Raw genomic sequence first — 57,671 nt, 5'->3', positions numbered from 1 at the left:
TCCTGCACCCCCGGATCCGACGGATTGCCGGTCAGCTCGACACCGAGCAGCTCGAAACTGCGGTCGGGCGCGGTCATCGCGGGGGTGACCCGGGGCGTCTGGGAGCGGTCCGGGACCAGGAACGACGGAGTGTCGTCCTTGCGCGGCATGGCGACCCGGCGCTCGCTCAGCCTCGCCGCCTCGCCCTTGATCCGCTCACGGTCGCCGGTACCGAGCGGCTGCCCGTCCGACCGGGCGACCAGGACCGTGACGGTGGTGGCGTCGGGGTTGACCCCGAACCGCTCCTCGGCGATGTGCAGTGCCGCGGCCGAGTCGTAGTCGCGGGGCAGGAAGTCGCCGGCCTGGTTCTGCGTGACGCGGGCGAAGAGGGTCGGCGTCAGGGCACTCAGGGCGATGCCCAGGACCGCCCACAGGGCGATCACCTTCCAGGGATGTCGGGTGGAGAATCCGGTCAGGGCGCGGATCACGAGGTCCTCCGGCAGACGGTCTTGCGTACGGACGTCCGGGGGTTCCCGGCATGCTCCAAGCCCATCAGTGCGCACCCCCCATCAGCGTCCTGGCCAGGGATGATCCCGCCCCGGGCCCTGACTCCCACCCGTTTCCCGCACCAGGACCCAGGTCCTGGTCCCCCCTCCCCCCACGGTCGGTCCCGCACGCCTGCGGCCTGTGCGAGGCTGTCGTGCGGGAACGGGAGCCGCACATGCGGGGGACGGACGAGGTATGCGCATCGGCAGCAGCAGAGAGGCGGAGCCGGGGATGGACCCGTGGGGCTGCGGGGAAACCGGGAGTGCCCGGCCGCCGAACCCCGTGGACGCGCGGCCGCGTCCTCTCCGGGACCGACAGGCGCCGTCCGAGGGCAGCGGCCCCTCCGGGCCGGCGGGATCGCGGCACCCCGGCGGCGGTGGCACCGAGGCCCCGTGGACACGGAACGAGGCCCTCGTCACCGGCGGGGCCTGCGCCATCAATCTGCTCAGCTATGTGTTCGTCAGCGACCCCGTGGGGCAGCGCGGGGTGAGTGTCGCGGGGTTCCTCCTCGTCGCCCTCGCGGCCGTGCCCCTGCTCGTGCGGCGCACGCACCCGGTACTGGCACTCGCCGGCACCCTCGCACTCGACTCCGCCGCCTCGGTCGCCCTGCCCCTCTCCACCCACTTCGGCGCGGTCCTCGTACTGGCCCTGTACTCGGTCGCCAGGGCCTGCTCGGGCCGGGTGACAGCCGCCGCGACGGTGACGACGACGGCGCTGACCCTGCTGTCCCAGGGCAACGGACAGATCCCGCCCTGGCAGGCGGCCCTCTCCGCGGTCCTGTCCCCCTTGATCGTCGTCGCCACGGCCCTCGCGGTGAGCCGCTGGCAGCGCGAGGTGGCGGCCAACCGACGGCTGCTCGCGGACCGTGCCGTGGCCGACGAACGCCGTCGCATCGCCCGCGAGCTGCACGACATCGTGGCCCACCACATCACCACGATGCAGCTGATGGCAGGCGGCGCCCGGGCCAACCTCGCCCGGCCCGACATCGCCCGCGAAGCCCTGGTCACCCTGGAGTCCTCCGGCCGCCTCGCACTGAGCGAGATGCGCCAACTCCTCGACGTACTGCGGGCCGACGACGAGCAGGAGCACGCGCCGCCGCAGCCGCAGCCCGGGGCCGATGACCTCAAGCGCCTGGTCACCGAGTCCCAACAGGCAGGCCTGCCAACGCAGTTCACGATCACCGGCGAGCCGCGGCACCTGCCGCCGACCCTGGGCCTGACCGTGTTCCGAGTGGCCCAGGAGGCGCTCACCAACGCCCGCAAGCACGCCGGACCGGCAGCTCGCGCGGCACTCGTCCTGACGTACCGCCAGGACACGGTGGTCGTCGAGATACGCGACGACGGCGGGGAATTCCCGCCTTCGGAGCCGCCGACGCCGAGCCCCCGCGGTTACGGCCTGATCGGCATGCGCGAGCGCGTCGCCCTGCACGGCGGCACACTCACCACGGGCCCGCTCCCAGGCGGCGGCTTTGCCGTCAGGGCCGAGTTGCCCATGACCGAGGACGAGGCGGCCGGAGCGGCTGTCCAGCACGAACCTGAGGGAGCACTGCGATGACCGGGCCCGAGGACGGGACGAGGCCGCGGGTGATCCGCGTACTGATCGCCGACGACCAGCCGCTGGTCCGCCGCGGACTGTCCCTGATCCTCTCCCCCGACCCGGCGTTCGAGGTGGTGGGTGAGGCCGAGAACGGTGCGCAGGCGGTCGCCCTGGCGGGCCGACTCCGCCCGGACGTCGTGGTGATGGACATCCGGATGCCCGTCCTGGACGGCGTCGCCGCCACCGCCGAACTCGCCACCGCCGTCCCCGGCTGCCGCGTCCTGGCCCTGAGCACCTTCGACATGGACGAGTACGTGGTGGGCGCGCTGCGCGCCGGGGCCTACGGGTTCCTGCCCAAGGACAGCTCCCCCGAGGACCTGGGCGCGGCGATCCGCACGGTGCACGACGGCGAAGCCGTGGTGGCTCCACGCCTGCTCACCCGCCTGATCTCCGCCTACGTCACCGCCCCGCGCGACCCGCGCCCGCCCTTCACCGCCACGGGCGAACTCACACCTCGCGAGGTGGAGGTGTGGCATTTGATGGCCAAGGGCCTGGACAACGCGGCCATCTCCCGGGGCCTGGACATCAGCGTGTCCACGGTCAAGAACTACATCACCAGCATCTTCGACAAGCTCTCCGTGCGAGACCGCGCTCAGGCGGTGATCGCGGCCTACGAATCGGGCCTCGTCACCGCCGGAACCACAGGCTCCACCACCACAGGCTCCACCACAAGGACGCCGGGCGTGTAGCTCAGCGCCCCCGCGGCAACGACCGGGGCGCATGGGCGCGGACAGCGGCGAACAGTTCCTTCTTGGACGGGTTCACCATCGCCCGCCCGGCCACCGTCACCGTGGGCACCGTCTCGTTCCCGTCCGCGACCGAGCGCACGAACGCGGCCGCGTCGGGGTCCCGCCAGATGTTCACCTTCACGAACCGCAGCCGCGTGAACAGCAGCCGCACCCGGAGCTTCATGCAGTACGTGCACATGGGGCGCCAGTAAAGGACCACCCCGTCCTGATCCTCGGTCACGGATCTTCCCCCCGTTTCTCAACGCCGCCGAGAGGGCGGCGACGATCCGAGCCTAGGCGAACCGGCCGGAGTCCTCCGACGGGGGTGGCCGCGTGGTATTCGGCTCGCGCGGACGGTGGCCCCCTGGCTAACGTGCCGCCCATGGACACGGGTGGGGACGGGGACACAGACACGGGCGTACGGCCCGGGCATGAGCGGGACATGAGCGGGGACATCAGCATCCAGCCCTTCGAAGGAGGAGCCGTGGGCCCGACTCGCCGGGCGGCGGGGGCGGTGGTCGGCTCCGCCGTGGGCGACGCGTTGGGCGCCCCTTTCGAGTTCGGCCTGCCCGGGGTGTACGCGCGGCGGTTCCCCGACGGCGTCGGCACGATGTGCGGCGGGGGCGGCTGGGATCCGGGCGAGGCCACCGACGACACCCAGATGGCGGTGCTGGTGGCGGACTCCCTCCTGGAATGCGGTGGCCTCGAACCGGCCGACATCTTCCGGCGGTTCCAGCGCTGGGCGGTCTCGGAGCCCAAGGACATCGGGCTCCAGACCGAGGACGTCCTGACGAACGGCGAGCCCTGGGATCTCGCGGCCGCCCTCCATTTCCAGGTCAACCGCCGCGCCGCGGGCAACGGTTCACTGATGCGGGCCACCACCGCCGCGGTGTACTTCGCGGGCGCGGGGCGCTCGGCGACGATGGCCGCGGCCCGCCGTATCGCGGCGCTCACCCATGGAGACCGGGCCGCGTGGGAGGGCACGGCGATCTACCACGACCTGATACGCGCCGCGCTGACCGGCGCCGACCCGCTGGCGGCGGTGCCGGACGCCCTGGCGGCCGTCCACCCCGACCACCGGGCCCGCTGGTCGACGGTCCTCGCTCCCGACTGGCACCCCGACGACGCGACCGAGTTCAACGGCGCGGTCTGGCCCTGCCTCGGTTCCGCGCTCTGGGCGCTGCGCACGACGGATTCCTTCGAGCGGGCGCTGGGCGCGGCGATCGACCTGGGCGGCGACACGGACACGGTGGCGGCGGTGACCGGTGGCCTGGCAGGCGCCCACTACGGCCTCCACGCCATCCCGCCCCGCTGGACCGCTCCCCTGCACGTCCCCTTGCCGGGCTTCGGCGACCGGACCCTTCGGACAGCCGAACTGACGCTGCTGGCAGAGGAGTTGGAAGGCGCGCCCCACTAGCCGCGCCCGATGACCACGCCCGCCGGCACGGCCCGCCAGTCACGCCCACCAGCCGGCCACGGCCCGCCAGCCGCGCCCGTCCGCCGACCGCGCCCGTCCGCCGACCGCGCCCGTCCGCCGACCGCGCCCGTCCGCCGACCGCGCCCGTCGGCCGGCCGGCCACATCCCGTTGCCCACGGCCCGCCGGCGACCAGCCAGGCCCCCCGGAGCGGCAGCGCGGGCCCGGGCCGGGGCCGCCAACCACTCACGCCCTGCCCCGCACCGACGCCCACACCTCACCCTTCGCCTGGAGCGTCAGGCCTGGGACCGGGGTGAGGTCGCCGGGAGTCACGTCCAGGTCGAAGCGGCCGGCCAGGACCGCCAGGATCAGGACCGCCTCCACCAGGGCGAAGCGCGTGCCCAGGCAGACCCGGGGGCCGCCACCGAAGGGGAACCAGGCGTATTCGGGTATCTGCTCGGCGCCCTCCGTCCAGCGCTCGGGGCGGAAGTCCTCCGGGTCGCGGAACCAGCGGGCGTCGCGGTGGGTGGCCCACTGGCTGGCCCAGATCCGGGTGCCGGCCGGGATGTCGCGGCCGCCGAGCACCGCGCCGTCCCTCGCGACCCCGGTGAGGAGCCAGATCGTCGGGTAGAGCCTGAGCGTCTCCTTCACCACGGCCTGGGTGTAAGTGAGGTGGGCATAGTCGTCGTAGCCGGGTTCGCGGGTGCCGCCCAGAACGCGGTCGAGTTCGTCCGCCAGCGCCTCGCGCACGCGCGGGTTGCGGGACAGCAGGTGCCACGCCCACACCAGCGTGCTGCTCGTGGTCTCGTGGCCGCCTATGTAGAGCGTGACGGTCTCGTCGCGTATCTCCCGGTCGGACAGGCGCGTTCCGTTCTCGTCCTGGGCGGCGAGCAGCCGGCTGAGCAGGTCGGGCCGGTCGCTGTCGCTCGCGCGGTGCCGGGCCACGACGCGGCTCACCTCGGCGTCGATGACCGCGGTCGCCTTCTTGATGCGGGCCCGGCCGGGAGTCGGCAGCCAGTCCGGCAGAAGCGCGCCGATCCCACTGAACTCGGCTCCGATCTCGTGCTGGGCCACGTCCATGGCCCGTCCGATGGCCTCGGCGTCCGCGGCGGTGTCGACACCGAAGATGGTGCGGACGGCGATCCGCTGGGTGAGCGCGGACATCTCGCGCTTCACGTCGATCCGCTGTCCGTCCGTCCAACCGTCGGCGACGTCCACCGCGCATGCGGCCATGGTCGCCGCGTACGAACGCACCTGTTGGGGCCGGACCGAGGGCTGGACCAGGGATCTCTTACGGCGCCAGTCCTTGCCCTTGGCCACGACGACCCCGTTGCCGAGCAGGGTGCGGAAGGAGACTCCGAGGTCGGGCTGGTCGAAGGTGCGCTCGATCTCGGTGAGGAGTTCGCCGATGCACTCGGGGTCGGCGACGAACAGCGAGGTCGCGCGGCCGAACCGCCAGTGCACCAAGTCGCCCCGGCTCCGCAGTTGTTCGAAGAAGGCGAGCGGGTCCTTGCCGAACCGGGGCAGACTCCCCAGGTACGGCAGGCCTCGCGGCCCGGCGACCACCCTTCGTGGCACGGAAGTTGCTCGGACGTTCTCGGACACACTGGCGGTGGTCACGGTGTCTCCCTCCCTGTGGCACCCAGCCGTTGGCGCGGTCGGCCGATGTGGATCGGCCGCGTATGGGTCCATGCAATCGGACTCATCGACGCCCCGCCACCCCTGTGGATATCCCCCCGCCCGAGCCGCCCCCGGCGTCCCCCGAGAGGGTCATGCCGTTGTCCACAGCCCCGGAAGCGAGCGGCACCGCCAGCGCCAACTCCCTTACGGGTAAGGGGGTTGACACGAGAGCGGCCCCCGCCGGTCAACCCGGCGGGGGCCGCTCCCGCGTCCATCGCGTCAGACCCGGTACGGAGCCCCGCACAGGGAACGTCTGCCGGGTGCCCGGGCTCGGCAGGAAGCCCCGCACAGGGGACGTTGCCCGGGTGCCCGGGCTGGGCTCGGCCGAGCCCGGGCACCCGGACGAGCGAGCTCGGTCAGCCGACCGAGCTGTAGGCCACGACTCCCCTCAGCAGCGCGTCGACCGCCTTGCGGGCGTTCTTCGCGACGGTGCTGTTCTCGCGCGGCGCCGCCGCCGCGATCTGGCCGAGGACGTCGATGACCTGCTTGCACCAGCGGACGAAATCGCCCGCGGGCATGTCCGCCTCACGGAGCACCTCGTCCAGGCCCTTGTCGGAGGCCCACTGGTAGGCGGCCCAGGCGAAGCCCAGGTCGGGCTCGCGCTGGCCCACGCCCTCCGCCTGGTTGATCTTGTGGTCCTCTTCGAGGGCGTCGAGCCGGCCCCAGATCCGTACCATCTCGCCCAGTGCCGCCTTGGCCGCGCCGGTGGGCGTCTTGGGCGCGACGGCATCGTCGGACTGGCGTGCCTCGTACACCAACGCCGAGACGCAGGCGGCCAGTTCGGCCGGGTTCAGGCCCTCCCAGATGCCCGCGCGCAGACATTCGCTGGCCAGCAGGTCGAGCTCGCCGTACAGGCGAGCCAGCCGCTTGCCGTGCTCGGTGACCTCGTCGTCGCGCAGGTAGTCCAGTTCGGTGAGCAGCGACACGATGCGGTCGAAGGTCCGGGCGATCGTGTTGGTGCGCCCCTCGATGCGCCGCTCCAGCTGCTGGGTGTCGCGCTGGAGGCGGTAGTAGCGCTCGGCCCAGCGGGCGTGGTCCTCGCGCTCGTCGCAGCCGTGGCAGGGGTGCGCCCGCAGTGCGGCTCGCAGCCGGGTGATCTCGCGGTCGTCGGCCGCCTCGGAGCGGGCCTTGCGGTGCCGCTCGGGGACGATGTGCCCGGCCTTGGTGCGCAACGCGGACGCCAGGTCCCGGCGAGACTGGGGCGAGCGCGCGTTGAAGGACTTCGGCACGCGCATCCGCTCCAGGGCCTCCACGGGCACCGGGAAGTCCATCGAGGCGAGCCGCTTGACCTGCCGCTCGGCCGTCAGCACCAGCGGGCGCGGCCCGTCGTGCTGCTCGAAGCCGCGGTGGCCGTTGGTGCGGCCCGCGGGGATCCCGGGGTCGAGGACCAGGGCGAGGCCCGCGAACTTGCCCGTCGGCACATGGATGATGTCGCCCGGCTTGAGCTTCTCCAGGGAGGCCGCTGCGGCCGCCCGGCGCTGGGCCGCGCCGTGCTTGGCCAGCTCGGTCTCGCGGTCCTTGAGGTCGCGCCGCATCCGCGCGTACTCCTCGAAGTCCCCGAGATGGCAGTGCATGCCCTCCCGGTAGCCCTCCAGGCCCTCCTCGTTGCGCTGGACCTGCCGCGAGATGCCGACGACCGACTTGTCGGCCTGGAACTGCGCGAAGGAGGTTTCGAGCAGCTCGCGCGACCGGTGCCGGCCGAACTGCTGGACCAGGTTGACCGCCATGTTGTACGACGGCTTGAAGCTGGAGCGCAGCGGATAGGTGCGCGTGCCGGCCAGGCCCGCGAGCGCGCCCGGGTCCATGCCGCGCTGCCACAGGACCACGGCGTGGCCCTCGACATCGATGCCGCGCCGCCCGGCCCGCCCGGTGAGCTGGGTGTACTCGCCGGGAGTGATGTCGGCGTGCTGCTCGCCGTTCCACTTGACGAGCTTCTCCAACACCACTGAGCGCGCGGGCATGTTGATGCCGAGCGCGAGCGTCTCGGTGGCGAACACGGCCTTCACCAGGCCGCGTACGAACAGCTCCTCCACGACCTCCTTGAAGGTCGGCAGCATGCCTGCGTGGTGGGCGGCGATGCCGCGCTCCAGCCCTTCGAGCCACTCGTAGTAGCCGAGGACGTGCAGGTCCTCGCCGGGGATGGAGGAGGTCCGCTCCTCGACGATCTCGCGGACTTTCTGGCGCGCCTCTTCGTTGTTGAGCCGCAGCCCCGCGTACATGCACTGCTGGACGGCGGCCTCGCAGGCGGCGCGGCTGAAGATGAAGGTGATGGCCGGCAACAGGCCGTCTGCGTCGAGCCGTTCGATGACCTCGGGGCGCCCCGGCGTCCAGATCCTGGAGCGCTGGCGGCGCTCCCGCTCGCGGTCCGCCTCGCGCACCATCTTGCCGCGGCGCCGATCGCGCGGGTTGTACGTCTTCTGGTTCTCCATACGCGCCATGCGCAGCAGGTCGGGGTTGACCTCGCGCCGGGAGACGCCGCGGCCGCCGTGGTCGGTCTCCTCCTCGAAGAGGTCGTACATCCGGCGCCCGGCCATGACGTGCTGCCACAGCGGCACGGGCCGGTGCTCGGAGACGATCACCTCGGTGTCGCCCCGCACGGTGTCCAGCCAGTCGCCGAACTCCTCGGCGTTGGAGACGGTCGCGGACAGCGAGACCAGGGTGACGGACTCCGGAAGGTGGATGATCACCTCTTCCCAGACGGCCCCGCGGAAGCGGTCGGAGAGGTAGTGCACCTCGTCCATCACCACGTATCCGAGCCCGAGGAGCGCCTGGGAGCCCGCGTACAGCATGTTGCGGAGCACCTCGGTGGTCATGACGACCACCGGCGCGTCCGCGTTGACGCTGTTGTCGCCGGTCAGCAGGCCCACCTTGTCGGCGCCGTAGCGGCGCGCGAGATCGGCGTACTTCTGGTTGGAGAGCGCCTTGATGGGCGTGGTGTAGAAGCATTTGCGGCCCTGCTCCAGGGCCAGGTGCACGGCGAACTCGCCGACGATCGTCTTGCCGGAGCCGGTCGGGGCCGCGACGAGCACGCCCTTTCCGGCTTCGAGGGCCTGACACGCCTCGATCTGGAAGGGGTCCAGATCGAAGTCGTACAGGTCACGGAAGGGTGCGAGCGCGGTGGCCTGCTCGACGGCGCGGAGCCGGGCAGCTGCGTACGCTTCGGCTGGTGAGAGGTCCTCTGTCATCTTGTCTTCGAGCCTACCCGCCGCCTCTGACAGAGGTCGCGATCTTTATTGGAGGCCAGGTGCCGCGGCCTTCCGGCCGGACGCCGGTACGGGTGCCAATACCCGTACCGCACCGCGTACACACTCCGCGGTGAGCGGCAGCGGTCCGAGCCGCTCCCCGTCGGCGTACCCGGTGATGCCGTCCGCGGCCAGCGTGATCGAGGCGACGCGGTACGTGGTGACCTCGGGGTGGCCGAGATGGGTGCCCTTGTAGACCCGCGGGAAGACCTTGACGAGGGTCGCGCGGGAGCAGTCCCCGACGACGGTGACGTCGAAGAGCCCGTCGGTGAGGTCGGCATCCGCGCAGATGCGCATGCCTCCTCCGTAGGAGGAGGAGTTCCCGACGGCGACCAGGGTGGCCTCGATCTCCCGGGTCTCGCCGTCGTCAAGGGTGATCTTGTACGGGATGGGCTTGAACGCGGCCAGCTCGGCGAGCATCGCGAGGTCGTACTTGAAGCGGCCGGAGGGCCATCGCATCCGGTTGCCCCGGTCGTTGACCTTGGAGTCGAAGCCGGAGGCGAGGACGGTGGCGAACCAGCGGTCGCCGGTCCGGCCGAGGTCGATGTCCGTGATCCGCCCGTCCTTGAGGGCCCGGGCCGCGCACTCCCCGGCGCGGGCCGGGTCGCGTACCGGAAGCCCCAGGGCGCGGGCGAAGTCGTTGCCGGTGCCCGCGGCGACGACGCCGAGCGGGGTGGTGGTGCCCGCGACGGCCTGGAGCGCGAGGTTGACCATGCCGTCGCCGCCGACGGTGATCAGCGCACCGGTGCCGCCCTCGACGGCCTCGCGGGCCCGGCGCAGCGCGTCGTCGGCGTCCTCGCCGAGTACGGTGCGGACGGAGAATCCGGCGGCCCGCAACGCCGAAGCGGCCGGCTGCGCGGCGTGCGCGCCCCGGCCGCGTCCCGCGGTGGGATTGACGAAAAGGGTGATCTCGCTGGTCACCCGCCGGACCCTACAAGGTCCGGTGTTCCCGTCAAGGTCAGGTGATGTCGTCGTACCCGTTGAGCTTGGTGGAGCGCCCGCCGTCCGACTGCTCGGGCAGCGCCGCCGGCGAGGTCACGGCCTCGACGGTGCCGACGTCCTCGGGGGTGAGGTCCAGGTCCGAGGCCTCGTCGTCGGCCGGTCCCGCCTCGGCGCGCTGCTTGCGGCGCTTGTCGTTCATCAGGGAGATGATCACGGCGATGAAGTAGAGGCCGACGATCGGGGTCGCGAGCGAGAGCATCGAGACCGGGTCGACGGTCGGGGTCGCGAAGGCCGCGAAGACCGTCACACCCATGATCATTCCACGCCACCAGCCCAGCATTCGGCGGCCGGTGAGGATGCCGCTGAAGTTGAGCATGACGAGGAACAGCGGCAGCTCGAAGGAGAGGCCGAAGACGATGATCATGCGGGTGACGAGGTCGATGATCTCGTTGAGCGGCAGCAGGTTGGTCACGCCCGAGGGCGTGAAGCCAAGCAGCACCTCGGCCGCCGCCGGCAGCACGTTGTACGAGAACCAGCCGCCGGCCACGAAGAGCGGGACGCCGGCCGCGACGAAGCTCAGCGAGTAGCGCCGCTCGTGCTTGTGCAGACCCGGCGCCACGAACGCCCACAGCTGGTAGAGCCAGATCGGACTGGCCGCGACGACGCCCGCGACCATCGAGACCTTGATCATCAGCGTGAACGGCCCCATCAGGCCGGACATGGTGATCTGGCCGCAGGTGTCCTTGTTCTTGCTGGCGAGCTCATGGAAGTTGTCCGGGCAGCCGACCGACCTGGTGATCGGCCCGGTGATCAGCCCCGCGATGTCCTTGTAGTAGAACGCCGCCACGATGGCGCAGACCAGGATCGCCAACACCGACTTCGCGAGCCGGTTGCGCAGCTCGCGAAGGTGGTCCGAGAGCGGCATCCGGCCCTCGGGGTCCCTCTGTTGTTTGCGGGCAGACTTGAGCAACCCACGTCCTCATCTCGTGCGGCAGGTCGCTCTGGTCACCACGGTGAACAGCGCCTGCTGGGGCCCGGTGTCAGCGCTTGGTGGTGTCCGTCGGCTCGGTCACCGGACGGGCGCTGCTCACGTCCCCGGGCGCGGACTGGATCGTGCGCTGGACCGGCGGCTGCTCGCCCGGAACCGGCGGGTCGGCCGGAGCGGGCTGCTGGCCCTCGGACTTCATGGCCTTGGCCTCGCTCTTGAGGATGCGGGCCGACTTGCCGAGCGACCGCGCCATGTCCGGGAGCTTCTTCGCGCCGAACAGCAGGACGACGACGATGAGGATGAGAATGATCTCGGGGGCGCCGAGCCTTCCGAACATAAGCGTTTACCTTCTCACCGAGGCTGCAGGGTTGGGGCTGCCATGTGATGGCCGGACCGGTGTCCGACCGCCTTACGTGCAGCGATCGTAACGCGCAGGGGTTAACGCTGGGCAATCCCCGTGCGTACGCCCGTTTGCGGACCGGGCCTCGCTACCTGGGCCGCGTTGTGCAGCGTACCGTCCCGAAACGGACGGCAGCAGAGCGCACCTGTCATCTCAGCGTTTCGCCGGCCCCCGCGAGGTCGACGGCGGCGCGCTCCAGATCCTCCGCCGCACGGTTGATCTTGCTGGTGGTGTCGGCCACCTGGCGGCCGAGCCGCTGCGCCTCGACGAACACCTTGATGGCGAGGACGCCGAGCAGGGCGATCCCGAGGAATCCGAGGGTGATGGCGGTCATCGGCCAGAACATGATGCGGACCCTAGACGGTGGAGTGGAGGCGGAGGGTGCGGACGCCGCCCCCGGTGAGGAGTTCGACGATGCGCTCCCCGGCGGGCTTGCGGACGGCCGAGCCGCACTCGGGGCAGGTGAAGGAGTAGAAGGTGGTGCGCCGGCTGGCCCCGATCGCGAGCCGCAGCGCGGCCGCGCCCAGCTCGAAGCGGGCGCGGCACTCCGGACAGGCCGCCTTGAAGAGCACCGGGATCACCGGACGAGCAAGACCGGGCAATACCGTCATGATCCGCAGTTCTCCTCAGCTCTGGTGGTCGAGTACGGGCGGTTCTCGGCTCTGACGGGCGGGTTCAGCCCTGGAGGTGCATCGCCTGCGGTTCCTCATAGGCGGCCAGTGCCTCGCGGGCCACTCGCCGCGCGCTCTCGGCGAGATCGTCCGGCGTGACGATCCGGCCGTCCTGGCCGAGCCGCAGGGCGAGGCGGCGCAGCGACGCCGGGTCGGGCGTGCGCAGGGTGATCCGCAGACCCCCGTCGGGCAGCTCCTCGGCACTGTCGTGCGGGTAGTACTCGGCGACCCAGCGTCCTCCCGGGCCCACCTCGACAACGACCTCGGGGTCCTCGGCGGACGGCTGGACCAGCCCCTCCGACAGGTCCCGCAGCTCCAGCTCGGGCGGCGCGGACGCCTCGTCGAGCAGGCGGATCTCGGCGACCCGGTCGAGCCGGAAGGTGCGCCGGGCCTCGGAGAGGCGGCACCACGCCTCCATGTACGTGTGGCCGACGGCGAACAGCCGGATCGGATCGACCTCGCGCTCGGTCAGCTCGTCACGGGCCGGCGAGTAGTACTTCACCCACAGCCTGCGGCGTTCCGAGATCGCGCGGTCGACCTCGGCGAAGACGCCGCCCTCGGACTCGAAGGTGACCGAGAGCCGGGAGCTGGCCCCCGCGGTCTCGCCGGCGGCGGCCTCCAGCTTGGCGGTGGCCCGCAGCAGCGCCTGCCGGTCCCCCTCGCGCAGACCGGGCAGCGTGGAGACGGCCCGGGCGGCCACCAGGAGGGCGGTGGCCTCGTCGGCGGCGAGCCGGAGCGGGGCCGCGACGTCGTCCGGGTTGTGCCACCAGATGCGGTCGCCGTCGGTGTCGATGTCCAGCAGGTCGCCGCCGCGGAAGCTCGTGCCGCACATGGGCAGCACATCGAGGTCGGAGATCAGTTCGTCCTCGGTGATGCCGAAGGCGCGGGCGACGTCCGCGACGTGGGCGCCGGGGCGCTCGCGCAGATAGGTCACCAGCGACAGCATCCGCCGCGTCTGGTCGATGGCGTTCGCAGCCATGGTCGTACCGTCCCCCTCAGCCCTTGGCCACGGCGCGCAGCCGGTCCATCACGTCGGCCCGCAGATCGGCGGGTTCCAGCACGACCACATCGGGGCCGAACTCCACCAGGTGGGCATCGAGCCCGTGCCCGTACGGAATCTCCAACTCGTCCCAGCCGCCGCCGAGTTCCCGGGTCGAAGTGGCCCGCGAGCGCAGCGGGTAGCCGGCGCCCGCGCGCAGCCGGATGCGGGCGGAACGGGTCGCGGTCTCGCCCGCCCACGTCTCCACGGTCTCGCGCACGGTGACGACATCGGGCACCGGCGCGGTGAACGCGCCCGCGCGCGAGCGGACCTTGCCGGAGATGCGGCTGAGCCGGAAGACGCGCTCGGCGCCCCGGTCGCGGTCCCAGCCGGCCAGGTACCAGTGGCCCCGCCAGCACTCCAGGCCCCAGGGCTCGACATGGCGGGCCTCCGGCCGGACGGCGGTGACCTTGCGGTAGTCGAAGACGACCGGGCGGCGGTCCCGGCAGGCCAGCATCAGGGGCTCGAAGGCGGCCTCGTGGACCGGGATGCGCGGCTCGATCGCACTGTGCTCATACGGATTGTCGGCCTCCGGCATACCGGCGGCGCGCAGCTTCTGGAGGGCGCCGCTGGCCGCACCCGCAAGCCGGGCCTGCTGCCATACGCGGGCGGCGAGCCCGAGGGCCGCGGCCTCCTCGGCGTCGAGCTGGACGGGCGGCAGCCGGTTGCTGTCGCGGCGGGCGAGGTAGCCGGTCTCACCGTCGAGGTTCTCGACGGTCTCGATGACCAGGCCCAGCTCCCGCAGGTCGTCCTTGTCCCGCTCGAACATCCGGTTGAAGGAGTCGTCGGAACCGGCCTCAAGATAGGCCTCGATGGACTCGCGCAGCTCTCGCTTGCTGAGCGCGCGTCGTGTCCCGAGCAGACACAGCGCCAGGTTCATCAGCCGCTCTGCCTTGGCGATCGCCATCGATGCCCTACGCCCTCTCTCGTTGTGCGCTACGACCGTTGACCGTACCGCTCCGGGCTCCCGGGGCAAAAGCCGAGGGCCCATGCCCGCAGGCATGGACCCTCGGTCCGATCAGGTCCGATCGCTCGGGACCGATCCGGGTGCGTCTCAGACGGCGACCAGGTCGCAGACGAAGATCAGCGTCTCGCCCGGGGCGATCGCGTTGCCGGCCCCGCGGTCGCCGTAGGCGAGGTGGGCGGGGATGGTCAGCCGGCGACGGCCGCCGACCTTCATGCCCTGGATGCCCTGGTCCCAGCCGGAGATGACCTGGCCGGCACCGAGCTTGAACTCCAGCGGGTTGCCGCGGTTCCAGGAGGCGTCGAACTCCTCGCCGGTGGAGAAGGCCACGCCCACGTAGTGGACCTTGACGAAGTCGCCGGCCTTGGCGACGGCGCCGTCGCCCTCCCAGATCTCCTTGATCTCCAGGTCCGCCGGCGGCTCGCCCTCGGGGAAGTCGATCTCGGGCTTGTCGATGCTCACGTAATGCTCCTACTAATCGCTATGGGCAACCGGGACAGTCTTACACTGCTCCGAGGATGTCCACGACGAAGACCAGGGTCGAATTGGCCGGGATGTCCGCACCCTGGGCCTTGTCCTTGTAGCCCTGCTCCGGCGGGATGACGAGCAGGACACGGCTGCCGACCTTCTTGCCGACGAGACCCTTGTCCCAGCCCTCGATGACCTGGCCCTGGCCGATCACCGTGGAGAACGGGGCGCCGGTCTTCCACGAGGTGTCGAACAGCTTCGCCTGCGGAAGGCCCTCGTTGGGCTTCCAGGTGGCGCCGCTGTACTGCATGTAGACGGTCTGGCCGCTCTTGACCTCGTCGCCCTTGCCCTCGATGAGCACCTGGTCCACGAGCTTCTTCGGCGGGTCGTTCTTCGGGACCGTGATCGTGGCGGCCTCCTCCTTGTCCGCCTTGATCTGCGGCAGGTCGGAGGGGATGGAGGCCTGGGTGCCGTCGACCTTCTTCGGCATCACGCTGTCGACGTCGAGGACGAAGACCAGGTTGTCGGTGCCGGAGACCCCGAGCTCCTGCTTGCCCGCGGCGCCGAACGCGGCGGCCGGCGGCGCGACGACCAGGACCCGGGCGCCGACCTTCTGGCCGAGCACGGCCTCACTGAACGCCGGGATGTAGGTCTGCGAGCCGGCCGGGATGACCTGGGGCGCGCCGCCCTTGTCGTAGGAACCGGCCAGGTCCTTGCCGCTCTTCCAGATCTTCCCGGTGTACTTCGTCACCGCGAGGTCGTCCTTCTTGACCTCGGGGCCGGTGCCGGCGGTCAGCGTCTTGACGACGAACTTTCCGCTCGGGTCGCCCTTGGGGATGGTGATCGTGGGCTTCTTGTCCGCGTCACCGGCGACGGTGGGCATCGGCGAGGCGTCGGACACCGGCTTGGGAGCCGCGGGCGGCTGCGACGCCGAGTCCGAGGGAGAAGCGGACGCGTCCTTCTTCTTCGCTGCGTCGTCACCTCCTCCGCAGGCCGCGGTGAGCATCAGGGCCGGCACGATGAGCGCGGCAGCAAGTCGGCGTCGCACAGTGGTCCTCGGGGTAGCTGGAACGGTCGGAGCGGCCACTCTACGGCCCCACTCCGCCACCACAAGGGTGCGGCATGCCCGGGGGCCCCGCACGCAACAGCGCACGGGGCCCCCGGATCGCACGGCTGACGTCGTCTCACATACCGGCGATCAGCTTCTCCACCCGGTCGTCCACGGACCGGAACGGGTCCTTGCACAACACGGTGCGCTGGGCCTGGTCGTTGAGCTTCAGATGCACCCAGTCGACCGTGAAGTCCCGTCGCTGTTCCTGCGCCCGGCGGATGAAGTCCCCGCGCAGCCGCGCCCTGGTGGTCTGCGGGGGCACCGACTTGCCCTCGAAGATCTTCAGGTCGTTGCAGATCCGTGCCGCCTGGCCCTTGCGCTCCAGGAGGTAGTACAGGCCCCGCCGACGGTGGATGTCGTGGTAGGCGAGGTCTATCTGCGCGACCCTCGGGTGCGACATGGTCATGTTGTTCTTGGCCCGGTAGCGCTCGATGAGCTGGTACTTCATGACCCAGTCGATCTCGGTGCCGATCCGGTCGAGGTCCTCGGCCTCGATAGCGTCCAGGGTGCGGCCCCACAGTTCGAGGACCTGGTCGACGGTGCCGGTGCGGATGCCCCGGCGCTCCACGAAGTCGACGGCCTTCTCGTAGTACTCACGCTGGACTTCGAGGGCGGATGCCTCGCGCCCGCTGGCCAGGCGCACCTTGCGCTGGCCCGTGATGTCGTGCGAGACCTCGCGGATGGCCCGGATCGGGTTCTCCAGGGTGAGGTCGCGCATGACCGTACCGGCCTCGATCATGCGCAGCACGAGGTCGGTGGCGCCGACCTTCAGGAGCATGGTCGTCTCGGACATGTTCGAGTCGCCGACGATGACGTGCAGGCGCCGGTAGCGCTCGGCGTCTGCGTGCGGCTCGTCCCTCGTGTTGATGATGGGACGGGAGCGGGTGGTGGCGGAGCTGACGCCCTCCCAGATGTGCTCGGCACGCTGGCTGACGCAGTAGACCGCGCCGCGCGGGGTCTGGAGCACCTTGCCGGCACCGCAGATCAGCTGGCGGGTGACGAGGAACGGGATGAGGATGTCCGCGAGCCGGGAGAACTCTCCGTGACGGGCCACCAGATAGTTCTCGTGGCAGCCGTAGGAGTTTCCCGCCGAGTCGGTGTTGTTCTTGAAGAGATAGACGTCGCCCGCGATTCCCTCCTCGTGCAGGCGGCGTTCGGCGTCGACTAGCAGGCCTTCGAGAATGCGCTCACCGGCTTTGTCGTGGGTGACCAGTTCGGTCAAGTTGTCGCATTCGGGTGTCGCGTATTCCGGATGCGATCCCACGTCGAGGTAGAGGCGGGCGCCGTTCCGCAGAAAGACGTTGCTGCTGCGGCCCCATGACACAACACGGCGGAAGAGGTAGCGCGCCACTTCGTCAGGAGACAGTCGGCGCTGTCCCCTGAACGTGCACGTGACGCCGTACTCGTTCTCCAGCCCGAAAATGCGGCGGTCCATGAGTGAACATTACGCCTGATGGCCTGAGCTGAAACCGGGTTCGACAGCACGGTTTCGATCATTTTCGTCAACTCCCCCGACAGGGCGCGGACGCTCGGGGGCCGCAAGCACCCTTTGCGTCGTGAGCAGCACCACGAGCGCCGCGATTCCGCCGCCGCCCGCGACCGCGAAACTCGCTCCGGTTCCGCCGAGTTCGACCGCGGGTCCGGCGGCCGCCGTGCCGAGCGCCGTGCCGACGCCGAAGGCCGTCACCAGCCAGGAGAAAGCCTCGGTCACCGTGCCGCGCGGGGCGTGCCGGTCGACGACGATGAACGCACAGGCGATGGACGGCGCGAGGAAGAGTCCGGAGACGACGGTGAGCGCGGCCATCGCGGGGACGCCCGGGACCAGCGTCAGCGGCAGGTAGCCGACGGCGAGCAGCGCGACCAGGATCCGCAGCCGCTTCTCCGGGGCGCCGCTCCACTGCCGGGCCCCGTAGACGAGCCCGCCGAGCAGCGCGCCGAGCCCGTTGGCGGCCATGAGCCAGCCGTAGATGGTGTCGCTGCCGTGGTCGTCGGCGTAGGCGGACGCGGCCACGATGATCGCGCCGAGTGCGAGCCCGACGAAGAAGAACGAGCCGAGCAGCGCGAGCAGCCCCGGCGAGCGCAGCGCGCCGAGCCAGTGCGCCTCACGGGGCGCCGAGCGCCAGCTCCGGGACGGCCGGGACAGGACGACGCTGAGCGCGCCGAGCACCCCGAGCGCGTTGATCAGCAGCAGCGCGGTGGCCGGCGACCAGAGGGCGATGGAGACGGTGACGAGCAGAGGCCCGACCGTGAACATCACCTCCTGGGCTATCGCGTCCATGGCGTACGCGGTGTGGACCTGGTCCTCGCGCTTCAGGACGCTGGGCCACAGGGCGCGCAGGCCGCCCTCCAGGGGCGGTGTGGCGAGCCCCGCGACGAGGACCGCCGCGTACGCCACGGCCACCGGCTCGATGCCGGCCACGGCCAGCAGGACCATGCCGAGGGCGGACAGGACGGAGGCGGGGAGCATCACGCGCGGCTGGCCGTACAGGTCCACGGCCCGGCCGAGGAGCGGCTGGCCGACCGCGGTGGCCACGCCGTACACGGCGGTCAGGGCCCCGGCGAGCGAGTAGCCGCCGCCCTCGGCCCGGACGAAGAAGACGACCGCGATCGCGGCGGTCGCGTTCGGCAGCCGGCCGGTCAGGGTGCCCGTGAGCAGCCGCGCGGCGTGCCGGGTCCGAAGGATCTCCGCGTATCCGGCCGCCATGGCCACTCCCTAGTGTTACGCCCGTAGTGTTACGTATAACGTCCGAGGTCATACGTACCATGTGGCGAGCGCGCGGGTCCACCCCGCGCCCACCCGCACCGCGCCCTGGAGGCCCCTTGACCAGCCCGGACAGCCCGCCGTCCGCAGCGGAGCCCGCCCCCGCGGCCGCCCGCTCCGGGGTACGGGCCACCCGCGCCGCGCCGTCCGGCCGGACCGCCGGAGCACGCCCGCCCACCAGCCGGGACGTGGCGAGCGCGGCCGGCGTGTCGCAGGCCACCGTCTCGCTGGTCCTGGGCGACAAATGGCGGGGCCGGGTCTCCGAACGGACCGCCGGCCTGGTCCGGGAGGCCGCCCAGCACCTCGGCTACCGGCCCAACCTCGCCGCCCGCAGCCTGCGCCTCGGCCGCACCAGGACCGCACTCCTCGTGGTGCCCGCCATGACCAGCGAATTCTTCGCCCAGGTCTATACGGGAGCGGCCAAGGTCGCCGCCGAACACGGCTTCGGCGTGGTGCTCTACCCCTCCCCCGAGGGCATCGGCCCGGCCCGCGACCCCTTCGACTCCGCGCGCACCGCCCTCGACGGCGTCATCGCCTCCTCCATGGCGGCGGACGCGCTCGCCTCGATCCGCGGCAGCGACCTCCCCCTGGTGATGCTCGACAGCGACCCCGCCGAGACCGGCCCCGCCGCCCACGTCAACCTCGACATCGCCGACGGCGTACGGCGCCTGACGGGGCATCTGCTCGGCCTCGGCCACCGCAGGTTCACCCACATCGCCGCCGACGTCGACTCCTGGACCTTCGTCGTACGCGCCCGTGCACTGGCCGACGCGCTCGCCGACGTGCCGGACGCCGAGCTGCGCACGGTACGCGCCGAACTCAGCGTGGACGGCGGCCGACGAGCCGCGGAAGCCGCCCTGGACTCCCCCGGCCCGCCCCCGAGCGCCCTGGTCTGCGACGACGACTTCCTGGCAGCCGGCGCCTGCAAGGCCGCCCACCGGCTCGGCCTGCGCGTCCCCGACGACGTGTCCGTCACCGGGTTCGACGGCCTCACCCTCGCCACCGCCCTCGAACCGGAACTGACCACCCTCACCCTGCCCGCCGAACAGGTCGGCGCGCGCGGTATGGCGGCCCTGCTCGCCGTCCTGGAGGGCCACCCCGTGGAAACCGGGGACCTGCCCGTGACGCTGGCCGTACGGGGCTCAACGGCCGCGCCCCGGCCCGCCTGAGGCGGAACCGGGGCGCGGCGGCCGGGAGCGGGGGACCTACTCGTCCTCCGTCTCCTCCAGATCCGAAGGGGCCTCGGTGGGCTCGGTCTTGGCCACATCGGCCTGGAGCAGCCGGGAGAGCTGGCGGCCCACGATGCGCTTGAACTTCCGCTGCTGCGGCCGCGTCCGGTCCAGGACCGCGACCTCCAGACGCTCGGCGGGGATCTCCCGGTCCGCGCCGTTCGTCTGGTTGGACAGGGCCTGCACGGCCAGCCGCAGCGCCTCCGCGAGCGACATGCCCTCCTGGTGACGCTGGTCCAGGAACGTGCTGATCTGCTCGGCATTGCCGCCGACCGCGACCGAGCCGTGCTCGTCCACGATCGAACCGTCGTGCGGGAGCCGGTAGATCTGGTCCTCTTCGGGAGTACTGCCGACCTCGGCGACGACCAGCTCCACCTCGTACGGCTTCTCGCCGACACTGGAGAAGATGGTGCCCAGTGTCTGCGCGTAGACGTTGGCGAGCCCACGGGCCGTCACATCGTCACGGTCGTAGGTGTATCCGCGCAGATCCGCGTAACGGACGCCACCGATGCGCAGGTTCTCGTACTCGTTGTACTTGCCGGCGGCCGCGAAGCCGATCCGGTCGTAGATCTCGCTGAACTTGTGCAGCGCGCGGGACGGGTTCTCACCGACGAACACGATGCCGTCGGCGTACTGGATCACGACCAGGCTGCGGCCGCGGGCAATGCCCTTGCGGGCGTACTCCGCACGGTCGGCCATGGCCTGCTGGGGTGAGACATAGAACGGGGTCGACACCGGCTAACCGTCCCTTTCTGTCAGTGACTGGGTCATCTCGGGGCCTGCGCGGGCCTCAGAGGAGGGAGGCCCGGGGGCCGTCCGGCTGCTCCAGCCGCCGTTCCAGGATGGAGCGGGCGAGCTCGGAGGACTCCGCCTCGGTGAGCCGGCGGAAGCCGTCCTCGGTGATGACGGTGACGATCGGGAAGATCCGGCGCGCCATGTCGGGGCCGCCGGTCGCCGAGTCGTCGTCGGCCGCGTCGTAGAGCGCCTGGATGACGAGCGTGGTCGTCTCCTGCTCCGTCAGATCGTCGCGGTAGAGCTTCTTCATGGAGCCCCGGGCGAAGATCGAGCCGGAGCCGGTGGCGGCGAAGCCGTGCTCCTCGGAGCGGCCGCCGGTGACGTCGTAGGAGAAGATGCGGCCCTTCTCGCGGTCCACGTCGTACCCCGCGAAGAGCGGGACCACGGCGAGGCCCTGCATGGCCATGCCCAGGTTGCCGCGGATCATCGTGGAGAGCCGGTTGGCCTTGCCCTCCAGGGAGAGCGTGGCGCCTTCGACCTTCTCGAAGTGCTCCAGCTCCAGCTGGAAGAGCTTGACCATCTCCACCGCGAGGCCCGCGGTGCCCGCGATGCCGACCGCCGAGTACTCGTCGGCCGGGAAGACCTTCTCGATGTCGCGCTGGGCGATCATGTTGCCCATCGTGGCCCGCCGGTCGCCGGCCAGGACGACCCCGCCGGGGAACGTCGCGGCCACGATCGTCGTACCGTGCGGGGCTTCGACGTGGCCCTGCACGGGCGGCAGGACGCGCTTGCCGGGGAGCATCTCCGGCGAGTGGTCGGACAGGAAGTCCATGAATGAGGAGGACCCAGGCGTCAGGAAGGCAGCTGGTAGACGCCCGGTGCCACGAGTGTTGGCTTCCACGAGTTTCCTTCCAAGTAGGCGGCAGCGCGACGGACGGTGTCGGGATCGTCTCCCAACTTGCCGATGGCCGAATTGCAGTTGAAGCAGAGTACGCCTCGGACCCTACCCGTCTGGTGGCAATGATCCACGTGCACGGCGGGAGCGGAGAGGCAGATTACGCAGAGGCCCATCTGGGACTCGACCAACGAATCGCGATCGGCTTTGGTCATGCCGTACTGGCGCTTGAGATGGCCCTCGCGCCCCTGAACGGCCCGGCACGCCTTACAGCGCGTGGAAAGGCCGTCCGAGGCGGTCGCATTGCGATGCCACTCGCTGTGCGGCTTCACTTCGCCACAGGTACGGCACTGCTTGTGCCCTGTGGGGACGTCCACTTTCTCCCGCACACTCCTGCCGAGGGCTTCACGTCGGCGTCGGTAATGCGCGGCTCCGTACCGGGCTACGCATTCCCGACACCTCACCTGAAGCCCGTCTTTCCTGTTCTTGTCGGCAGCGAAAGACACGAGGGGAAGTGTCCGTTTACAGCCGGTGCACGTCTTCACATCGACCGGGCCGGACATGTCCGTTATTGCCCACCTTTTTGCACAAATGAGCGCACGAAGTCCTCTGCGTTTTCCTCAAGTACGTCATCGATTTCATCCAGCACGGAGTCGACGTCGTCCGACAGCTTCTCCTGGCGCTCCTTGAGGTCCTCGGAAGCCTGCGCGTCCTGCGCCTGCTCCTCGACCTCCTCGGTGGAGCGCGTCGCCTTCTGCTGTCCGCCGCCGGTGTCCTTGGTCGCCATCTACCTCACCCCGCTCGGTTCGATGTCCTTGATCAGACCCTACAAGCAGGGTCCGACATCGGCCCCGCGGTTTCCGGAACGTACGGGGCCTACCTCTGTGTTTCCCACACCTGCGGTCTTTCAGCCGCCCGAGAGCACCCGCACCAGATCTTCGGCGGTCCGGCACCGGTCGAGCAGCGCCTTCACGTGATTACGCGTTCCGCGAAGGGGTTCCAGGGTTGGCACCCGCTGCAACGAGTCCCGGCCCGGGAGATCGAAGATCACCGAGTCCCAGGACGCCGCGGCGACGTCGTCCGCGTACTGCTCCAGGCAGCGGCCGCGGAAGTAGGCCCTGGTGTCCTCCGGAGGCTCCGTCTGGGCCCGCAGGATCCCGGGGTCGTCCAGGAGGCGCTTCATCTTGCCGCGGGCCACCAGACGGTTGTACAGGCCCTTCTCGGGCCGTACGTCCGCGTACTGGAGGTCCACCAGGTGCAGCCGGGCCGCGTCCCAGTTCAGGCCGTCCCGGCGGCGGTAGCCCTCCATCAGCTCGCGCTTGGCGATCCAGTCGAGCTCCCCCGACAGGCTCATCGGGTCGTTCTCCAGGCGGTTCAGGACGTCCTCCCAGCGGACCAGGACGTCCTTGGTCTGCTCGTCGGCGTCCGCCCCGAACCGCTCCTCCACGTACTTGCGCGCCAGCTCGAAGTACTCCATCTGGAGCTGTACGGCGGTCAGGGTGCGGCCGCTGCGCAGGGTGACGAGGTGGCGCAGGGTGGGGTCGTGCGAGACCTGGTGCAGGGTGCGGACCGGCTGGTCCACGGCCAGGTCGACGTTGATGAAGCCGTCCTCGATCATGGACAGGACCAGGGAGGTGGTGCCCAGCTTGAGGTAGGTCGAGATCTCCGAGAGGTTGGCGTCGCCGATGATGACGTGCAGGCGGCGGTACTTCTCCGCGTCGGCGTGCGGTTCGTCGCGGGTGTTGATGATCGGGCGCTTGAGGGTCGTCTCCAGGCCGACCTCGACCTCGAAGTAGTCGGCCCGCTGGCTGATCTGGAAGCCGTGCTCGTGGCCGTCCTGGCCGATGCCGACCCGTCCGGCGCCGGTGATGACCTGGCGCGAGACGAAGAACGGGGTCAGGTGGCGCACGATGTCCGAGAAGGCGGTCTCCCGCTTCATCAGGTAGTTCTCGTGCGTGCCGTACGAGGCGCCCTTGTTGTCGGTGTTGTTCTTGTAGAGGTGGATCGGCTGGGCGCCGGGCAGTTGGGCCGCGCGCTCGGCGGCCTCGGCCATGATGCGCTCGCCGGCCTTGTCCCACAGAACCGCGTCCCGGGGGTTGGTGACCTCCGGTGAGCTGTACTCGGGGTGGGCGTGATCGACGTAGAGGCGTGCCCCGTTGGTGAGGATGACGTTGGCGAGGCCGATGTCCTCGTCGGTGAGCTGGCTGGAGTCGGCGGCCTCGCGGGCGAGGTCGAAGCCGCGGGCGTCCCGCAGCGGGTTCTCCTCCTCGAAGTCCCAGCGGGCGCGGCGCGCCCGGTGCATCGCCGCCGCGTAGGCGTTGACGATCTGGGACGAGGTGAGCATGGCATTGGCGTTGGGGTGGCCGGGGACGGAGATCCCGTACTCCGTCTCGATGCCCATTACTCGCCGTACGGTCATGCGGCCCTCCTTGCCCGGCGGCGCTCCCCCGCGGGAGCGGCGCTCAAGTACCGCTGGTGTTCCGGTGCGTGTGCGGTGCCCGTCCCCGCACTGCGCGACTCGGCGGTACCGAAGAGCCTAGAACGCCTTTGCGCTGGTGGGGAGATCAATTCCGTCATTGCTCTTGCTCTGTTGGTGGCCTGAAAAGCAGTCGGCTGCGGATGCCCGCCCGGGCACCCGCAGCCGGCCTGCCTTTTACAGGTACTGACCGGTGTTGGCCACCGTGTCGATGGAGCGTCCGGTGTCCGCGCCCTGCTTTCCGGTGACAAGGGTGCGGATGAATACGATCCGCTCGCCCTTCTTTCCGGAAATCCGGGCCCAGTCGTCCGGGTTGGTGGTGTTCGGCAGGTCCTCGTTCTCCTTGAACTCGTCCACGCAGGCCTGGAGGAGGTGGGAGATCCGAAGACCCTTCTGGTTCTGGTCGAGGAAGGCCTTGATGGCCATCTTCTTGGCCCGGTCCACGATGTTCTGGATCATGGCGCCGGAGTTGAAGTCCTTGAAGTACAGGACTTCCTTGTCGCCGTTGGCGTAGGTGACTTCGAGGAAGCGGTTCTCCTCGGATTCCGCGTACATCTGCTCCACCACGGACTGGATCATCGCGTGGGTGGTGCCGTCCTTGTCGCCGCCGTGCTCGGCGAGGTCGTCGGCGTGCAGCGGCAGCGAGGACCTGAGGTACTTGGCGAAGATGTCCTTCGCCGCCTCCGCGTCCGGACGCTCGATCTTGATCTTCACATCGAGCCGGCCGGGCCGCAGGATCGCGGGGTCGATCATGTCCTCGCGGTTGGAGGCGCCGATGACGATGACGTTCTCCAGGCCCTCCACACCGTCGATCTCGGCGAGCAGCTGGGGGACGATGGTGTTCTCCACGTCCGAGCTGACGCCGGATCCGCGGGTGCGGAAGAGCGACTCCATCTCGTCGAAGAAGACGATGACGGGGGTGCCCTCGCTCGCCTTCTCCCGGGCGCGCTGGAAGACGAGGCGGATGTGCCGCTCGGTCTCACCGACGTACTTGTTGAGGAGCTCGGGGCCCTTGATGTTGAGGAAGTAGCTCTTCCCCGCGGGCTGGCCGGTCACCTCGGCGACCTTCTTGGCAAGGGAGTTGGCGACCGCCTTGGCGATCAGCGTCTTTCCGCATCCCGGCGGGCCGTAGAGCAGGATGCCCTTCGGCGGCCGCAGTTCGTGCTCCTTGAAGAGGTCGGGGTAGAGGTAGGGCAGTTCGACCGCGTCGCGGATCAGCTCGATCTGGTTGCCCAGGCCGCCGATCTTGTCGTAGTCGACGTCCGGGACCTCTTCGAGGACGAGTTCCTCGACCTCGCTCTTGGGGACCACTTCGTAGACGTAACCGGACCTGGGTTCCAGCAGGAGCGCATCGCCGGGGCGGATGGTGATGTCCAGGAGGGGCTCGGCGAGCCTCACCACCCGTTCCTCGTCGGTGTGCCCGACCACCAGGGCGCGCTCGCCGTCCTCCAGGATCTCCTTGAGGGTGACGATGTCCCCGGCGCGCTCGAATTCCATGGCCTCGACCACGTTGAGCGCCTCGTTGAGCATGACTTCCTGGCCGCGCCTCAGGTCGTCGAGTTCGACGCTGGGGCTGACGTTCACCCGGAGCTTGCGGCCCCCGGTGAAGATGTCGGCGGTGCCGTCCTCGTTGGACTGCAGGAAGACACCGAAGCCGGCCGGCGGCTGTGCGAGCCGGTCGACCTCCTCCTTGAGGGCCACGATCTGGTCGCGGGCCTCACGGAGGGTGTTGGCGAGCCGCTCGTTCTGCGCGGACACGCCCGCCAGACTGGTCTGCAACTCGACGATCCGCTCTTCGAGAATCCTCGTATGACGCGGCGAGTCGGCGAGCTTGCGTCGCAGGACGGCGATTTCCTGCTCTAGATAGGCAACCTGGCCGGCTGGGTCCTCAGACCCCCGCCCGGGCCGGATGCCGCGGTTGATGTCGTCGTCGTGGGCTGCCACGGTCCTCACCTCCTCCAAGGGGAGCTGGACGCTTCCTGACCCTACCTGGGCTGGTGGTGATTGAAACCCCTAGATCACAAAGACTCTGGGGTGTGTCCGATCTTCACCCTTGCGCTCTCCCTCACGTGAGGGGGATACCCACCCAACAACATCGGAAAGCGGGCGGTTGTTATCGTCGATGGGGCCAACACCCGTCAGGGCTGGCACCGATTGATTCACTCGCGCAGGAACGGCAGGGACATGAACGAGGCTCTCGAAGTCTGGATCGACCAGGACCTGTGCACCGGCGACGGCATCTGCGTCCAGTACGCGCCCGAGGTCTTCGAGCTGGACATCGACGGGCTCGCGTATGTGAAGAGCGCCGACGACGAGTTGTTGCAGACGCCCAAGGCCACGACGCCCGTACCGCTGCCGCTGCTCCAGGACGTGGTGGACTCCGCGAAGGAGTGCCCGGGCGACTGCATTCACGTACGTCGGGTTTCGGACAGCGTCGAGGTCTACGGACCGGACGCGGAGTGAGCGCCGGGTGACCGGCGGCTACGCGGGGTCGCCCGCTTCTTCCGTGCGGGGGTTCAGACGCCCAGCGCCTCGGCTCCGGTGGAGCGGACGAACTTCCCGCCCTGCCAGTGCCACTTGACTTCCTGGCGCACATCGGGCTCGTAGCGCGGCACGTCGTCGGACGAATAGCCGAGCAGGGTCACCGCCACCGTGCCGCCGCGTATCGCGAAGTCGGTGACGGTCTGCTTGCTCCTGGGGTCCACGAGCGTGGCCACCACGCGGGGCGGGGCTCCCTCGGCCGCCGGCCGCGTCAGGACGTAGACGCCGCTGGGCGGGGTGCCGGCGCCGGCCCGGCAGTGGACGACCGCCACGGTCTCCGGTATGCCGTCGCCGTCGAGGTCGCCCGAGGCCTTCTTCTCGACCACCGAGCCCAGGGGGCCGCAGTCCAGGGGGAACGTCACCGCGCCGGGGTCGGGCGCCGCCGCCGTCGTGAGCCGCGAGTCCCGCTTGTCCGGGGTCCCGGAGGCCTTGGCCGCGTCGGGCGTCAGAAGGCCGGCGAGGGCGACCACGGCGGCCATCGCGGTGGCGGTGGCGATCCAGTGCACGGGACGGGCGTGGGTGTGCGCGAGCTCAGGGACGGCGGCATTCTGCACGCGGGAGGTCTCCTGTGGAGGGCGGTGCGGGTGGGGGTGGCCAGCATCGTGCCACACGTCACAGGTGGGCGGAATACCGGGGCATCAGGCTCAACGTAAAGGCGCCGCCGCCGAGTTCCCGTGTCGGTCCGGGAACTCGGCGGCGGCGCCGGTTCGTTGTACGAGGCCCAGCCCCAGGACTGTGGTCAGTCCTTGTTGGGGCCCTCGTAGTCGTCGCCGTACGCGCCCTTGGCGGGGCGGCGGCGGCGCATCGGGGGTTCCACACCGTCCGCGAGACGGCGGGCGGTCACCAGGAAGCCGGTGTGGCCGATCATCCGGTGGTCGGGGCGGACGGCCAGGCCCTCGACGTGCCAGTTGCGGATCATCGACTCCCACGGCTGCGGCTCGGCGAAGCAGCCGATCTCGCGGATGGATTCGACGGTGCGCGAGAGCTGGGTGGTGGTGGCCACGTAGCAGCACAGGATGCCGCCGGGAACGAGCGCCTTGGAGACGGCGTCCAGGCACTCCCAGGGGGCGAGCATGTCGAGGATGACGCGGTCGACCTCGGTGTCCGACAGGTTGTCCTGGAGGTCACCGACGGTGAGCTGCCAGGCGGGGTGCGGTCCGCCGAAGTAGCGCTCCACGTTCTGCGTGGCGATCTCCGCGAAGTCCTCGCGGCGCTCGTAGGAGTGCAGCATGCCGTGGTCGCCGATGGCGCGCAGCAGGAAGGCGCTCAACGAGCCCGATCCGACGCCGGCCTCGACGACGCGGGCGCCGGCGAAGATGTCGGCGAAGGCCAGGATCTGCCCCGCGTCCTTGGGGTAGACCACGGCGGCGCCGCGGGGCATGGACAGGACGAAGTCGGGGAGCAGGGGGCGCAGCGCGAGGTAGGCGACGTTTCCCGTGGTACGGACAACACTGCCCTCGGGAGCACCGATCAGCTCGTCGTGCGGGAAGGAACCCTTGTGGGTGTGGAAATTCTTCCCGGCTTCGAGCGTGAACGTGTAGTGGCGTCCCTTGGGGTCGGTGAGCTGGACCTGGTCCCCGACCTTGAAGGGCCCGCGACGGCGGGCGGCACCGGTCGGTTCGGACATACGACCAGAGTACCGGCCGTTCCAGCTCTCGAACGCCACGGCGGCCGGGCCGTGCGGCCGGGGGCCGGGCCGTGCGCCGACCGCTAGGAGCCGGGCCGTGCCATGGCCGCGACGAAGGCCTTTTCCACGTCGGCCGCGGAGAGCACTCCGTAGATCTCTCCGGTCTCCTCGATGACGAGGTACTCGGTCGCGGGGGTGGCGCGCAGGAGGTCGAGGAGCGGTTCGCCGGCGAGTTCGGCGGGGACGCGCATGCCGTCGGTGAGGTCCTGGGCGAGGCCGCTGACGGCGACCCAGGGGCGGCGGTGTTCGGGGACGCCGACGATGGCGGCCTCGCGGACCAGGGCGGTGGGGTCGCCGTGTCCGTCGACGACGACCAGGGCGCGGGCGCCGGCCTCGTTGGCGCGGCGCAGTGCCTCGGAGAGCGGGGTGGTGGACTCCACGGGGACGGCGCGCCGGGTGAGGGTGCGGGCCCGCAGTTCGGGGAGGTGTTCGCGCAGCCGGGCCATGCGCAGGCTGTTGCCGGCGCCGGTCCAGATGATCGCGGCGAGGATGGCGGCGAGCAGCGCGTCCGTGACGGTGTCCATGCCGCTGACCTGGTCGGGCGAGTTGCCGAGCGCTCCGGTCTGGGTGAGCAGGGGCAGTCCGATGAGGACGGTGACGGCGAGCGCGCGGCCCACCCAGGCGGCGGCGATGGTGCCGCTCATGGGCTTGCCGGTGAGCTTCCACACGACGGCGCGGAGCATGCGGCCGCCGTCCAGGGGCAGGCCCGGCAGCAGGTTGAATCCGGCCACGATGAGGTTGGAGATCATCAGGCCGGCCAGCAGCACGCCGGGGACGGTGCCGGGTTCGACGGTCTTCATGCCGAGGTAGAAGACGCCGGACAGGACGAGCGAGAGCAGCGGGCCGACGAAGGCGAGGACGAATTCGCGGCCGGGGGTCTCGGTCTCCTTCTCGATCTCGGAGACGCCGCCGAAGAACTGGAGCTGGATGCGGCGCACGGGCAGCTGGAAGCGGAGGGCCGCGACGGTGTGGGCGAGTTCGTGGACCAGGACGGAGGCGTAGAAGGCCACGGCGAAGAAGAGCGACACGAGGTAGCGGGCCGCGCCGAGTTCGGGCAGGACCCGGTCGAGCTGGCCGCCGAAGACCCAGGTGATGAGGGCCGCGACCAGGAACCAGCTGGGGGCGACGTAGACGGGCACGCCGAAGGGGCGGCCCATCAGGATCCCCCCGCCGGGGCCGGGGCGCGGCTGCCTGCCGTTGCCCGGGCCACTGCCTCGGGGGCCCTTGCCCGCCGCGCCGGACTGCGGCCGTCCGCTCTCGCCGCTCTCGCCGCTGTCTTCCACGGGTTCCCTTCGTCGGTACGATGCCTGCTCCGGGAAACCTGCCCCGGGGCCCCGGCCGGACTCACTTCGTCCGCCGCATGTTCGCCGCATGGTGCGATGTCACGATCATGCAGGGTGAGGGCGCCTGCCGTCGATGGTATTCCGCTCGCTGTCAGTGGCGGGTCGTAGGGTCTGTGTCATGAGTACGAGTACCGGTGGGGCCGCGGCCGCACAGCAGCCGACCTCGCTGTCGCCGTCGCGCGCGAACGACTTCATGCAGTGCCCCCTGCTCTACCGGTTCCGGGTGATCGACCGGCTGCCCGAGAAGCCGAGCGAGGCCGCCACGCGCGGCACCCTGGTGCACGCCGTCCTTGAGCGGCTCTTCGACGATCCGGCGGCCGAGCGCACCGCGCCGCGCGCCAAGTCGATGATCCCGGGCCAGTGGGACCGGCTGCTCGCGTCGAAGCCGGAGCTCACGGAGCTGTTCGCGCAGGACACCGAGGGCGAGCGGCTCGCCCAGTGGCTGGGCGAGGCGGAGCGGCTGGTGGAGCGCTGGTTCTCGCTGGAGGACCCCACGCGGCTTGAGCCGGTGGAGCGGGAGTTCTTCGTCGAGACGGAGCTGGAGTCCGGCCTGCGGCTGCGCGGCGTCATCGACCGGGTGGACGTGGCGCCGACCGGCGAGGTCCGCATCGTCGACTACAAGACGGGCAAGGCCCCCCGGCCGCAGTACGCGGAGGGTGCGCTCTTCCAGATGAAGTTCTACGCGCTGGTGGTGTGGCGCCTCAAGCAGGTCGTGCCGCGCCGGCTCCAGCTGGTGTACCTGGGCAGTGGTGACGTGCTGACGTACGACCCGGTCGAGGCGGACCTGGTGCAGGTGGAGCGGAAGCTGCTCGCGCTGTGGGAGGCGATCCGGCTCGCCACCGAGACGGGCGACTGGCGGCCGAGGCCCACGAAGCTGTGCGGCTGGTGCGACCACCAGGCGGTCTGTCCGGAATTCGGCGGGACTCCCCCGGTATACCCGCTGTCCATCACCGCGGCTCCCGAGTCGGCAGGCTGAGTCGCGGTGCGGCGGTCGGCCCGGGTGCCCCCGGGGCGGCGTCCGCCAGGGTCCCCGCCCGGCCGTGTCCGGCACCGGTGAGCAGGGCAGAATGGGCCCGGTCCAGCAATCTGATGAGGAGTACCCGTGGCGATCCGCGTCCTACTGGTCGACGACCAGCCGCTGCTGCGCACCGGCTTCCGCATGATCCTGGAGGCCGAGCAGGACATCGCGGTGGTCGGCGAGGCCGGTGACGGTCTTCAGGCCCTCGATCAGGTGCGGGCGCTCCAGCCCGATGTGGTCCTCATGGACATCCGGATGCCGCGCATGGACGGGGTGGAGGCGACCCGGCAGATCAGCGGGCCCGGCAAGGACGGCCCCGCGAAGGTGCTGGTCCTGACCACGTTCGATCTCGACGAGTACGTGGTGGAGGCGCTCAAGGCGGGGGCCAGCGGCTTCCTCCTGAAGGACGCGCCCGCCCATGAGCTGGTGCAGGCGATCCGGGTGGTCGCGGCCGGCGAGGCGATGCTGGCGCCGTCGATCACGCGCCGGCTGCTCGACAAGTACGCCGACCATCTGCCGTCCGGCGAGGAGCCGGTGCCGGACACGCTGCACACCCTGACCGACCGCGAGGTCGAGGTTCTGAAGCTGGTCGCCCGCGGCCTTTCCAACGCGGAGATCGCGGCGGACCTGTTCGTCAGCGAGACCACCGTCAAGACGCATGTGGGGCATGTGCTGACGAAGCTGGGGCTGCGGGACCGGGTGCAGGCGGCGGTGTACGCGTACGAGAGTGGGTTGGTTCGGCCCGGCGCGCAGTGAGGGGGTGGCTCCCTGAGGCACCGGGGGCTCCGCCCCCCCGACCCCGGCTCCTCGGACGCCGGAGGGGCTTCACCTTCGCGTGTGCGTCAACCGCGGATCGTGCGTGGCTGATCGCGCAGTTCCTCGCGCCCCTGAGAGGCCGACCGCCGCCACCGTCGCGCGACCACCCGGCCCAGCCACACACCCGGCCGAGCCGACCCCAACCCCGTCGCGCCCACCCGGCGAAAGCCGCACATGTCACAGCCTCGCGCCCCTGAGAGGGTCGGCCGCAGCCACCGTCGAGCGACCACCCGGCACAGCCACACACCCGGCGGAGCCGGCCTCGACTCCGTGCCCCGCCCGGCGGCGGGGCGGCCGATGTCGCTGGGCCGGGGTCCGGGCGGGGCCCCTCGCCTCAGCCCTTCTTGATTTCCCAGAAGCGGAAGACCGTCGACGCGTCCAGGGTCCACTCCAGGCCGGTGATTCCGGTGCGGGCGACCGCGTACTGCTTGCCCTGCCACAGGGGGAGGACCGGGAGTTCGTCGGCCACGATGTCCTGGAGCTTGGCGAACTCGCCCTCCGTCGCGGCGCGGTCGGCAGTGGCCGCGGTCGCCGGCAGGATCTCGTCGGTGATCTGCTTGTTCGTGTAGTTGTTGGACAGCACGTTGCCCTTGCCGAAGAACGGCAGGGTGAAGTTGTCCGGGTCCGGGTAGTCCGGGATCCAGCCCTTCACGTACACGCCGTACTTGCCGGCCTCGATGTCCTTCTCGTACTGCTTGAACTCGACCGACTTCACATCGGCGTCGAACAGGCCGCTCGCGTTGAGCTGGCCCGCGATCGCCCTCAACTCGTCGTCCGTGGAAGGTCCGTAGCGGCTCGGGGTGGACCACAGCGTCAGCTTCACCTTGCCGCTGATGCCCGCCGAGTGCAGGGCCGCCTTCGCCTTGACCGGGTCGGGGCTGCCCCCGTACTGGTCGAACAGGGCCGTGGTGTGGGCGGTGATGCCGCTGGGGACGACCGAGTACAGCGGGGTCGCCGTGGACGAGTACACATCGCGGACGAGGGCCTCGCGGTCGACGAGGTAGGCGATGGCCTTGCGCACCCCGAGCTTGCCGGCGACCGGGTCCTTCATGTTGAAGACCAGGTCCTGGACCTCGGCGCTGGAGCCCTCTATGACGTCGATGCCCTGCTTGCCCGAAGTGGCCGAGGCCTGGAGCGCGGCGGTGTCCTTCGCCGTCAGACCTCGGTAGGCGAGGTCGATGTCGCCCTTGTTCAGGGCCGCGGCCAGGCCCTTCTGGTCGCCGTGGAACAGCTTCAGGGTCAGGCCGGAGTTCTTGGCCTTGACCGTGCCCTCGTAGGAGGAGTTGACCGAGAAGACGGCCTGCTGCTCGCCGAAGGAGTCCAGCTTGTAGACGCCGGAGCCCACCGCCTTGCCGTCGGTGCGCAGCTTGTCGGCCGGGTATTCCTTGTGGTCGACGATCGAGCCGGCACCCGAGGCGATCTTGCTCGGGAAGGTGGCGTCCGGGACCTTGAGGTGGAAGACGACCGTCTTCGCGTCCGGGGTGTCGACCTTGCCGAGCGTGACGAGCATCGGCGCCGGGCCGCTGGCGTCGTTGATCTTCAGCACGCGCTCGAAGGAGTACTTGACGTCCGCGGAGGTCAGCGGGTCACCGTTGCTGAACTTGAGCCCGGGCCGCAGGGTGCAGCGGTAGACCGTGGAGCCGCCCCGGTCGAAGCCGCAGCTCTGCGCGGCCTCGGGCTGCGGCGTCGTGCTGCCCTTGGGGAAGCTGAGCAGGGACTGGAAGACGTTGTTGAAGAGCAGCCACGAGCCTGGGTCGTAGCCGGATGCGGGGTCGGTGGCCAGGATGTCGTCGGACATCCCCATGACCACGGAACCGCCGCCGCCGGAGGCGGCTCCGCCGCCCTGCTGCGTCCCACAGCCACTCACGAGACCGGCTGCCACCCCCGCCGCGAGCGGGGCGGTCAGCCATCGGTTTCGTATCTTCACCTGCACGTGCCTCACAGTCCTGCTGATGGAAATGTCCGGGCGCGCCAAGGAACCGCGCCCGGGTCCTGCGTTACTTCTTGCCGCGCCCGAGTTCCCACAGCTGCAGGTCGGACGAGGAGTTGATGGCCCACTCGGTGCCGGTGATGTCGGTGCGGGCCGCGACGTACTGCTTGCCCTGCCACAGCGGGATGACCGGGACGTCGCCCGCGACGATGTCCTGGATCTGCTCGAACGGCTTCGCCGCCTGGTTGCGGTCGGCGGCGACCCGTGACTGCGGGATCAGGGTGTTGCGGATGTCGGTGCTGACATACGGCGTGTTGAGGAAGTTGTCCTTGCCGAAGAACGGCGCGACGAAGTTGTCCGGGTCCGGGAAGTCGGGGAACCAGCCGAGGCCGTAGACCGCGTAGTCGCCCTTCTTCTGCGCGGGGCGGAACTTCGACCACTCGGTGCCCTGGATCGTCGTGCTGAACAGGCCCGTGGCGTTCAGCTGCGCCGACAGGTTCTTGAACTCCTCCTCGGTGATCGAACCGTAGTGGTCCTTGGTGTAGTTGAGGGTGAGCTTGACCGGCGTCGAGATGTTGGCGCTCTTCAGGATGTTCTGCGCCTTGGCCTTGCTGGCCTCGCCGTACTTGTTGAAGAACGAGTTGGTGTGACCGGCGATCGAGGTCGGGATCAGCGAGTAGAGCGGCTCGGCGGTCTGCCCGTACACCTTGCTCACCAGCTGGTTGCGGTCGATGGCCTGGGCCATCGCCTGGCGTACCGCCTTGTTCTTCACCGCCGGGTCGTCGGTGTTGAAGGCGAGGTAGCGGATCTCCAGGCCGGGCATCTCGACCAGGTTGATGTCCTTGCTCGGGCTGACCTGCATCTGCTGGATCTGCCCGGGCGTCATGGCGCGCGCCATCAGGTCGATGTCGCCCTTGGCGAGCGCGGTGCCCATGGCCTCGGCGGTCGGGAAGGAGCGCAGCTCGACCTTGTCGTTCGCGAACTTCACATCGCCCTTGTAGTTCGGGTTCTTGGTGAAGGTGAACTTCTCGACCTGCTCGCCCTTGACTTCGGCCTTCATCGTGTACGGCCCGGAGCCGTCCATCTCGAAGCCGTCGCGGAGCTTCTTGGGCTGGTACTTGTCCTTCTGTACGATCCCCGCGGCGGGCGTCGCGAGCTTGTACGGGAAGGTGGCGTCCGGCGTCTTGAGGTGGAAGACGATCTCGGCGTCGCCCTTGGTCTCCATCGTGTCGATGTTGTCCAGGAGACCGGAGGGGCCGTTGTCGTCCTTGATGTCGAGCACGCGCTGGATCGAGTACTTCACGTCGTCGGCGGTCACCTTGGTGCCGTCGGCGAACTCAAGCCCGCCGCGCAGGGTGCAGCGGTAGCTCTCGTTCTCCTTGTCGGTGAAGTTGCACGCCGAGGCGGCGTCCGGGACCGGGAGACCGCCGCCGCGCGGCACGTGGACCAGCGACTGCGTGGTCTGCCGCATCACGTTCCAGATGCCGGTCTCGTAGGCGTGGGCCGGGTCGAAGGGAGCAGGCGCGTCCTTGGTCGCCACGAACTGGTCCGTGGTGCCCACGACGATGGTCTTCCCGCCGCTTCCCCCGCTCTCCGATCCGCCGCAGGCGGCGAGTACGGGAGCGAGCAGGCCCACTACGGCCGGCAGCACCAAAGTCTTGCGGTTCATCCTGGACGATCTCCCTTGTCCGGCACTTTGGGGTACAGCTCTGTACGGGACACTCCGCCGCGTCCGCCCGTTCGGGGCGGGGCGATCGGGCCGGGTTTGTGCGATCGGACCTGCGCTTCCCGTCCACTTGGTGTGCGGCGGGGCAGATGAGGATGCGGCGAAGTTCTCGGACGAGATTAGTGCTCGGCGCCCGGAAAGCTGGAACTGGCTCTGGTGCACGGGGAATCAATCCGTCCGCGCCCATAGCGGCCCACCGATATCGGGCGCCGGAATGTTTCGTACACCAGCTCACCAATCGGGACACAAGGGTGCCCCCAAGGGCCCTGAGGTGCCCGGACGGGGCCGTCGGGGACCGCCCGCCGGGTGACGAACGTCACCTTGTAAACCTCTTTGACAGGGCGTGAATTCGATCTCGGAGGTCACGGAAAATGAACGCGCGGCTGCGATGAGTTTCTACCGTATTCAACGGCCCACGCTCGGTGAACAGATCAGTTCAGGCGTGTGATCAAAGTGCGGAGAAAGGCCAGGTCGACCTCTTCGAGCGAGTCGACCACGACCCGGCCCTCGGCGGTCGCGATCGGGGCGACCGAGGGCACCGCGACGACCCGGCAGCCGGCCGCCTCGGCGGCGGCGACTCCGGTGGCGGTGTCCTCCACGACGGCGCAGCGGGCCGGGTCGGCGCCGAGCCCGCGGGCCGCGACCAGGTAAGGGTCGGGGTGCGGCTTGGTGCGGGGCACCTCGTCGCCGGCGACGGTCAGGGCGAAGTGGGACGGGCCGAGCGAGTGCACGATCTTGTCGATGATGCGGCGGTGCGAGGCGGAGACGAGGGCGGTGGGGATGCCGTGCTCGGCGAGCTCGCCGAGCAGCCGGGCGGCGCCCGGCATCAGCGGCACCCCGCGGGAGATCCGGGCCTCGAAGCGGTCGTTGAGCAGTACGGTCAGCTCGGGCAGCGTGATGTCGGCGCCGGTGGCCTCGATGAGGAAGCCCGCGCTGCGGGTCATGGGCCCGCCCACCACGATGTCCCGCCACGACTCGTCCAGAACGTGCCCGAGGGCCGCGAAGGCCTCGCGCTCGGCGTCCCACCAGAAGCCCTCGGTGTCGACGAGCGTGCCGTCCATGTCGAGGAAGACGGCCTGGAGCGCGGAGCCTTCGGCCGTCAGAGTCATGGCTGCGGGGACCGTACTGGTCATCGGCACACCTCCTGGAGGGACGAGAAGGCCGGTCGCCTTCCCCAGTGGGGAGAAGCGACCGGCCTTTTACTGGGCCGACCAGTGTACGTCCGGTCCGCTGAACGTGCGCTGAATTACCCGGGGCGCCTGGTCATCGGGCGTTGAAGTACTTGGCTTCGGGGTGGTGGATGACGATGGCGTCGGTGGACTGCTCGGGGTGGAGCTGGAACTCCTCGGAGAGGTGGACGCCGATCCGCTCCGGTTCGAGCAGCTCGGCGATCTTGGCGCGGTCCTCCAGGTCGGGGCAGGCTCCGTAGCCGAGCGAGAAGCGGGCGCCGCGGTACTTGAGCGCGAACATGTCCTCCACGTCGGAGGGGTCCTCGCCCGCGAAGCCGAGCTCGGAGCGCACCCGCGCGTGCCAGTACTCGGCGAGTGCCTCGGCCAACTGGACGGACAGGCCGTGCAGTTCGAGGTAGTCGCGGTAGGCGTTGGCCTCGAACAGCTTGGCCGTCTCCTCACCGATCCGGGAGCCGACGGTGACGACCTGGAGGCCGACCACGTCCACCTCGCCGGACTCCTCCGGGCGGAAGAAGTCCGCGAGGCACAGCCGGCGGCCGCGGCGCTGGCGCGGGAAGGTGAAGCGGGTGCGCTCGCTGCCGTCGTCGTTGAGCAGGATCAGGTCGTCGCCCTTGGACACGCACGGGAAGTAGCCGTGGACGACGGCCGCCTCCAGGAGGCCTTCGGTGTGCAGCTTGTCGAGCCAGCCGCGCAGGTGCGGACGGCCCTCGGTCTCCACGAGCTCCTCGTAGGTGGGCCCGCCCTTGCGGGCCTCCTTCAGGCCCCACTGGCCCTTGAAGAGGGCGCCCTCGTCCAGCCAGGACGCGTACTCCTTGAGCGGGATGCCCTTGACGACGCGGGTGCCCCAGAACGGCGGGGTGGGCACCGGGTTGTCGACGGCCACGTCCGAGCGCACCGAGCCCTCGGGCTCCTCGACCTCCAGGACGGGTGTGTCCCGCTTGGGCACCCGGCGCTGCTTGAGCTCGGGCAGTACGGCCCCGGGGACGCCGCGCTTGACGCCGATCAGGGCGTCCATGAGGCGCAGGCCCTCGAACGCGTCGCGGGCGTAGCGGACTTCGCCCTCGTAGATCTCGTGCAGGTCCTGTTCGACATAGGCCCGGGTCAGGGCCGCGCCGCCGAGGATGACCGGGTAGTCGGCCGCCAGCTTGCGCTGGTTCAGCTCCTCCAGGTTCTCCTTCATGATCACGGTGGACTTGACCAGGAGGCCGGACATCCCGATGACGTCGGCGCGGTGCTCCTCGGCGGCTTCCAGGATCGCGGAGACCGGCTGCTTGATGCCGAGGTTGACGACGTTGTAGCCGTTGTTGGACAGGATGATGTCGACGAGGTTCTTGCCGATGTCGTGGACGTCGCCGCGCACGGTGGCCAGCACGATCGTGCCCTTGCCCTCCGCGTCCGACTTCTCCATGTGCGGCTCCAGATGGGCCACCGCGGACTTCATGACCTCGGCGGACTGGAGCACGAACGGCAGCTGCATCTGGCCGGAGCCGAACAGCTCGCCGACCACCTTCATACCTTCGAGCAGGGTGTTGTTCACGATGTCGAGCGCGGGGGTGGTCCCGAGCGCCTCGTCGAGGTCGGCCTCCAGGCCGTTCTTCTCGCCGTCGATGATGCGGCGCTGGAGCCGCTCCTCCAGCGGCAGGGCCAGGAGTTCCTCGGCCTTGCCCGCCTTCATCGACTTCATGTTGACGCCCTCGAAGAGCTCCATGAGCTTCTGCAGGGGGTCGTAGCCCTCGGCGCGGCGGTCGTAGATCAGGTCGAGGGCGACCTTGACCTGCTCCTCCTCCAGGCGCGCGATCGGCAGGATCTTGGAGGCGTGCACGATGGCCGAATCCAGGCCCGCCTTGACGCACTCGTCCAGGAACACGGAGTTGAGGACGACCCGGGCCGCCGGGTTGAGGCCGAAGGAGATGTTGGACAGGCCGAGCGTGGTCTGGACGTCGGGGTGGCGGCGCTTGAGCTCGCGGATCGCCCCGATGGTGGCGATGCCGTCGCCGCGCGACTCCTCCTGGCCGGTGCAGATGGTGAAGGTCAGGGTGTCGATGAGGATGTCCGACTCGTGCACCCCCCAGTTCCCGGTCAGGTCCGCGATCAGGCGCTCGGCGATGGCGACCTTGTGCTCGACGGTGCGGGCCTGGCCCTCCTCGTCGATGGTCAGCGCGATCAGCGCGGCGCCGTGCTCGACGGCGAGCCTGGTGACCTTCGCGAACCGCGACTCGGGTCCGTCGCCGTCCTCGTAGTTGACGGAGTTGATGACCGCGCGGCCGCCCAGCTTCTCCAACCCGGCCTGGATGACCGGGAGTTCGGTCGAGTCGAGCACGATGGGCAGGGTGGAGGCGGTCGCGAAGCGGCCGGCCAGCTCGGCCATGTCGGCCACACCGTCGCGGCCCACGTAGTCGACGCAGAGGTCGAGCAGGTGGGCGCCCTCGCGGATCTGGTCGCGGGCCATCTCCACGCAGTCGTCCCAGCGGCCCTCCAGCATGGCCTCGCGGAACTTCTTCGAGCCGTTGGCGTTCGTCCGCTCGCCGATCGCCAGGTACGAGGTGTCCTGGCGGAACGGCACGGTCTGGTAGAGCGAGGCCGCGCCGGGCTCCGGGCGCGGGTTCCGCTCGCCGGGCACGCTGCCGCGCACCCGCTCGACGACCTGCCGCAGGTGCTCCGGGGTCGTACCGCAGCAGCCGCCCACCAGGGACAGGCCGTAGTCGCGGACGAAGTTCTCCTGCGCGTCCGCCAGGCCCTCGGGGTCGAGCGGGAAGTGGGCGCCGTCCTTGGTCAGGACGGGCAGACCGGCGTTGGGCATGCAGAGCAGCGGGATCCGCGAGTGCCGGGTCAGATAGCGCAGGTGCTCGCTCATCTCGGCGGGGCCGGTCGAGCAGTTCAGGCCGATCATGTCCACGCCGAGGGGTTCGAGCGCGGTCAGCGCCGCGCCGATCTCGGAGCCGAGCAGCATCGTGCCGGTCGTCTCGAAGGCGAGGGAGACCACGAGGGGCATGTCGACGCCGGCCGCCTCCATGGCGCGGCGGGCGCCGAGGATCGCGGACTTGGTCTGGAGCAGGTCCTGGGTGGTCTCGACGATCAGGGCGTCCGCGCCGCCCGCGATCAGACCCTCGGCGTTCGCCTGGAAGCCGTCGCGCAGCGTGGGGTAGCCGATGTGACCCAGGGTCGGCAGCTTGGTGCCGGGGCCGATGGAGCCGAGCACCCAGCGCTGCTGTCCGGTCGAGGCGGTGAACTCGTCGGCCACCTCGCGGGCGATGCGGGCGCCCGCCTCCGACAGTTCGTGCACCCGCTCGGGGATGTCGTACTCGCTCATCGCCGTGTGATTGGCGCCGAAGGTATTGGTCTCCACACAGTCCACGCCGACCGCGAAGTACGCCTCGTGGACCGTGCGCACGATGTCGGGGCGGGTCACGTTCAGGACCTCGTTGCAGCCCTCAAGGTCCTGGAAGTCCTCCAGGGTGGGATCCTGCGCCTGAAGCATCGTGCCCATCGCGCCGTCGGCCACCACCACCCGGGTGGCGAGCGCCTCGCGGAGGGCGTCGATTCGGGTCCGGCTGTCAGCGGAAGGGGTCGGCAACGAGGCCATGGATGTACTCCCTGGAGTGCGACGGCTGTCGGCTTTGCGCCGTCCGGCAGGAGGGCGCACGCGGCCAGCCTAACCGGGCGACCCCGGGCCGCGCGCGGGTGTATCAGGGGGCGGACGTCCGGGAGCGGGCCGCGCGCACCCGTCCTGAACGAGCGGGGGGAGCGGCCGCCACGGTGACACGAGGTCGACAACGGCCGATACTGTTCAGCATTGTCGAACCAGTCATGTCAGAACCGGCCGCGCGAGGAGCAACAGTCGGTTCAGCAGTGCCCGAAAGGGAGGGAGCGCGATGGCGCGCAACATCCAGTCGCTCGAACGGGCGGCGGCCATGCTGCGGCTGCTCGCGGGGGGCGAGCGGCGGCTTGGCCTGTCCGACGTGGCTTCCTCGCTGGGCCTGGCCAAGGGCACCGCGCACGGAATCCTGCGCACCCTCCAGGCCGAGGGCTTCGTGGAGCAGGACCCGGCCTCGGGCCGCTACCAGCTGGGCGCCGAGCTGCTGCGCCTGGGCAACAGCTATCTGGACGTCCACGAGCTGCGGGCCCGCGCCCTGGTGTGGACGGACGACCTGGCGCGGTCCAGCGGCGAGAGCGTGTACGTGGGGGTGCTGCACCAGCAGGGCGTGCTGATCATGCACCACGTCTTCCGGCCCGACGACAGCCGCCAGGTCCTGGAGGTGGGCGCCATGCAGCCGCTGCACTCCACGGCCCTGGGCAAGGTGCTCTCCGCGTACGACCCGGTGGCGCACACCGAGGCCGTGGACAACGCGCACGAGGCGTTCACGCCGCGCACGGTCACCTCGGCCGACGGCTTCGAGGAGCTGCTGGCGCTGACCCGGGCGCGCGGCTGGGGCGCGGACGTCGAGGAGACGTGGGTGGGCGTGGCCTCGGTGGCCGCCCCGATCCACGACCGCCGCAGGATGCCGGTCGGCGCGGTGGGCGTCACGGGCGCCGTGGAGCGCGTCTGCAAGGAGGGCGAGGTGCGGCCGGACCTGGTGGCCGCGGTACGCGACTGCGCCCGCGCGGTCTCGCGCGACCTGGGCGCCGGGCGCTTCTAGCGCCTCCCCCGAGCCCCGACGTGCCCCGCGCGGACGTGCTGCCGGCCCCCGCACGACCCGGGGCGCACGCCCCGAGGGCCATCGCCGACGAGCCCCGTCCGGGACCGGCCCGAGCACTTCGAGTTGCCCCCGGACCCGGGTCGGCGTTTGGTGGTTCGTACCACCTGGTAACGATCGGGATTCCCGTCACGGAAGTATTGACGTGCAGTTAACCCGAGGGCAAAACTGCCGTTCAGCGGTCGGCATTGTCGAACACCTACCGGCAATACGAGTTAGAGTGTGACAACGCCAAGGGCCGGCAGCTCTCAACCTTGAGGGCGCGGAACACCGGAGGGACCCGGTGCTCTGCCTGTTGGGGTTTCCCCCCTGGACGAAGGACAAAGGAGTCGCGGATGTCCAGCCACGACATCTTCATCGGCGAGACCATCGGTACCGCCATATTGATCCTGCTGGGCGGTGGTGTGTGTGCCGCCGTCACCCTGAAGCGTTCGAAGGCCCGTAACGCCGGCTGGCTCGCCATCACCTTCGGGTGGGGCTTCGCGGTGCTGACCGGCGCCTACATCTCGGCCCCGCTCTCGGGCGCCCACCTCAACCCCGCGGTGACCCTGGGTCTCGCGATCGAGGGCGGCACCAAGTGGAGCGACGTGCCCGTGTACCTCGGTGGACAGATCCTCGGCGCCATGATCGGCGCGGTGCTCGTGTGGCTCGCCTACTACGGCCAGTTCCACGCCCATCTGACCGACCCGGAGATCGTGGGCGAGGGCGAGGGCAAGTCCGTCGAGGCCCGTGAGAACGCGGCCGGCCCCGTGCTCGGCGTCTTCTCGACCGGTCCGGAGATCCGCAACGTGGTGCAGAACCTCGTCACGGAGATCATCGCCACGTTCGTCCTGGTCCTCGCGATCCTGACGCAGGGCCTGAACGGCGACGGCAAGGGCCTCGGCGTGATCGGCGTCCTCATCACCGCGCTCGTCGTGGTCGGCATCGGCCTCTCGATCGGCGGCCCGACCGGATACGCCATCAACCCGGTCCGTGACCTGGGCCCGCGCATCGTGCACTCCCTGCTTCCGCTGCCCAACAAGGGCGGCTCGGACTGGAGCTACGCGTGGATCCCGGTCGCCGGCCCGCTGATCGGCGGCGCGATCGCCGGTGGCCTCTACAACATCGCCTTCGCCTGACGAGACACGACGCGACGCCCCCCTTCGGACTTTTCCAGGAGCACCCATGAGCGACATCCACTCCACCGGCCCCTTCATCGCGGCCATCGACCAGGGCACCACCTCCAGCCGCTGCATCGTCTTCGACAAGGACGGGCGGATCGTCTCGGTCGAGCAGAAGGAACACGAGCAGATCTTCCCGAAGCCGGGCTGGGTCGAGCACGACGCCAACGAGATCTGGACCAACGTCCAGGAGGTCGTGGCCGGCGCGGTCGAGAAGGCGGGCATCACCGCCGCCGACGTCAAGGCGATCGGCATCACCAACCAGCGTGAGACCACGCTGATGTGGGACAAGAACACCGGCGAGCCCGTGCACAACGCGCTGGTCTGGCAGGACACCCGTACCGACGCGCTCTGCCGCGAGCTCGGCCGCAACGTCGGCCAGGACCGCTTCCGCCGCCAGACCGGTCTGCCGCTCGCCTCCTACTTCGCGGGCCCGAAGGTGCGCTGGCTGCTCGACAACGTCGAGGGGCTGCGCGAGCGCGCCGAGCGCGGCGACATCCTCTTCGGCACCATGGACTCCTGGGTCATCTGGAACCTGACCGGCGGCACCGACGGCGGTGTGCACGTCACCGACGTCACCAACGCCTCGCGCACCCTCCTGATGAACCTGCACGACATGGCGTGGGACGAGAAGATCCTGCACTCCATGGACATCCCGGCGGCCGTGCTGCCCGAGATCCGCTCCTCCGCCGAGGTGTACGGACACGCCAAGGGCGGCGTCCTGGACGGCATCCCCGTCGCCTCCGCGCTCGGCGACCAGCAGGCGGCGCTGTTCGGCCAGACCTGCTTCTCCGAGGGCGAGGCCAAGTCCACCTACGGCACCGGCACCTTCATGCTGATGAACACCGGTGACAAGCCCGTCAACTCCTACAACGGCCTGCTGACGACGGTCGGTTATCAGATCGGCGACCAGAAGCCGGTCTACGCCCTCGAAGGCTCCATCGCCGTCACCGGCTCGCTCGTCCAGTGGATGCGCGACCAGATGGGCATGATCAAGACCGCCGCCGAGATCGAGACGCTCGCCTCCTCCGTCGAGGACAACGGCGGCGCCTACTTCGTGCCGGCCTTCTCCGGCCTGTTCGCCCCGTACTGGCGCCCCGACGCCCGCGGCGTGATCGCCGGTCTGACCCGGTACGTCACCAAGGCGCACATCGCGCGCGCCGTCCTGGAGGCCACCGCCTGGCAGACCCGCGAGATCAGCGACGCCATGACGAAGGACTCCGGCGTCGAGCTGACCGCGCTGAAGGTCGACGGCGGCATGACCTCCAACAACCTGCTGATGCAGACCCTCTCGGACTTCCTGGACGCGCCGGTCGTGCGTCCGATGGTCGCCGAGACCACCTGCCTCGGCGCCGCCTACGCCGCCGGCCTGGCCGTCGGCTTCTGGCCGGACACCGACGCGCTGCGCGCCAACTGGCGCCGGGCGGCGGAATGGACCCCTCGCATGGACGCGGACAGGCGCGACAGCGAGTACAAGAGCTGGCTCAAGGCCGTAGAGCGGACCATGGGCTGGATCGAGGACGAGGAGTAATTCGACATGACCACCCTGCAGAGCGTCCCTGCCCTCGGGACGCATCCGGTTTCCGGCTCCGCCGTGTCTTCCTTCAAGGCGGTGAGCCGCGCCGAGACCCGGGAGCAACTGTCCAAGGCGACGTACGACCTCCTGGTCATCGGCGGCGGCATCCTGGGCATCTCCACCGCCTGGCACGCCGCGCAGTCCGGTCTGCGGGTGGCTCTGGTGGACGCCGGTGACTTCGCCGGCGCCACCTCCTCCGCCTCCTCCAAGCTGCTCCACGGCGGTCTGCGCTACTTGCAGACCGGTGCGGTGAAGCTCGTCGCGGAGAACCACTTCGAGCGGCGTGCGGTGTCCCGTCAGGTGGCCCCGCACCTCGCCAACCCGCTCACGTTCTACCTGCCCGTGTACAAGGGCGGCCCGCACGGCGCCGCCAAGCTGGGCGCGGGTGTCTTCGCCTACTCGGCGCTGTCCGCCTTCGGCGACGGCGTCGGCCACCTGCTCTCCCCCGCCAAGGCGTCGGCGGACGTGCCCGAGCTGCGTACCGAGAACCTGAAGGCCGTGGCCGTGTACGGCGACGACCAGATGAACGACGCCCGCATGGCATTGATGACGGTGCGCGCCGCGGTCGAGGCCGGAGCGGTCGTGCTCAACCACGCCGAGGTCACCGGGCTGCGCTTCACCAAGGGCCGGGTGACGGGTGCGGACCTCAAGGACCGCATGGACGGCGAGGAGTTCGGCGTCGACGCCCGGCTCGTGCTCAACGCGACCGGTCCCTGGGTCGACCACCTGCGCAAGATGGAGGACCCGGCCTCCGCGCCCTCCATACGCCTGTCGAAGGGCGCGCACCTGGTCCTCAAGCGCACCGCCCCCTGGAAGGCGGCGCTGGCGACCCCGATCGACAAGTACCGCATCACCTTCGCCCTGCCGTGGGAGGACATGCTCCTGCTCGGCACCACGGACGAGGAGTTCGAGGGCGACCCGGCGGATGTGGGCGTCACCGAGGCCGACACCGCGCAGATCCTCGACGAGGCCGCGTTCTCGATCCGCGACCAGCAGCTGTCGCGCGATCTGATCACCTACTCCTTCGCGGGGCTCCGGGTGCTGCCCGGCGGTCCCGGCGACACCTCGAAGGCCAAGCGCGAGACGGTCGTCACCGAGGGCCGCGGCGGCATGCTGTCGGTGGCCGGCGGCAAGTGGACGACGTTCCGCCACATCGGCCGCACGGTGATGAAGAAGCTGGAGCAGCTGCCGGGCCACCCGCTCGGCAACGACTTCGAGCCCATCTCCGAGCTCCCCGGCAAGATGCCGCTGCCCGGCATCGCCAACCCGCGCGCCGTCGCCCACCGCCTGATGGTGGACGCCCAGGCACCCGGAGCGAGCATGGCGGCCGACACCGCCAAGCACCTGGCCACGCACTACGGTTCGCTGTCCTTCGACATCGCCCGTCTGGCCAACGAGGACACGGCCCTCGCGGAGCGCATCCACCCGGACGCCCCGGAGATCTGGGCGCAGGTCGCCTACGCCCGCGACCACGAGTGGGCCGAGACCGCGGACGACGTGCTGCGCCGCCGTACGACCCTGACGATCCGGGGTCTGGCCACGGACGAGATCCGCGGCAAGGTGGACGACCTGCTGAACCAGAAGAACTGACGGTACGTCACCCCACGTCCGAGGGGCGGCTCCCGCGAGGGGCCGCCCCTTCGGCGTTGCCGTGACCACTGCCATACGCCGTACATCCGGCCGCAACACGGCGCGGCGAGAGTGGGGGCATGAAGTTCCAGGTGCTTTCCATCGTCGGTCATGCCCCCCATCCCCTGACGGGTGAACTCCCCTCCGCCGCCGACCGGTTGGCACAGGTGCTGGAGGTCGGTGAGGCCGCCGAACGGCTCGGCTTCGACGCGTACGCCATCGGGGAGCGGCACGCCGGCGCCTTCCTCTCGTCCAGCCCGACCGTGCTGCTCGGCGCGCTGGCCGCCCGCACCCACCGCATCCGGCTGCTCACCGGCGTGACCGTGGTCGCGATCCTCGACCCGGTCAGGGTCGCCGAGGACTACGCGACGCTCGACCAGATCTCGCGCGGCCGGATCGAGCTGGTCATCGGAAAGGGCGCGGAGGCCGGCCACTTCGATCTGTTCGGGCTCGACGAGGCCCGCCAGTGGGACCTCCAGCGGGAGAAGTACGAGCTGCTTCGCCGGCTGTGGAGCGAGGAGGGCGTCGACTGGGAGGGCGAGTTCCGTCCGCCGCTGCGGGGCGTCACGACCGTGCCGCGGCCGTACGCCGGGGTGCCGCGGATCTGGCACGGCTCGGCGACCTCCCTCAACTCCCCCGAGCTCGCGGCCCGGCACGGCGACCCGCTGTTCACGGCCAACGCGATCCAGCCGCGCGCCGCGTACCGCGAGCTCATCGCGCACTACCGGGAGAAGTTCGAGGAGTACGGGCACGACCCGGCGCGGGCCCATGTCGCGGCGGGCTCGGGCGGGCTGCTGATCGCCGACACCGCCGAGCAGGCGGTCTCGCGCTACCGGGCGGTGTACGAGGCGCGGGTGCGGCAGTCCTTCAAGCCGCATCTGGAGGGGAAGGCGGGCTACAACACCCCGTTCCGCACCATCGAGGACGCCATCGCCGACGGCCCGGCGCTCATCGGGTCCCCGCAGCAGATCATCGACAAGATCCTCGGCTTCCACGAGGCCTACGGGCACGACCTCCAGTCGGTGACGGTCGACGGGTTCGGGCTCTCGACCGCCGAACAGACTGAGACGCTCGCGCGGTTCGCGGAGGAGATCGCGCCGGTGGTGCGGAAGGAGGCGCCGAGCACTCTGTGGGAGTGAGCTCCGGGGGCGGGGCGGCGCGCGCATACTGGGGCTCGATACATCGGATGTATGGAGGTCGCCCCCATGGCTGTCACCGACGAGGCCATCGAGAAGATCAAGGCAATGATCGTCTCCGGTGCGCTGCGGCCGGGCGACCGGCTCCCCAAGGAGAGCGAACTCGCGGCCGGGCTGGGCCTCTCCCGCAACTCCCTGCGGGAGGCGGTGCGGGCGCTGTCCCTGATCCGGATCCTGGACGTCCGCCAGGGGGACGGCACCTATGTCACCAGCCTGGACCCGCGGCTGCTCCTGGAGGCGATGGGCTTCGTCGTGGACTTCCACCGGGACGACACCGTCCTGGAGTTCCTCGCGGTACGCCGCATCCTGGAGCCGGCCGCGACGGCGCTGGCCGCCACGCGGCTCACCGAGGCCGAACTTGAGGCGTTGTCTGCGCGGTTGGACGCGCTGGAGGAGGCCTCCTCGGTGGACGAGCTGGTGTCGGCGGACCTCGCGTTCCACCGGGGGATCGCGGCGGGGGCGGGGAACGCGGTGCTCTGCTCCCTGCTCGACGGGCTCTCCGGGCCGGCGACCCGGGCCCGCAGCTGGCGGGGCCTGGTCCAGGAGGACGCGGTCGGCCGCGCGCGGCGCGAACACCGGGCGATCCTGACGGCCCTGCGGGCCCGGGACGCCGAGGCGGCCCGGGCCTGGGCCACGGTCCACATCGCGAGCGTGGAGAGCCGCGTCGGGGCGTCCGGATGAACCGCTGAACGAACGTCCGCAGAAACCATTCACAGGAACGTCGGTGCGAACATCGGATCTCTGTCGGAGATCGGACGTATATCTCCGCCGCGCCGCACGTGCCGGGCATACTCCTGCGGAAATCCCGCGACAGCTCGGATGAATCCGCACCGGAACACACCGCTGCCCCGCCTGCCCCACCTTCATTCCTGTGTCACTCCCGGCAGCGCGGGACCGTGCACGGGGGCTGCGGCTGGGTAGGTCTGAAGCCGTAAGGTTGGGATGTACGCAAGGGAACTTCGGAGGGAGGCACTGGGTGATCGAGCTGGAGGGCGTTCCCGAGCTGGTCGACCCGGTCATGATCGCCGCGTTCGAGGGCTGGAACGACGCGGGCGATGCCGCCTCCTCCGCTGTCGCGCACCTGGACGGCGTCTGGAAGGGCGAGGTCTTCGCCGCGCTGGACGCGGAGGACTACTACGACTTCCAGGTCAACCGGCCGACCGTGTGGCTGGACGGCGGGGTCCGCAAGATCACCTGGCCCACCACCCGGCTCTCCGTGGTCCGGGTCGGCGGCGACAAGCCGCGCGACCTGGTCCTGGTGCGCGGCATCGAGCCGTCCATGCGCTGGCGGTCGTTCTGCAACGAGATCCTGGGTTTCGCCCATGAGCTGGGCGTCGAGATGGTGGTGGTCCTGGGCGCGCTGCTCGGCGACACCCCGCACACCCGGCCGGTGCCGGTCAGCGGCGTGACCTCCGACCCGGACCTGGCGCGGACCATGGATCTGGAGGAGACCCGCTACGAGGGCCCCACGGGCATCGTCGGCATCCTCCAGGAGGCCTGCACGCACGCCGGAGTCCCGGCGGTCAGCCTGTGGGCCGCGGTGCCGCACTACGTGTCCCAGCCGCCCAACCCGAAGGCCACGCTCGCCCTGCTCAACCGCCTCGAAGACCTCATCGACCTGCGCATCCCGCTCGGCGAGCTCGCCGAGGACGCCCGGGCCTGGCAGCTCGGGGTCGACCAACTGGCCGCCGAGGACAGCGAGGTGGCCGAGTACGTCCAGACCCTGGAGGAGGCGCGGGACACCGCGGACCTGCCCGAGGCGTCCGGCGAGGCCATCGCCCGCGAGTTCGAGCGGTACCTGCGCAGGCGTGACGGCGGCCCCGGCCCCGGCCCCGGCCCCGGCCAGGCCACCGCGGGCGGCCACGCCACCGAGGCCGACGGGTCCTATCTGCGCGACACCTCCAGTGGGCGCACCCGGCCGCCGAAGCCCCCCAGGACCGACGAGCCCGGCGAGGAGACCCCCGAGGAGTAGGGGGCGGGCCCCGGCCGGGCCCGGTTCGCGTTGCGGCGCCTCCTTCCGCGCGGGAAGGTCGAAGGACCAGTGCCTTCAGGAGGTGTCGTAGGTCATGCCCATCGCCACGGTGAACCCGGCTACCGGTGAGACGCTCAAGAGCTTCGGCGCCATGGGTCCCGAGGAGGTGGAGCGCAGGCTCGCCACGGCCGAGACCGCCTTCGCCGGCTACCGCACGACCGGCTTCGAGCAGCGCGCCCGCCTGGCGCTGCGCGCGGCCGATCTGCTCGACGCCGACCGGGACGACATCGCGCGCACCATGACCCTGGAGATGGGCAAGCCGGTCGTGGCGGCCCGCGCCGAGGCGGCGAAGTGCGCCAAGGCCCTGCGCTGGTACGCCGAGCACGCGGCCGAGCTGCTCGCCGACGAGGAGCCCGCCGAGGACGACGTGCGCGACTCGGGCGCCGAGCGGGCCCGGATCCACTACCGGCCGCTGGGCGTGGTCCTCGCGGTGATGCCGTGGAACTTCCCGCTCTGGCAGGTCGTACGGTTCGCGGCACCCGCCCTGATGGCGGGGAACGTGGCCCTGCTCAAGCACGCCTCGAACGTGCCGCAGACCGCGCTGTACCTGGAGGACCTGTTCCGCCGGGCGGGCTTCCCCGACGGCTGCTTCCAGACCCTGCTCATCGGCTCGGACGGCGTCGAGAAGGTGCTGCGCGACCGGCGGGTGGCGGCGGCGACGCTGACCGGCAGCGAGCCGGCCGGCCGCTCGGTCGCGGCGATCTGTGGCGACGAGATCAAGAAGACGGTCCTCGAACTCGGCGGCAGCGATCCCTATGTGGTGCTCGCCTCCGCCGATGTGGAGCGGGCCGCGCGGACCGCGGTGACCGCCCGGACGCAGAACAACGGCCAGTCCTGCATCGCCGCGAAGCGCTTCATCGTCCAGGACGGGGTGTACGACGCCTTCGCCGAGCAATTCACCGCGGGAATGCGGGAGTTGAGGGTGGGAGACCCACTCGACGAGGACACCGACATCGGCCCGCTCGCCAGCGAGCAGGGCCGCACCGATCTGGAGGAGCTCGTCGAGGACGCCGTGCGCAAGGGAGCGACCGCGCTGTGCGGCGGGAGCCGCCCCGAGGGTCTCGACGGGGGCTGGTTCTACCGGCCCACCATCCTCGCCGGCATCACCGCCGACATGCGGATCCACCGCGAGGAGACCTTCGGGCCGGTGGCGACGCTGTACCGGGTGCGCGACCTCGAAGAGGCGATCGCGGTCGCCAACGACACCCCCTTCGGGCTGAGTTCGAACGTCTGGACCCGGGAGAGCACCGAGGTCGACCGCTGCGTGCGCGATCTCCAGGCGGGCGGAGTCTTCTTCAACGGGATGACCGCCTCGCACCCCGCGCTCCCGTTCGGCGGCGTGAAGCGTTCCGGGTACGGCCGCGAGCTCTCCGGCCACGGCATCCGCGAGTTCTGCAACGTGACGACGGTGTGGCACGGGGCGGAACCCTCGGAGTCCTGATCCGGACCCGGTGCGCCCAACCGCCCTCCGGTGGGCGGCTGTTGGATCCGGTCGAGCCCGCCGAAGGCCGTCGGCACGATCCGGAAACACCGGCGGGGCTGCCTCAGGGGCGGCCCCGCGCCGACGTCCCGGCAGGTGCGCCCGCAGACGCCACCCGCGCCGCTCGGGCCCCTCGGGCCGGCTCCAGCCCCCGCCGTGTTCGGCCTGATGGGGGCGGGACATCGGTTTCCGGCCGGAATGCACGGGTTGCCCATTCAGCTTGATTTCAAACTCCGTTCGCCGCACCGGGGTGGACGTTCCGCCCCGACGGGAGCAGGGTGTGTCCCCGAAGGCACGCCACGCACAGCACCCGAGGGGAGCGGCGGAAGCGATGACCGATCGGATTCACCCGGGTCGGGGCCCCGGAACGGCGGGCCCAGGACCCGACGGAGCTGGATTCACCTATCACGGAGCCGAGCCCGAACTGATCGTCGTCGCCCGGGCCGAGGCCCGGCTGCGCGTCGGCGCCCAGGGCGTCCGTTCGGCCTCGGGGGCCGACACCTCGGCCCTGGCGATGTTCCTCGCCGATGAACAGATCGCCCTGGAGCCGCTGTTCGGCCGCGAGGACCGGCCGGCCCGGGTGCCCCGGGGCGCCTCCCGCGAGGCGCTGCCGGACCTGTCCCGGTTCTACCGGGTGCGGGGCGGCGGCGAGCGGGCCGGGGAGCTGGGCGCGCGGCTCGCGGCGCTGCCCGAGGTGGAGACCGCGTATGTGAAGCCGGGGGCGGTGCCCGCCTCGCTCACCGGCCGCGACGAGGAGACGATCAAGCGCCTGAAGGAGGGCGCGCCCGCCACGCCCGACTACACGGGGCGGCAGGGCTATCTGGCCCCCGCCCCCGAGGGCGTCGACGCGTACTGGGCATGGCTGCGGCCGGGCGGCAGCGGCGAGGGCGTCACCGTCATCGACGTCGAGGGCGCCTGGCAGCTGGGGCACGAGGACCTGGCGGAGAAACTGGCCGGGATCGTGGTGGGCAATCCGGTGCAGGACGTGGCCTGGCGCAACCACGGTACGGCCGTGCTCGGGATCATCGGCGGTGACCGGGACGGGAAGGGCGTCACCGGCATCGCCCCGGAGGCGGTCACGGCGGCCGCCTCGGTGCAGGGCATCGGCACGGCGGCGGCGATCCACGCCGCGGCCGACCGGCTCTCGCCCGGTGACATCGTCCTGGTCGAACTGCACCGGCCCGGGCCGAGGTTCGACTTCCAGGAGCGCGACGACCAGGCCGGCTACCTCCCCGTCGAGTGGTGGCCGGACGACCTCGCGGCGATCCGCTGGGCGACCGCGCGCGGCGTCCTGGTGGTGACGGCCGCCGGCAACGGCGGCGAGAGCCTGGACGACGCGCTGTACGAGCGGCGCCCCGAGGGGTTCCCGCAGGACTGGCGCAATCCCTTCAACCCCTCCAACGAGCCCTCGGGCGCGGTCCTGGTGGGCGCGGGCGCCCCGCCGCCCGGCACCCACGGCCGCGACCACGGCCCGGACCGCTCGCGCCTCGCCTTCTCCAACTACGGGGCCCGCGTCGACGCCCAGGGCTGGGGCCACGAGACCACCACGACCGGCGGGTTCTGGGACCGGGCGGGCGATCTCCAGGGCGGTGCCGAGGAGATCGCCTGGTACACCGACACGTTCTCCGGCACGTCCGCCGCCGCCTCCGTGGTGGTCGGCGCCCTCGCCTCGCTCCAGGGCGTCCTCAAGGCCACCGGGCAGGAGCCGATGACACCGGAGCGGGCCCGCGCGCTGCTGCGCTCCACCGGTTCGCCGCAGCAGGACGCGCCGGGGCGCGCCGCCTCCCAGCGGATTGGCGGCCGGCCCGACATCAAGGCCGCGGTGGCCCGTCTGATGCCCTCGACGATCGGCACCGGCCAGGCCGAAAGGTACTGGGACGAGTTGCTCCCGTACCCCCCTGAACTGCCCCCGAGGCTCCGGCTGTTCGTGGCCGGGGCGTGGCGCAATCTGAACGACCCGGCGCCCGAGATCCGCCAGGCGGTGCACGCCGCCTTCGCGGCGGGGCGGCCGGACATCCGGGTCTGGTTCTCGGACGACGAGGTCGTCGGCCTGGTGGTCGCCGGCTGAGTGCCGGGGGCTCCGAAGGCCCCGGACCGCGCACGGAACTCACACAAGGGAAGGTGACACCCGCATGAGCACCACCCCGCAGATGAGCCAGCAGCACCAGCAACAGCACCCGCAGCAGCAGTACGGGCAGCCCCAGCAGCAGTACGGCCAGCAGCAGGGCCAACAGGGTCAGCAGACCCCCAGCACGTCCCCGCCGCAGGGCTTCGGCCAGCAACAGGGCATCGGACAGCAGGGGTTCGGCCAGCAGGGCATCGGACAGCCCTACGGCCAGCAGGGCTTCGGGCAGCAGGGCATGGGCCAGCAGTCCGGCCAGCAGCAGCTCCCGCCGCAGATCCAGCAGCAGCTCCAGCAGCTCGGCCAGCAGCAGCCCTATCAGCAGCTGCTCCAGCAGATGGGCGGCCAGGGCCAGCAGAGCCAGTCGCTCGGCCAGCCGCTCGTGCTGCCCGCGGCCGTCAACAGCGCAGCCCTGGTCAGCGGCATCGCCACGAAGTTCTGGGATGTCGTAACCCCGCTGCCGGGCCAGCCCTCGATCCTCTACCTGTTCATCGACGGCAGCTGGCGCCAGCTCGCCAACCCCAACCCCGTCACGCACGACGGCGTCCAGGAGGCCTTCGCGTTCGGGCACCAGGTCATCGGGTTCTACGACTCCGGCAACAGCGTTATCCAGGCCGTCATCATCAACAAGCAGTAGCCGCCGGAAGGCGGCCAGTGGGCCAACTCCCGCACAGAGGGCGCCGGGTGGGGACAACCCCGCCCGGCGCCCGCCCGTTGCTAGGCGCAGCTGAACTTGGCCGCCGCCCAGTCCCCGTGGTCGCCGGACTTGGAGTTGTTGGTGTCGGTGATCTTGAGATGGACGTGGCGCGCCCCGGCGAGCGGGACATCGACCGGGACGGTGGCCGAGGCGCCGGTCACCTTCGGCGAGGTCCACAGCACCTTGCCGTCCGCCTCGACGGAGAAGGCCACCTCCCCGTAGCCGTTGATCTCGTCGTCGATGCCGACGTCGGCGGTGAAGGCGGTGCACCGGCCGCCGGTGTAGACCTCGATGTCGGAGTCGGCGTGCGCGCCGATGCCCTTGGCGTAGGTCGTGCCCGCGAGCGTGAGGGTGTGTCCGTCGGACGCGCCGGACTCGCCGTTGGAGCGGTCGCGTTCGGGCGGCCCGTATCCGTTGACGGAGGTCAGCCAGGCCATGTCACTGGCCCAGGTGTCCGCCGCCGGCGGCGCGGGCATCACGGACACCGCGATCCGCTGCTGTGAACTGACGCCCCGGGAGCCGGAGTTCACGGTGAGCGTGACCTCGCCGGGCTTGGCGTCCTTGGGGGGCGTGACACCGACCTCGACGCGCCGGGTGGTGCCGGCCGGCACCCGGTCGAGCGCGGGGGCCGGAGCCACGGTCCACCCGGCCGGCGCGGCGACGGAGACCCGGACGTCCCGGGCGTCCCTGCTTCCGGCGGTGACGTCCACGGCCACCTTGCCGGGCGCGCCCGCGCCGAGCTCCTGGCCGGCGGGCGCGGCCAGCGTGACCGCCGAGCCCGGAGCCTTGCCGCCGACGGCGCTGGTGTCCTTGAGCTTCACTTCGAAGGCCCGGTCGGTGCGCAGGGTGGCGGTCTTCACCAGCACCACACCGCCCCGGTCGCTCGGGTCGTAGAACCAGCCCGTCGTCGCCTTGTCGTACGCGGCCTTCGAGCCGAGCCGCGCGAGCTCGCGGCCCGCGACCTCCACCTTGGAGGGGGTGCTGCCGGTGTGCAGGGTCAGCTGGTAGGGCCGGGTGGTCTGCTTGCCCTTGAACTCGCCCTTGCTGGCGCCCACTTGGACCGTCACATCGCCGGAGCCGCGCTGCGGCGCCCGGACGTCGGCGCGCTGGGTGGCGTAGGCGCCGGTCCGGTTGGCGCGGGTGACGCCGTCGTCCTCGTACAGCTGGAAGGAGGAGCGGCCCTGCGGGTAGACGTCCCAGGCCAGCGGCGAGTTGGCGGTGCGGTCCTGGTAGGAGCGGATGCCGGGCCACATCGGGACGGCGGCGCCTGCCTTCACGAACAGGGGCAGGGTGTCGAGCGGCGCGCTGTAGTGGTCGACGGTGGTCGGGCCCTGGTAGGTGCGCCCGCTCCAGTAGTCGATCCAGGTGCCCTTGGGGAGGTAGATCCCGTCGCGTACGGCCGTGTCCTGGTAGACCGGCGCGACCAAGAAGTCCTGGCCGGACAGGAACTCGTACTTGGCGGCGTCGGTGGCGGCCTTCGGGTCGTCGGGGTACTCCAGCGCCAGCGGCCGGACCGGCCCGATGCCGGTCTTCGTCGCCTCGTGGGCGTAGGAGTACATGTAGGGAAGCAGCGACTCCTTGAGCTTGAGGTAGCTGCGGTTGATGGAGGTGTAGGGCTCCCCGTACTGGTAGGGCTGCTTGTCGCTGGCGGCCCAGCCGTCCATCGTCATCACGGCGGGCAGGAACGACTTCCACTGGAGGTCGCGGGTGTACGTCTTGGGGCTGCCGCCGAAGATGCCGTCGATGTCACCGCTGGTGTAGGCGAGACCGGAGAGGGTCGCGCCCGCGTAGGTCGGGATCTGCCAGCGGATGTAGTCCCAGCTGCCCGACTGGTCGCCGGACCACTGGACGCCGCAGCGCTGCGCGCCGGACCAGCTCTCGGGCGCCCAGGTGAAGCCGCGGGCGTCGCTGTTGGCCTGGATGCCCTGGTAGGCGGCCTTGCAGCCGTCGAGCGCGTGCTTGTACCCGTCGCCGACCCAGGCGACGTCCAGCTTGGCGACGCGCTGGCCCGCCTTGACCTGGTCGGCGAGCTTGTCGAGGCCGTCCTCCGTCCACAGCCCCATCTGCATGGAGTCGCTCTGGAGGCCCTTGGCGGTCTCGGGCAGGTTCTCGTATCCGCAGCCGTAGCCGTCGTTGACCAGCATCCAGCCGTTGGGCATGTCGTTGGTCTTGTACGCGTCCGCGACCTTGAGCGCGTCCAGGGTGTGGCGCTCGCCCCGGTTGGCGTTGTGCAGATAGCAGTCGGAGTCGCCGGGTTCGAGCCCGTAGACCGGCGGCAGGAACGGCTTCCCGGTCAACTGGGTGTAGTCGCCGATGACTTGCTTGGGGTCACCGGCGAAGTAGTAGGCGTCGAAGCGCTGTTCCTTGGCGCTCGCGGTGACGGGCTGCCCGAAGACGTACGTGTTGGGGGCGTACGTGTTGCGGAAGACGCCGTAGCCGCCCGTCGAGAGGTAGAACGGCACGGAGTTGGGGTGGCCGCCGTCGTTCCAGTTGTCGTCGACGCTCACCTGGACGGTCTGGTCGCGGTGCGAGGTGTTGCCGCGGCCGTTCTGCATGCCGCCGCCGTAGAACTGCTCGGTGGCGCCCCGGGACAGGGTCTGGGTGGTGGTGTCCCTGGTCCAGCTCAGCGGCTTGGTCTCGGACCAGAGCGGGGTGCCGTCCGCCTTGTAGAGGGCGAAGCGCAGCGGGGACTTGAAGGCGCGCAGGGTGACCTTGTCGGTGCTCAGCTCGTAACGGTCGCCCCTCTCCTTCCAGCGGGCGGCCGGCGGTCTCCCCTGCGGCAGGACGATGTCGGTCCCGGTCGGGTCGGTGAACTTCCCGTCCGGGGCGAGCTCGATGCGGAAGGTGTCGGCCGCGACGAAGCTGACGCGGGCCTCGGCCGCGCCCGCGTGCAGCCTGAAGACGGAGCCGCCCGCGGCCTCGAAGCCGGTCACATTGCCTACGGAGGTGTCGCCCGCCGGGTCGGCGGAGGCATCGGCCTGCGCGCTGCCGGGCCCGGCGAACACCGCGAGCAGACCGAGCACGGCCGCTCCCGCGAGCGCCACTCTCGTGCGTATTGGTGATTGCATAGAGCGTGTTTAGCGCACAAACGAGCATTGGACCATGGGGTGGGCCCAGGAAAAACGAAACCGCCCCCGGACTCACGAGGAGTCCAAGGGCGGTTCGGGGCTTGCCCGTTGGGGCGGTCCCGGGGTGCTCCGGGCGGTGTTCCCGACGTTCCTCCGGGCTAGAGGGCGACGCCGAGCAGCGCATCGACCGTACGCGAGACGAGACCGGGAGCGCCCTCGTCCGTGCCGCCCTCCGCGTCCTGCCGCGCGGCCCAGCGGTCCACCGCGGCGAGGGCCGCGGGGGCGTCCAGGTCGCTGGAGAGGGCCTCGCGGACCTCCTCGACCAGGGCGTCCGCGGAAGGCCCGTCGGGCCGCGACACGGCGGCCCGCCAGCGCCCGAGACGCTCGACGGCGTCCTGGAGCACCTGGTCGGTCCACTCCCAGTCGGCCCGGTAGTGGTGGGCGAGCAGCGCGAGCCGGATGGCGGCCGGGTCGACGCCGTCGCGGCGCAGCTTCGAGACGAAGACGAGGTTGCCCTTGGACTTGGACATCTTCTCGCCGTCCAGGGCGACCATGCCGGCGTGCACGTACGCCTTGGCGAAGGGGTACTCGCCGGTCAGCGCCTGGGCGTGGGACGCGCCCATCTCGTGGTGCGGGAAGACCAGGTCGGAGCCGCCGCCCTGGACGTCGAAGCCCATGCCGAGGTGGTCGAGGGCGATGGCGACGCACTCGATGTGCCAGCCGGGGCGGCCGCGCCCGAGCGAGGCGCCGTCCCAGCTCGGCTCGCCCTCGCGGGCGGCCATCCACAGCATCGGGTCGAGCGGGTTCTTCTTGCCGGGCCGCTCCGGGTCGCCGCCGCGCTCGGCGGACAGCGCCTTCATGAACTCGGCGTCGTAGTGCGAGACGTTCCCGAAGTGCGGGTCGCTCTCGACGGAGAAGTAGACGTCCCCCTCCAGCTCGTACGCCGCGCCCGCGTCCCGGAGCCGCTCGACGAGCGGAACGATGCCGGGTATGGCCTCGACCGCGCCGATGTAGTGCTTCGGGGGGAGCAGTCGCAGGGCGGTCATGTCCTCGCGGAACAGCGCGGTCTCGCCCTCGGCGAGCTCCACCCAGTCCTTGCCGTCGCGGATGGCTCGCTCCAGCAAGGGGTCGTCCACGTCCGTCACGTTCTGGACGTAGTGAACCTGCCGCTTGGTGTCGAGCCACACGCGCTGAACGAGGTCGAACGCGTTGTAGGTCGCCGCGTGACCCATGTGGGTCGCGTCGTACGGGGTGATCCCGCAGACGTAGATACGGGCGACGGGACCGGGGTCGAGGGAGACCAGTCCGCCGGTCGCGGTGTCGTGGATCCGGAGGTCGCGGCCCTTGCCGGGCAGGGCGGGGACCTCAGAAGCGGGCCAGGCATGCATGTCTTGAGCGTAACCGGACGCACGTTCCGGATACGAACCGGATCCCGCTCTTGGCCGAATCGGGGGTGTTGCATCCACCACCCCGCCCCTCCCCACAACCCTCGGGGGCAAAGCCCGGCCGAACCTCAGGGGCGGCCCTCCAAGGCCCCATGGCCCGTCCGCGGACCGTGCGGGGCTGCTCGCGCAGTTCCCCGCGCCCCTGGATCCGCCTTCGCCTGCGGACCGTGGTAGTTGCTCGCGCAGTTCCCCGCGCCCCTGAAGGCCTCGGTGCTGGCCCGCGTCGGGCACTTCAGCCCGTCCGGCTGATCGGTACGGGCCAGCATCGGGCACCTTCAGCCCGTCATGGGGGTCCCCCCTGGCCCTTAAGGCCTTGGGGGAGATTGAGGACGAGCGCCGTTCAGGCGCGATACGGGGCCCGGGGCGGAGCCCCGAACCGGGGGTGCAGGGGGCGCAGCCCCCTGCGGGGGTCCGAGGGGCGCAGCCCCTCAGGGGGTCTGGGGCGCAGCCCCAGGG

General features: G+C 70.6%; 47 protein-coding genes (1 of these 47 running past the window's edge). 17 read left to right on the top strand and 30 right to left on the bottom strand.

Translation table 11 applies throughout. From position 1 onward, the window contains the following. Positions 1-467, bottom strand: the start of a protein-coding gene (locus ACFYNP_RS23470) for an MMPL family transporter (protein ID WP_388787833.1). It extends 1,750 nt beyond the left edge of the window; the window shows 467 of its 2,217 coding nt (coding positions 1-467); its start codon is at positions 465-467; its stop codon lies off the left edge, out of view. 253 nt (positions 468-720) lie between these two features. On the opposite strand from ACFYNP_RS23470, the gene ACFYNP_RS23465 reads away from it, so the two are divergent. Both ACFYNP_RS23465 and ACFYNP_RS23460 read left to right on the top strand, forming a co-directional pair. Beyond that, a complete protein-coding gene (locus tag ACFYNP_RS23465) occupies positions 721-2,079 on the top strand; it encodes a sensor histidine kinase (RefSeq protein WP_388787830.1) in 1,359 nt (452 codons plus the stop codon). Then, positions 2,076-2,810, top strand: a complete 735-nt coding sequence (locus ACFYNP_RS23460) for a response regulator (protein ID WP_388787827.1) — start codon at positions 2,076-2,078, stop codon at positions 2,808-2,810. Before ACFYNP_RS23465 ends, ACFYNP_RS23460 begins: the two co-directional genes overlap by 4 nt. Before the next feature lies 1 nt (position 2,811). On the opposite strand, the gene ACFYNP_RS23455 is transcribed toward ACFYNP_RS23460, so the two are convergent. After that, positions 2,812-3,090, bottom strand: coding sequence for a glutaredoxin domain-containing protein (locus ACFYNP_RS23455; protein ID WP_388411363.1), 279 nt, complete (start codon positions 3,088-3,090; stop codon positions 2,812-2,814). A 201-nt stretch (positions 3,091-3,291) separates the two neighbouring features. On the opposite strand from ACFYNP_RS23455, the gene ACFYNP_RS23450 reads away from it, so the two are divergent. Continuing rightward, entirely contained in the window at positions 3,292-4,266 is a 975-nt protein-coding gene (locus ACFYNP_RS23450) for an ADP-ribosylglycohydrolase family protein (protein ID WP_388411359.1), read from the top strand. A gap of 244 nt (positions 4,267-4,510) precedes the next feature. Here the strand turns inward: ACFYNP_RS23450 and ACFYNP_RS23445 are convergent, their stop codons facing one another. The 13 genes from ACFYNP_RS23445 to ACFYNP_RS23385 all read right to left on the bottom strand — a co-directional run bounded on the left by ACFYNP_RS23445 (position 4,511) and on the right by ACFYNP_RS23385 (position 18,473). After that, a complete protein-coding gene (locus tag ACFYNP_RS23445; protein ID WP_388787824.1) occupies positions 4,511-5,884 on the bottom strand; it encodes a cytochrome P450 in 1,374 nt (457 codons plus the stop codon). A gap of 416 nt (positions 5,885-6,300) precedes the next feature. Continuing rightward, on the bottom strand, positions 6,301-9,129 hold the full coding sequence (locus ACFYNP_RS23440; RefSeq protein WP_388787822.1) for a DEAD/DEAH box helicase: 2,829 nt from the start codon (positions 9,127-9,129) through the stop codon (positions 6,301-6,303). Positions 9,130-9,174: 45 nt separating this feature from the next. Continuing rightward, on the bottom strand, positions 9,175-10,107 hold the full coding sequence (locus tag ACFYNP_RS23435) for a diacylglycerol kinase (RefSeq protein WP_388411350.1): 933 nt from the start codon (positions 10,105-10,107) through the stop codon (positions 9,175-9,177). 37 nt (positions 10,108-10,144) lie between these two features. Continuing rightward, complete coding sequence (tatC, locus tag ACFYNP_RS23430) at positions 10,145-11,098, bottom strand: twin-arginine translocase subunit TatC (protein WP_388411347.1); 954 nt, start codon at positions 11,096-11,098, stop codon at positions 10,145-10,147. 70 nt (positions 11,099-11,168) lie between these two features. After that, complete coding sequence (gene tatA, locus ACFYNP_RS23425) at positions 11,169-11,453, bottom strand: Sec-independent protein translocase subunit TatA (protein WP_388411344.1); 285 nt, start codon at positions 11,451-11,453, stop codon at positions 11,169-11,171. Positions 11,454-11,664: 211 nt separating this feature from the next. Continuing rightward, positions 11,665-11,862, bottom strand: coding sequence for a hypothetical protein (locus ACFYNP_RS23420; RefSeq protein ID WP_388787819.1), 198 nt, complete (start codon positions 11,860-11,862; stop codon positions 11,665-11,667). Between the two features lie 10 nt (positions 11,863-11,872). Continuing rightward, the gene (locus ACFYNP_RS23415) at positions 11,873-12,127 is read right to left on the bottom strand and encodes a hypothetical protein (RefSeq protein WP_388411339.1); all 255 of its coding nucleotides are present in this window, start codon (positions 12,125-12,127) and stop codon (positions 11,873-11,875) included. Between the two features lie 64 nt (positions 12,128-12,191). Next, positions 12,192-13,166, bottom strand: coding sequence for a helix-turn-helix transcriptional regulator (locus tag ACFYNP_RS23410; protein ID WP_388411336.1), 975 nt, complete (start codon positions 13,164-13,166; stop codon positions 12,192-12,194). 16 nt (positions 13,167-13,182) lie between these two features. Beyond that, the gene (locus ACFYNP_RS23405) at positions 13,183-14,133 is read right to left on the bottom strand and encodes a helix-turn-helix transcriptional regulator (protein WP_388411333.1); all 951 of its coding nucleotides are present in this window, start codon (positions 14,131-14,133) and stop codon (positions 13,183-13,185) included. A 147-nt stretch (positions 14,134-14,280) separates the two neighbouring features. Next, positions 14,281-14,652, bottom strand: coding sequence for an FKBP-type peptidyl-prolyl cis-trans isomerase (locus ACFYNP_RS23400; RefSeq protein WP_167154659.1), 372 nt, complete (start codon positions 14,650-14,652; stop codon positions 14,281-14,283). Between the two features lie 40 nt (positions 14,653-14,692). Then, positions 14,693-15,706, bottom strand: coding sequence for an FKBP-type peptidyl-prolyl cis-trans isomerase (locus ACFYNP_RS23395; RefSeq protein ID WP_351676960.1), 1,014 nt, complete (start codon positions 15,704-15,706; stop codon positions 14,693-14,695). Positions 15,707-15,842: 136 nt separating this feature from the next. Next, positions 15,843-17,204, bottom strand: a complete 1,362-nt coding sequence (gene pafA / locus ACFYNP_RS23390) for a Pup--protein ligase (protein WP_100577088.1) — start codon at positions 17,202-17,204, stop codon at positions 15,843-15,845. Positions 17,205-17,213: 9 nt separating this feature from the next. After that, complete coding sequence (locus ACFYNP_RS23385; protein ID WP_388411329.1) at positions 17,214-18,473, bottom strand: MFS transporter; 1,260 nt, start codon at positions 18,471-18,473, stop codon at positions 17,214-17,216. Positions 18,474-18,718: 245 nt separating this feature from the next. Here ACFYNP_RS23385 and ACFYNP_RS23380 point away from each other — a divergent pair, with 245 nt between their 5' ends. Continuing rightward, positions 18,719-19,699, top strand: a complete 981-nt coding sequence (locus ACFYNP_RS23380; RefSeq protein WP_388788059.1) for a LacI family DNA-binding transcriptional regulator — start codon at positions 18,719-18,721, stop codon at positions 19,697-19,699. Positions 19,700-19,735: 36 nt separating this feature from the next. On the opposite strand, the gene prcA is transcribed toward ACFYNP_RS23380, so the two are convergent. The 6 genes from prcA to arc all read right to left on the bottom strand — a co-directional run bounded on the left by prcA (position 19,736) and on the right by arc (position 25,809). Beyond that, complete coding sequence (prcA, locus tag ACFYNP_RS23375; RefSeq protein WP_100577085.1) at positions 19,736-20,494, bottom strand: proteasome subunit alpha; 759 nt, start codon at positions 20,492-20,494, stop codon at positions 19,736-19,738. A gap of 55 nt (positions 20,495-20,549) precedes the next feature. Then, a complete protein-coding gene (gene prcB / locus ACFYNP_RS23370; protein WP_100577084.1) occupies positions 20,550-21,395 on the bottom strand; it encodes a proteasome subunit beta in 846 nt (281 codons plus the stop codon). Beyond that, positions 21,347-21,952, bottom strand: coding sequence for an endonuclease VII domain-containing protein (locus ACFYNP_RS23365; RefSeq protein WP_388787816.1), 606 nt, complete (start codon positions 21,950-21,952; stop codon positions 21,347-21,349). Before ACFYNP_RS23365 ends, prcB begins: the two co-directional genes overlap by 49 nt. 5 nt (positions 21,953-21,957) lie before the next feature. Continuing rightward, positions 21,958-22,176, bottom strand: a complete 219-nt coding sequence (locus ACFYNP_RS23360; RefSeq protein WP_016325855.1) for a ubiquitin-like protein Pup — start codon at positions 22,174-22,176, stop codon at positions 21,958-21,960. A gap of 120 nt (positions 22,177-22,296) precedes the next feature. After that, the gene (gene dop / locus ACFYNP_RS23355) at positions 22,297-23,808 is read right to left on the bottom strand and encodes a depupylase/deamidase Dop (protein ID WP_388411318.1); all 1,512 of its coding nucleotides are present in this window, start codon (positions 23,806-23,808) and stop codon (positions 22,297-22,299) included. 234 nt (positions 23,809-24,042) lie between these two features. Next, entirely contained in the window at positions 24,043-25,809 is a 1,767-nt protein-coding gene (gene arc, locus ACFYNP_RS23350; RefSeq protein WP_100577081.1) for a proteasome ATPase, read from the bottom strand. A gap of 240 nt (positions 25,810-26,049) precedes the next feature. On the opposite strand from arc, the gene ACFYNP_RS23345 reads away from it, so the two are divergent. Beyond that, positions 26,050-26,328, top strand: a complete 279-nt coding sequence (locus ACFYNP_RS23345) for a ferredoxin (RefSeq protein ID WP_388411314.1) — start codon at positions 26,050-26,052, stop codon at positions 26,326-26,328. A 53-nt stretch (positions 26,329-26,381) separates the two neighbouring features. Here ACFYNP_RS23345 and ACFYNP_RS23340 read toward each other — a convergent pair whose 3' ends face one another. The 3 genes from ACFYNP_RS23340 to ACFYNP_RS23330 form a co-directional block, all read right to left on the bottom strand. Then, the gene (locus tag ACFYNP_RS23340; RefSeq protein ID WP_388411312.1) at positions 26,382-26,960 is read right to left on the bottom strand and encodes a hypothetical protein; all 579 of its coding nucleotides are present in this window, start codon (positions 26,958-26,960) and stop codon (positions 26,382-26,384) included. A gap of 185 nt (positions 26,961-27,145) precedes the next feature. Further along, a complete protein-coding gene (locus ACFYNP_RS23335) occupies positions 27,146-28,033 on the bottom strand; it encodes a tRNA (adenine-N1)-methyltransferase (protein ID WP_100577078.1) in 888 nt (295 codons plus the stop codon). A gap of 83 nt (positions 28,034-28,116) precedes the next feature. After that, positions 28,117-29,466, bottom strand: coding sequence for a site-2 protease family protein (locus ACFYNP_RS23330; protein WP_388787813.1), 1,350 nt, complete (start codon positions 29,464-29,466; stop codon positions 28,117-28,119). Between the two features lie 88 nt (positions 29,467-29,554). Here ACFYNP_RS23330 and ACFYNP_RS23325 point away from each other — a divergent pair, with 88 nt between their 5' ends. Then, entirely contained in the window at positions 29,555-30,412 is an 858-nt protein-coding gene (locus tag ACFYNP_RS23325) for a RecB family exonuclease (RefSeq protein ID WP_388411307.1), read from the top strand. Between the two features lie 126 nt (positions 30,413-30,538). Beyond that, positions 30,539-31,210, top strand: coding sequence for a response regulator transcription factor (locus tag ACFYNP_RS23320; RefSeq protein ID WP_100577075.1), 672 nt, complete (start codon positions 30,539-30,541; stop codon positions 31,208-31,210). 394 nt (positions 31,211-31,604) lie between these two features. Here the strand turns inward: ACFYNP_RS23320 and ACFYNP_RS23315 are convergent, their stop codons facing one another. The 4 genes from ACFYNP_RS23315 to metH form a co-directional block, all read right to left on the bottom strand. Further along, positions 31,605-33,197, bottom strand: coding sequence for an ABC transporter substrate-binding protein (locus ACFYNP_RS23315; RefSeq protein WP_388411304.1), 1,593 nt, complete (start codon positions 33,195-33,197; stop codon positions 31,605-31,607). Positions 33,198-33,267: 70 nt separating this feature from the next. Then, positions 33,268-34,869, bottom strand: coding sequence for an ABC transporter substrate-binding protein (locus ACFYNP_RS23310; RefSeq protein ID WP_388411302.1), 1,602 nt, complete (start codon positions 34,867-34,869; stop codon positions 33,268-33,270). Positions 34,870-35,357: 488 nt separating this feature from the next. Further along, positions 35,358-36,059, bottom strand: coding sequence for an HAD family hydrolase (locus tag ACFYNP_RS23305; protein ID WP_388787811.1), 702 nt, complete (start codon positions 36,057-36,059; stop codon positions 35,358-35,360). 130 nt (positions 36,060-36,189) lie between these two features. Beyond that, entirely contained in the window at positions 36,190-39,699 is a 3,510-nt protein-coding gene (gene metH, locus ACFYNP_RS23300) for a methionine synthase (protein ID WP_388411297.1), read from the bottom strand. Between the two features lie 289 nt (positions 39,700-39,988). On the opposite strand from metH, the gene ACFYNP_RS23295 reads away from it, so the two are divergent. From ACFYNP_RS23295 to ACFYNP_RS23250, 10 genes are all read left to right on the top strand, one after another. Next, positions 39,989-40,753: an IclR family transcriptional regulator gene (locus ACFYNP_RS23295; protein WP_100577071.1), complete on the top strand. Its 765-nt coding sequence runs from the start codon at positions 39,989-39,991 to the stop codon at positions 40,751-40,753. Positions 40,754-41,145: 392 nt separating this feature from the next. Next, a complete protein-coding gene (locus tag ACFYNP_RS23290; protein WP_388411293.1) occupies positions 41,146-41,928 on the top strand; it encodes an MIP/aquaporin family protein in 783 nt (260 codons plus the stop codon). A 46-nt stretch (positions 41,929-41,974) separates the two neighbouring features. Next, positions 41,975-43,501, top strand: a complete 1,527-nt coding sequence (gene glpK, locus ACFYNP_RS23285; protein WP_388411290.1) for a glycerol kinase GlpK — start codon at positions 41,975-41,977, stop codon at positions 43,499-43,501. 6 nt (positions 43,502-43,507) lie between these two features. Beyond that, positions 43,508-45,136, top strand: a complete 1,629-nt coding sequence (locus ACFYNP_RS23280) for an FAD-dependent oxidoreductase (RefSeq protein ID WP_388787808.1) — start codon at positions 43,508-43,510, stop codon at positions 45,134-45,136. Between the two features lie 119 nt (positions 45,137-45,255). Further along, positions 45,256-46,314 (top strand): LLM class flavin-dependent oxidoreductase, encoded by a 1,059-nt coding sequence (locus ACFYNP_RS23275; RefSeq protein ID WP_388787805.1) that lies wholly within the window; start codon positions 45,256-45,258, stop codon positions 46,312-46,314. Between the two features lie 66 nt (positions 46,315-46,380). Beyond that, a complete protein-coding gene (locus tag ACFYNP_RS23270; protein ID WP_388787803.1) occupies positions 46,381-47,052 on the top strand; it encodes a FadR/GntR family transcriptional regulator in 672 nt (223 codons plus the stop codon). A 295-nt stretch (positions 47,053-47,347) separates the two neighbouring features. Continuing rightward, positions 47,348-48,343, top strand: coding sequence for a PAC2 family protein (locus ACFYNP_RS23265; protein ID WP_388787800.1), 996 nt, complete (start codon positions 47,348-47,350; stop codon positions 48,341-48,343). Between the two features lie 94 nt (positions 48,344-48,437). Further along, entirely contained in the window at positions 48,438-49,844 is a 1,407-nt protein-coding gene (locus tag ACFYNP_RS23260) for an NADP-dependent succinic semialdehyde dehydrogenase (protein ID WP_388787797.1), read from the top strand. A gap of 370 nt (positions 49,845-50,214) precedes the next feature. Continuing rightward, on the top strand, positions 50,215-51,951 hold the full coding sequence (locus tag ACFYNP_RS23255) for a S8 family peptidase (protein WP_388787794.1): 1,737 nt from the start codon (positions 50,215-50,217) through the stop codon (positions 51,949-51,951). A gap of 64 nt (positions 51,952-52,015) precedes the next feature. Then, on the top strand, positions 52,016-52,642 hold the full coding sequence (locus ACFYNP_RS23250) for a hypothetical protein (protein WP_388787791.1): 627 nt from the start codon (positions 52,016-52,018) through the stop codon (positions 52,640-52,642). Positions 52,643-52,722: 80 nt separating this feature from the next. On the opposite strand, the gene ACFYNP_RS23245 is transcribed toward ACFYNP_RS23250, so the two are convergent. Further along, positions 52,723-55,770 (bottom strand): NPCBM/NEW2 domain-containing protein, encoded by a 3,048-nt coding sequence (locus tag ACFYNP_RS23245; RefSeq protein WP_388787788.1) that lies wholly within the window; start codon positions 55,768-55,770, stop codon positions 52,723-52,725. A 158-nt stretch (positions 55,771-55,928) separates the two neighbouring features. Next, positions 55,929-57,158, bottom strand: coding sequence for a cysteine--1-D-myo-inosityl 2-amino-2-deoxy-alpha-D-glucopyranoside ligase (mshC, locus tag ACFYNP_RS23240; RefSeq protein ID WP_388411270.1), 1,230 nt, complete (start codon positions 57,156-57,158; stop codon positions 55,929-55,931). Between the last annotated feature and the right edge of the window lie 513 nt (positions 57,159-57,671).

Origin of the sequence: Streptomyces sp. NPDC006691, from assembly GCF_042869955.1 — a bacterium.
GTDB lineage: Bacteria > Actinomycetota > Actinomycetes > Streptomycetales > Streptomycetaceae > Streptomyces.
This window is presented reverse-complemented; position numbering and strand designations above follow the sequence as displayed.

Excerpts from the sequence above, each read along its gene's own strand:
- metH (WP_388411297.1), bottom strand. The coding sequence starts at position 39,699 with ATGGCCTCGTTGCCGACCCCTTCCGCTGACAGCCGGACCCGAATCGAC.
- ACFYNP_RS23270 (WP_388787803.1), top strand. The coding sequence starts at position 46,381 with ATGGCTGTCACCGACGAGGCCATCGAGAAGATCAAGGCAATGATCGTC.
- ACFYNP_RS23465 (WP_388787830.1), top strand. The coding sequence starts at position 721 with ATGCGCATCGGCAGCAGCAGAGAGGCGGAGCCGGGGATGGACCCGTGG.
- ACFYNP_RS23250 (WP_388787791.1), top strand. The coding sequence starts at position 52,016 with ATGAGCACCACCCCGCAGATGAGCCAGCAGCACCAGCAACAGCACCCG.
- ACFYNP_RS23385 (WP_388411329.1), bottom strand. The coding sequence starts at position 18,473 with ATGGCGGCCGGATACGCGGAGATCCTTCGGACCCGGCACGCCGCGCGG.
- ACFYNP_RS23310 (WP_388411302.1), bottom strand. The coding sequence starts at position 34,869 with ATGAACCGCAAGACTTTGGTGCTGCCGGCCGTAGTGGGCCTGCTCGCT.
- ACFYNP_RS23360 (WP_016325855.1), bottom strand. The coding sequence starts at position 22,176 with ATGGCGACCAAGGACACCGGCGGCGGACAGCAGAAGGCGACGCGCTCC.
- ACFYNP_RS23330 (WP_388787813.1), bottom strand. The coding sequence starts at position 29,466 with ATGCGGCGAACATGCGGCGGACGAAGTGAGTCCGGCCGGGGCCCCGGG.
- ACFYNP_RS23305 (WP_388787811.1), bottom strand. The coding sequence starts at position 36,059 with ATGACCAGTACGGTCCCCGCAGCCATGACTCTGACGGCCGAAGGCTCC.
- ACFYNP_RS23440 (WP_388787822.1), bottom strand. The coding sequence starts at position 9,129 with ATGACAGAGGACCTCTCACCAGCCGAAGCGTACGCAGCTGCCCGGCTC.
- ACFYNP_RS23345 (WP_388411314.1), top strand. The coding sequence starts at position 26,050 with ATGAACGAGGCTCTCGAAGTCTGGATCGACCAGGACCTGTGCACCGGC.
- pafA (WP_100577088.1), bottom strand. The coding sequence starts at position 17,204 with ATGGACCGCCGCATTTTCGGGCTGGAGAACGAGTACGGCGTCACGTGC.
- mshC (WP_388411270.1), bottom strand. The coding sequence starts at position 57,158 with ATGCATGCCTGGCCCGCTTCTGAGGTCCCCGCCCTGCCCGGCAAGGGC.
- ACFYNP_RS23280 (WP_388787808.1), top strand. The coding sequence starts at position 43,508 with ATGACCACCCTGCAGAGCGTCCCTGCCCTCGGGACGCATCCGGTTTCC.
- ACFYNP_RS23405 (WP_388411333.1), bottom strand. The coding sequence starts at position 14,133 with ATGGCGATCGCCAAGGCAGAGCGGCTGATGAACCTGGCGCTGTGTCTG.
- ACFYNP_RS23325 (WP_388411307.1), top strand. The coding sequence starts at position 29,555 with ATGAGTACGAGTACCGGTGGGGCCGCGGCCGCACAGCAGCCGACCTCG.
- ACFYNP_RS23275 (WP_388787805.1), top strand. The coding sequence starts at position 45,256 with ATGAAGTTCCAGGTGCTTTCCATCGTCGGTCATGCCCCCCATCCCCTG.
- tatA (WP_388411344.1), bottom strand. The coding sequence starts at position 11,453 with ATGTTCGGAAGGCTCGGCGCCCCCGAGATCATTCTCATCCTCATCGTC.
- dop (WP_388411318.1), bottom strand. The coding sequence starts at position 23,808 with ATGACCGTACGGCGAGTAATGGGCATCGAGACGGAGTACGGGATCTCC.
- ACFYNP_RS23460 (WP_388787827.1), top strand. The coding sequence starts at position 2,076 with ATGACCGGGCCCGAGGACGGGACGAGGCCGCGGGTGATCCGCGTACTG.
- ACFYNP_RS23415 (WP_388411339.1), bottom strand. The coding sequence starts at position 12,127 with ATGACGGTATTGCCCGGTCTTGCTCGTCCGGTGATCCCGGTGCTCTTC.
- ACFYNP_RS23295 (WP_100577071.1), top strand. The coding sequence starts at position 39,989 with ATGGCGCGCAACATCCAGTCGCTCGAACGGGCGGCGGCCATGCTGCGG.
- ACFYNP_RS23420 (WP_388787819.1), bottom strand. The coding sequence starts at position 11,862 with ATGTTCTGGCCGATGACCGCCATCACCCTCGGATTCCTCGGGATCGCC.
- ACFYNP_RS23365 (WP_388787816.1), bottom strand. The coding sequence starts at position 21,952 with ATGTCCGGCCCGGTCGATGTGAAGACGTGCACCGGCTGTAAACGGACA.
- ACFYNP_RS23335 (WP_100577078.1), bottom strand. The coding sequence starts at position 28,033 with ATGTCCGAACCGACCGGTGCCGCCCGCCGTCGCGGGCCCTTCAAGGTC.
- ACFYNP_RS23260 (WP_388787797.1), top strand. The coding sequence starts at position 48,438 with ATGCCCATCGCCACGGTGAACCCGGCTACCGGTGAGACGCTCAAGAGC.
- glpK (WP_388411290.1), top strand. The coding sequence starts at position 41,975 with ATGAGCGACATCCACTCCACCGGCCCCTTCATCGCGGCCATCGACCAG.
- ACFYNP_RS23290 (WP_388411293.1), top strand. The coding sequence starts at position 41,146 with ATGTCCAGCCACGACATCTTCATCGGCGAGACCATCGGTACCGCCATA.
- ACFYNP_RS23450 (WP_388411359.1), top strand. The coding sequence starts at position 3,292 with ATGAGCGGGGACATCAGCATCCAGCCCTTCGAAGGAGGAGCCGTGGGC.
- ACFYNP_RS23410 (WP_388411336.1), bottom strand. The coding sequence starts at position 13,166 with ATGGCTGCGAACGCCATCGACCAGACGCGGCGGATGCTGTCGCTGGTG.
- ACFYNP_RS23245 (WP_388787788.1), bottom strand. The coding sequence starts at position 55,770 with ATGCAATCACCAATACGCACGAGAGTGGCGCTCGCGGGAGCGGCCGTG.
- ACFYNP_RS23255 (WP_388787794.1), top strand. The coding sequence starts at position 50,215 with ATGACCGATCGGATTCACCCGGGTCGGGGCCCCGGAACGGCGGGCCCA.